The sequence below is a fragment of the Cohnella endophytica genome (assembly GCF_003628305.1).
GTDB lineage: Bacteria > Bacillota > Bacilli > Paenibacillales > Paenibacillaceae > Cohnella > Cohnella endophytica.
This window is the reverse complement of sequence record NZ_RBZM01000005.1, coordinates 1-57,671: the sequence shown is the minus strand read 5'-3', so window position 1 is coordinate 57,671 and position 57,671 is coordinate 1. Positions and strand designations below refer to the sequence as shown.

The 57,671-nt window shown below is 51.3% G+C and carries 48 protein-coding genes, 2 rRNA genes and 1 pseudogene (1 of these 51 running past the window's edge); 9 read left to right on the top strand and 42 right to left on the bottom strand.

The window, feature by feature from the left end:
• From D7Z26_RS10645 to D7Z26_RS10545, 21 genes are all read right to left on the bottom strand, one after another.
• On the bottom strand, window positions 1-645 hold the 5' portion of the coding sequence (locus D7Z26_RS10645; protein WP_120976685.1) for a polysaccharide pyruvyl transferase family protein. 306 nt of this gene lie to the left of the window's left edge; the window shows 645 of its 951 coding nt (coding positions 1-645); the start codon lies at window positions 643-645; its stop codon lies beyond the left edge, outside the window.
• A complete protein-coding gene (locus tag D7Z26_RS10640; protein ID WP_120976683.1) occupies window positions 629-2,002 on the bottom strand; it encodes an oligosaccharide flippase family protein in 1,374 nt (457 codons plus the stop codon). Before D7Z26_RS10640 ends, D7Z26_RS10645 begins: the two co-directional genes overlap by 17 nt.
• An 8-nt stretch (window positions 2,003-2,010) precedes the next feature.
• Window positions 2,011-2,910 carry a glycosyltransferase gene (locus D7Z26_RS10635; protein ID WP_120976681.1) on the bottom strand — a complete coding sequence of 300 codons (900 nt, stop codon included), beginning with the start codon at window positions 2,908-2,910 and terminating at the stop codon, window positions 2,011-2,013.
• 6 nt (window positions 2,911-2,916) lie between these two features.
• Complete coding sequence (locus D7Z26_RS10630; RefSeq protein WP_120976679.1) at window positions 2,917-3,945, bottom strand: glycosyltransferase; 1,029 nt, start codon at window positions 3,943-3,945, stop codon at window positions 2,917-2,919.
• A gap of 31 nt (window positions 3,946-3,976) precedes the next feature.
• A complete protein-coding gene (locus D7Z26_RS10625; RefSeq protein ID WP_120976677.1) occupies window positions 3,977-4,549 on the bottom strand; it encodes a DapH/DapD/GlmU-related protein in 573 nt (190 codons plus the stop codon).
• A complete protein-coding gene (locus tag D7Z26_RS10620) occupies window positions 4,546-5,676 on the bottom strand; it encodes a glycosyltransferase (protein WP_120976675.1) in 1,131 nt (376 codons plus the stop codon). The genes D7Z26_RS10625 and D7Z26_RS10620 overlap by 4 nt, the downstream gene beginning before the upstream one ends.
• Window positions 5,677-6,846 carry a glycosyltransferase family 4 protein gene (locus D7Z26_RS10615; protein WP_158602259.1) on the bottom strand — a complete coding sequence of 390 codons (1,170 nt, stop codon included), beginning with the start codon at window positions 6,844-6,846 and terminating at the stop codon, window positions 5,677-5,679.
• Window positions 6,824-8,167, bottom strand: coding sequence for a hypothetical protein (locus D7Z26_RS10610; RefSeq protein WP_120976671.1), 1,344 nt, complete (start codon window positions 8,165-8,167; stop codon window positions 6,824-6,826). The genes D7Z26_RS10615 and D7Z26_RS10610 overlap by 23 nt, the downstream gene beginning before the upstream one ends.
• Window positions 8,160-9,278, bottom strand: coding sequence for a glycosyltransferase (locus D7Z26_RS10605; RefSeq protein WP_120976669.1), 1,119 nt, complete (start codon window positions 9,276-9,278; stop codon window positions 8,160-8,162). The genes D7Z26_RS10610 and D7Z26_RS10605 overlap by 8 nt, the downstream gene beginning before the upstream one ends.
• A 22-nt stretch (window positions 9,279-9,300) precedes the next feature.
• Window positions 9,301-9,996: a sugar transferase gene (locus D7Z26_RS10600; RefSeq protein WP_120976667.1), complete on the bottom strand. Its 696-nt coding sequence runs from the start codon at window positions 9,994-9,996 to the stop codon at window positions 9,301-9,303.
• A 2-nt stretch (window positions 9,997-9,998) separates the two neighbouring features.
• On the bottom strand, window positions 9,999-10,901 hold the full coding sequence (gene galU, locus D7Z26_RS10595) for a UTP--glucose-1-phosphate uridylyltransferase GalU (RefSeq protein WP_120976665.1): 903 nt from the start codon (window positions 10,899-10,901) through the stop codon (window positions 9,999-10,001).
• A gap of 227 nt (window positions 10,902-11,128) precedes the next feature.
• Window positions 11,129-11,821: a CpsD/CapB family tyrosine-protein kinase gene (locus D7Z26_RS10590; RefSeq protein WP_120976662.1), complete on the bottom strand. Its 693-nt coding sequence runs from the start codon at window positions 11,819-11,821 to the stop codon at window positions 11,129-11,131.
• Window positions 11,802-12,560: a YveK family protein gene (locus D7Z26_RS10585; RefSeq protein ID WP_120976660.1), complete on the bottom strand. Its 759-nt coding sequence runs from the start codon at window positions 12,558-12,560 to the stop codon at window positions 11,802-11,804. The genes D7Z26_RS10590 and D7Z26_RS10585 overlap by 20 nt, the downstream gene beginning before the upstream one ends.
• Window positions 12,561-12,743: 183 nt before the next feature.
• Window positions 12,744-13,043, bottom strand: a complete 300-nt coding sequence (locus D7Z26_RS10580; RefSeq protein WP_120976658.1) for a hypothetical protein — start codon at window positions 13,041-13,043, stop codon at window positions 12,744-12,746.
• Between the two features lie 718 nt (window positions 13,044-13,761).
• Window positions 13,762-14,547, bottom strand: a complete 786-nt coding sequence (locus tag D7Z26_RS10575; RefSeq protein WP_120976656.1) for a tyrosine-protein phosphatase — start codon at window positions 14,545-14,547, stop codon at window positions 13,762-13,764.
• A gap of 236 nt (window positions 14,548-14,783) precedes the next feature.
• A complete protein-coding gene (locus tag D7Z26_RS10570; protein ID WP_120976654.1) occupies window positions 14,784-22,613 on the bottom strand; it encodes an S-layer homology domain-containing protein in 7,830 nt (2,609 codons plus the stop codon).
• 329 nt (window positions 22,614-22,942) lie between these two features.
• Window positions 22,943-24,292, bottom strand: a complete 1,350-nt coding sequence (locus D7Z26_RS10565) for a glucose-6-phosphate isomerase (protein WP_120976653.1) — start codon at window positions 24,290-24,292, stop codon at window positions 22,943-22,945.
• A 198-nt stretch (window positions 24,293-24,490) separates the two neighbouring features.
• Complete coding sequence (locus D7Z26_RS10560) at window positions 24,491-26,680, bottom strand: alpha-galactosidase (RefSeq protein ID WP_120976650.1); 2,190 nt, start codon at window positions 26,678-26,680, stop codon at window positions 24,491-24,493.
• A 14-nt stretch (window positions 26,681-26,694) separates the two neighbouring features.
• Window positions 26,695-27,504, bottom strand: a complete 810-nt coding sequence (locus D7Z26_RS10555; protein WP_233566787.1) for a carbohydrate ABC transporter permease — start codon at window positions 27,502-27,504, stop codon at window positions 26,695-26,697.
• Window positions 27,501-28,421: a carbohydrate ABC transporter permease gene (locus D7Z26_RS10550; protein ID WP_120977577.1), complete on the bottom strand. Its 921-nt coding sequence runs from the start codon at window positions 28,419-28,421 to the stop codon at window positions 27,501-27,503. Before D7Z26_RS10550 ends, D7Z26_RS10555 begins: the two co-directional genes overlap by 4 nt.
• Window positions 28,422-28,572: 151 nt before the next feature.
• A complete protein-coding gene (locus tag D7Z26_RS10545; RefSeq protein ID WP_158602258.1) occupies window positions 28,573-29,904 on the bottom strand; it encodes an ABC transporter substrate-binding protein in 1,332 nt (443 codons plus the stop codon).
• A 179-nt stretch (window positions 29,905-30,083) separates the two neighbouring features.
• On the opposite strand from D7Z26_RS10545, the gene D7Z26_RS10540 reads away from it, so the two are divergent.
• The 4 genes and pseudogenes from D7Z26_RS10540 to D7Z26_RS27740 all read left to right on the top strand — a co-directional run bounded on the left by D7Z26_RS10540 (window position 30,084) and on the right by D7Z26_RS27740 (window position 34,647).
• Complete coding sequence (locus tag D7Z26_RS10540) at window positions 30,084-31,823, top strand: sensor histidine kinase (RefSeq protein ID WP_158602257.1); 1,740 nt, start codon at window positions 30,084-30,086, stop codon at window positions 31,821-31,823.
• Complete coding sequence (locus D7Z26_RS10535) at window positions 31,820-33,319, top strand: response regulator transcription factor (RefSeq protein WP_120976644.1); 1,500 nt, start codon at window positions 31,820-31,822, stop codon at window positions 33,317-33,319. The genes D7Z26_RS10540 and D7Z26_RS10535 overlap by 4 nt, the downstream gene beginning before the upstream one ends.
• Window positions 33,320-33,390: 71 nt before the next feature.
• A pseudogene (locus D7Z26_RS10530) lies at window positions 33,391-34,272 on the top strand (NAD(P)-dependent oxidoreductase); the annotation flags it as partial.
• Entirely contained in the window at window positions 34,255-34,647 is a 393-nt protein-coding gene (locus D7Z26_RS27740; protein WP_267901008.1) for a PilZ domain-containing protein, read from the top strand. The pseudogene D7Z26_RS10530 and the gene D7Z26_RS27740, both read left to right, overlap by 18 nt.
• A gap of 78 nt (window positions 34,648-34,725) precedes the next feature.
• On the opposite strand, the gene ppnP is transcribed toward D7Z26_RS27740, so the two are convergent.
• The 4 genes from ppnP to D7Z26_RS10510 all read right to left on the bottom strand — a co-directional run bounded on the left by ppnP (window position 34,726) and on the right by D7Z26_RS10510 (window position 39,281).
• Window positions 34,726-35,040 carry a pyrimidine/purine nucleoside phosphorylase gene (gene ppnP, locus D7Z26_RS10525; protein ID WP_120976640.1) on the bottom strand — a complete coding sequence of 105 codons (315 nt, stop codon included), beginning with the start codon at window positions 35,038-35,040 and terminating at the stop codon, window positions 34,726-34,728.
• A gap of 33 nt (window positions 35,041-35,073) precedes the next feature.
• Entirely contained in the window at window positions 35,074-37,086 is a 2,013-nt protein-coding gene (gene tkt, locus D7Z26_RS10520) for a transketolase (RefSeq protein WP_120976638.1), read from the bottom strand.
• Window positions 37,087-37,207: 121 nt separating this feature from the next.
• Entirely contained in the window at window positions 37,208-38,107 is a 900-nt protein-coding gene (gene purU / locus D7Z26_RS10515) for a formyltetrahydrofolate deformylase (RefSeq protein ID WP_120976636.1), read from the bottom strand.
• A 43-nt stretch (window positions 38,108-38,150) separates the two neighbouring features.
• Window positions 38,151-39,281, bottom strand: coding sequence for a deoxyribonuclease IV (locus tag D7Z26_RS10510; RefSeq protein ID WP_120976634.1), 1,131 nt, complete (start codon window positions 39,279-39,281; stop codon window positions 38,151-38,153).
• A gap of 138 nt (window positions 39,282-39,419) precedes the next feature.
• Between D7Z26_RS10510 and D7Z26_RS10505 the strand changes: the two genes are divergently transcribed.
• From D7Z26_RS10505 to D7Z26_RS10490, 4 genes are all read left to right on the top strand, one after another.
• Window positions 39,420-39,854: a DUF2621 family protein gene (locus D7Z26_RS10505; protein WP_120976632.1), complete on the top strand. Its 435-nt coding sequence runs from the start codon at window positions 39,420-39,422 to the stop codon at window positions 39,852-39,854.
• 91 nt (window positions 39,855-39,945) lie between these two features.
• On the top strand, window positions 39,946-40,362 hold the full coding sequence (locus D7Z26_RS10500; RefSeq protein ID WP_120976630.1) for a hypothetical protein: 417 nt from the start codon (window positions 39,946-39,948) through the stop codon (window positions 40,360-40,362).
• A gap of 23 nt (window positions 40,363-40,385) precedes the next feature.
• The gene (locus tag D7Z26_RS10495) at window positions 40,386-41,294 is read left to right on the top strand and encodes a TIGR01777 family oxidoreductase (RefSeq protein WP_120976628.1); all 909 of its coding nucleotides are present in this window, start codon (window positions 40,386-40,388) and stop codon (window positions 41,292-41,294) included.
• Between the two features lie 110 nt (window positions 41,295-41,404).
• Entirely contained in the window at window positions 41,405-41,938 is a 534-nt protein-coding gene (locus tag D7Z26_RS10490; protein ID WP_120976626.1) for a type 1 glutamine amidotransferase domain-containing protein, read from the top strand.
• Window positions 41,939-42,016: 78 nt separating this feature from the next.
• On the opposite strand, the gene D7Z26_RS10485 is transcribed toward D7Z26_RS10490, so the two are convergent.
• From D7Z26_RS10485 to D7Z26_RS10435, 11 genes are all read right to left on the bottom strand, one after another.
• Window positions 42,017-43,570: a DUF6382 domain-containing protein gene (locus tag D7Z26_RS10485; protein ID WP_120976624.1), complete on the bottom strand. Its 1,554-nt coding sequence runs from the start codon at window positions 43,568-43,570 to the stop codon at window positions 42,017-42,019.
• A gap of 9 nt (window positions 43,571-43,579) precedes the next feature.
• A complete protein-coding gene (locus D7Z26_RS10480; RefSeq protein WP_158602256.1) occupies window positions 43,580-44,065 on the bottom strand; it encodes an A24 family peptidase in 486 nt (161 codons plus the stop codon).
• On the bottom strand, window positions 44,062-45,036 hold the full coding sequence (locus D7Z26_RS10475; protein WP_120976620.1) for a TadE/TadG family type IV pilus assembly protein: 975 nt from the start codon (window positions 45,034-45,036) through the stop codon (window positions 44,062-44,064). The genes D7Z26_RS10480 and D7Z26_RS10475 overlap by 4 nt, the downstream gene beginning before the upstream one ends.
• Complete coding sequence (locus D7Z26_RS10470; protein WP_147423846.1) at window positions 44,999-47,254, bottom strand: hypothetical protein; 2,256 nt, start codon at window positions 47,252-47,254, stop codon at window positions 44,999-45,001. The genes D7Z26_RS10475 and D7Z26_RS10470 overlap by 38 nt, the downstream gene beginning before the upstream one ends.
• Window positions 47,255-47,332: 78 nt before the next feature.
• A complete protein-coding gene (locus D7Z26_RS10465; protein WP_120976616.1) occupies window positions 47,333-48,022 on the bottom strand; it encodes a hypothetical protein in 690 nt (229 codons plus the stop codon).
• A 4-nt stretch (window positions 48,023-48,026) separates the two neighbouring features.
• The gene (locus D7Z26_RS10460) at window positions 48,027-48,230 is read right to left on the bottom strand and encodes a Flp1 family type IVb pilin (RefSeq protein WP_120976614.1); all 204 of its coding nucleotides are present in this window, start codon (window positions 48,228-48,230) and stop codon (window positions 48,027-48,029) included.
• Between the two features lie 30 nt (window positions 48,231-48,260).
• On the bottom strand, window positions 48,261-49,106 hold the full coding sequence (locus tag D7Z26_RS10455) for a type II secretion system F family protein (protein WP_120976612.1): 846 nt from the start codon (window positions 49,104-49,106) through the stop codon (window positions 48,261-48,263).
• Entirely contained in the window at window positions 49,103-49,843 is a 741-nt protein-coding gene (locus tag D7Z26_RS10450) for a type II secretion system F family protein (protein WP_158602255.1), read from the bottom strand. The genes D7Z26_RS10455 and D7Z26_RS10450 overlap by 4 nt, the downstream gene beginning before the upstream one ends.
• Entirely contained in the window at window positions 49,840-51,081 is a 1,242-nt protein-coding gene (locus tag D7Z26_RS10445) for a CpaF family protein (RefSeq protein WP_120976607.1), read from the bottom strand. Before D7Z26_RS10445 ends, D7Z26_RS10450 begins: the two co-directional genes overlap by 4 nt.
• Complete coding sequence (locus D7Z26_RS10440; RefSeq protein ID WP_120976605.1) at window positions 51,044-52,210, bottom strand: P-loop NTPase family protein; 1,167 nt, start codon at window positions 52,208-52,210, stop codon at window positions 51,044-51,046. Before D7Z26_RS10440 ends, D7Z26_RS10445 begins: the two co-directional genes overlap by 38 nt.
• A gap of 150 nt (window positions 52,211-52,360) precedes the next feature.
• A complete protein-coding gene (locus tag D7Z26_RS10435) occupies window positions 52,361-52,948 on the bottom strand; it encodes a guanylate kinase (protein WP_120977576.1) in 588 nt (195 codons plus the stop codon).
• Between the two features lie 292 nt (window positions 52,949-53,240).
• Here D7Z26_RS10435 and D7Z26_RS10430 point away from each other — a divergent pair, with 292 nt between their 5' ends.
• Window positions 53,241-53,780: a C40 family peptidase gene (locus D7Z26_RS10430; protein ID WP_120976604.1), complete on the top strand. Its 540-nt coding sequence runs from the start codon at window positions 53,241-53,243 to the stop codon at window positions 53,778-53,780.
• A gap of 41 nt (window positions 53,781-53,821) precedes the next feature.
• Here D7Z26_RS10430 and D7Z26_RS10425 read toward each other — a convergent pair whose 3' ends face one another.
• The 6 genes from D7Z26_RS10425 to D7Z26_RS10400 all read right to left on the bottom strand — a co-directional run.
• Complete coding sequence (locus D7Z26_RS10425; RefSeq protein WP_120976602.1) at window positions 53,822-54,748, bottom strand: SPFH domain-containing protein; 927 nt, start codon at window positions 54,746-54,748, stop codon at window positions 53,822-53,824.
• Complete coding sequence (locus tag D7Z26_RS10420) at window positions 54,745-55,182, bottom strand: NfeD family protein (RefSeq protein ID WP_120976600.1); 438 nt, start codon at window positions 55,180-55,182, stop codon at window positions 54,745-54,747. The genes D7Z26_RS10425 and D7Z26_RS10420 overlap by 4 nt, the downstream gene beginning before the upstream one ends.
• 111 nt (window positions 55,183-55,293) lie before the next feature.
• Window positions 55,294-56,160, bottom strand: coding sequence for a YitT family protein (locus D7Z26_RS10415; protein WP_120976598.1), 867 nt, complete (start codon window positions 56,158-56,160; stop codon window positions 55,294-55,296).
• A gap of 124 nt (window positions 56,161-56,284) precedes the next feature.
• A complete protein-coding gene (locus D7Z26_RS10410; RefSeq protein WP_120976597.1) occupies window positions 56,285-57,226 on the bottom strand; it encodes an LLM class flavin-dependent oxidoreductase in 942 nt (313 codons plus the stop codon).
• A 101-nt stretch (window positions 57,227-57,327) separates the two neighbouring features.
• Window positions 57,328-57,444, bottom strand: a 5S ribosomal RNA gene (gene rrf / locus D7Z26_RS10405).
• A gap of 101 nt (window positions 57,445-57,545) precedes the next feature.
• Window positions 57,546-57,671, bottom strand: a 23S ribosomal RNA gene (locus D7Z26_RS10400); the annotation flags it as partial.

The following is a 57,671-nucleotide window of genomic DNA, read 5'->3' as shown; positions in this document are numbered from 1 at the left end:
GGAGCCCCAGTCCAAATAATCGCCCCCCGCCCGCTCCAGCCGATCTTGGTTTCCCGTCTTCTCGATATCCGTGCGGAAGAAACAGAGCAGCTCCTTCTCCGGGCGGCTTCGCGGCAAGATCGGCCAGAGTTGATGCGCCATGTCCGGAGATAGGTAGACGGAGCAGCGATTGAACTTGCGGCTAGCCATCTCGTAGGAATGGGGATCGCGCACGTACAGATGAACGTCGTTATGGCGATTGAAGATTTCCGCCGTTCGGTCGAATTCCGCCTCCTCCTTATAGTGAATCGTCTGCGGCAATATCACGATCCGGTTGCGAGGGTAGCCGGCAACGACTTTCTCCCTGAACTTCTGGTGCGTCGGATACAGATCGCCGAAGTTGCCGCCTCCTTGCAAGACGATGATCTGATCGGCGGGGATGTTCAGCCCGTCAGGAAAATCAAGCACGCTATAACGTCCTCTCACGCGGATCCGATTCGCCTTGAAGAAGGCTTCCGCTCCCTTCATGATCAACAGGTCCCCTCCGTTGTTGTAGACCGGATAATCCAAATACTGAATGTCCGAGCCCGGCGGAATCGTCTCCAGAATGCGCAATAACTGGTCTTTCAATAAATCCATGGGATGAACGCTAACCTCGGTCGGCATGATCGCTGGCTCCTTTATTTCTTTTTTTCTCCTTCATGCGTTCAGCGAGGAAACGAAAATCGTTCCGATCGAACAACATGCCCTTCAGCGGCACGCGAAAAACGATTCTCATCGACGCTAACGTCAATGCCAACCGAATGACGGCGCCGATTAACAACGCGATCGCGATGCCGTTTAATCCGTAAGCCGGGGTGAGCAAGAAAAGTAAAGCTACGGTGATGACAAGGGCGATCGACTGCCTAAGCAATACGAGGCCGGGCCTTCCCATCGCGTTGAAAGACGACGCCAGTATCCAAGAGCCTCCGCCGAGAATGCATTCGAAACATAATACGTAAAACGCGGTACTGGCTTCGAGGAACGGCGCTCCGAAGAGAATTCCCATCAGGAAACGGCCGATGAACATCGTCGGGACGACGACGACCGTCATCAATAGCAAAGATAGCCGGAACGCTCTTCCTACCGTTGCGATGATCCGATCATTGTCCATGCCCGTAACCTTCGGAAAAATGACGTTCGTAATCGCCATCTGCACCACGTTATACACGCGAGAGAGAGCAAAGACGACCGTGTACAGTCCAAGATCCCTTGCCGTCAGCATGGAGAGGATGACGAGCTTGTCGAACTGCGAATATAACGTGCCAAGCAGCTCGACGCCGAATACTTTGCTGCCGTAACCGAATAGCGCCCTGGCCGCCTTCAGATCCTTAAAACCTTGGATTCTTTCGATCCGAATATCCTCCGCCATGCTGAACAGCGCCCAGGAAACGACGAGTACGCTCGTCGCCGCGAATACGAGGGCGGAATCGCGCAAGCTCAAGTTCCCGACCGCCCAGAGGGCGACCAACCCCACCAGGTTGCACAGCGGAACGAACAACCTCACTCCGTTATATACCGCGAACTTCCCTTTGCTCTGGGCCAGCGCCGAGACGAGGTTGATCACGAGCAGCACCGGCAGCATCGAAGCCGTGTACCAGCGGGTTATCGCGATCACTTCCGGGGGATAATTCCCTAGCCAGGTCGGAAGGCCGATCCAAGCGACGGTGCCGACGACCGCGCTGACGGGAATCTGAAACAGGAAACTCGCCCTGACGAGATGCTCCGCCTCGCCTTTCAAATGCTTCAAGTTATAGATCAGGGAGGTCGGCAATCCGAACCCGACCACTCCCGCGAGCAGCGTAGGCCAGAATACGATGGCCGATAGCTCTCCCTTGCCGTCGACGCCGTACATGCGGGCCGTCACGATCGAGGTAAGCGTGACGACGACCATGACCAGAAAATTGGTCGCGCTGGTCCGGAATATCGTCTGAACGAGACCGTTGCCTCTCCAAGCCCGGTGAATCGCCGCCAATTGTGCCATGTCTTCTTTCAGCTCCTACTGTTATAACGAAGAATTCCGACGAGCGAACCGTTGCGGTAATAGATCTTGAACACTTGCCGGATAAACCTTTTCGTGCGGAAGATTAAAAGCAAGGACGCGGCGGCCGCTTGCATCATCCGAATCGTATGCTTCGCTATGGATTTCAAGCCTTTGTCCTGCATTCTGACCGCATCGCTCACGCCTTGCCAGAAAATCCGCTTCATGAACCATTTCTTCGTCGTTCGTTCCTTCGGGATTTTGTGCTTGACGAGCGCGTACGAGGAATAGAAAACTTTGTACTTCGAGCGAATTCTCGCGATCAGCTCGCTCTCCTCGCTCGATAACAGATTGCCGCCGACTCTCCCGAGATCTTCGCGGAACGGTTCGAAACAATCGAAGACGCTTTTCCGGAACGCCACGTTCGCGCCGTAAGGAATCGCGGGCGCCGGCATTTCTTTCACGCCGTTCGTATAATCGAGAATCGTGAACACGGCGCGATATTCATCGGGTATCCAGTCCGGCTCGCCCGATTCCCAGATCGGATCGATCTTGCCTCCGACGCAACCGATCGCTTCGTCTCTCTCGAACACGTCCACGATATGCTGTACCCAGCGGCTGGAAGCCAGGGCATCGTCGTCCAAGAACAGGATAAATTCGCCATTGGCTTCGCGTATCGCTCTGTTGCGGGCGACGGATAAGCCGAGCTTGTCTTCGAATACGTAACGAATGCGATCTCCGTGAATCCGGCGTAAGGCTTGCACCGCTTCCGCGGTATTGTCCGTAGAACGGTTATCGACGACGATAATCTCGATTTGGTTCTTGTCGAAGCTTTGCGTCAGAACGCTCACGATCGCCTCTCCCGTATCCTTGGCGCGGTTATGGGTACAGATCGCTACCGTAACCTTCATCGCTCGTCACCCTCCTTGATATACGTTTTTCATCCGCTCGGCGATCGCGCTCCACTCCAACTCTTCGAGCGCTTCTTCGTATTTCGGTTTCTTCCGTCTCCCCTTCGCGTTCAGCGCCGTCTTCATCGCGTTCGTAAGTCCGTTGCTTTCGGCCGGATCGTATCGGACGACCATGCCGTCTTTGAAGTACTCGTCGATGAACTCGTTATCCGGCATGACGATCAGCTTCCGGAAGGACAAACCTAGAATCGCGGACCCCGAGGTCGTGATTTCCTTGTACGGCATCGCCATGACGTCCGCAGCGCGAATCAAATCCGCGACTTCCTCGTTCGGAATGAAGCGAAGGTCCAAGACGATATTTTCCGTGTCCGTCATCCGTCGCAAATAAGCTGCCATCTTGTCGTCCGCTTTGCCCGCTACGATCAAATACGCATCCTTCGTCTTGACCGCGTTAAAGGCTTCGACGAGATCCTCGACGCCCTTGTACGCTTTAATGGCCCCGAGGAACAAAATAACGTCGGCGTCCTCGCCGATGCCGTAAGCTTTGCGCACATCCTTTCCCTTCGACTTGTACACGCCGACGTAGTGTCCGTGCTTAACGACGAACAGCTTGCGTTCCGGAACGCCGAATTCCTTCATCGCTTTGCGCTTGATCGACTCGGACGCCACGACAAGCTTGGCGCAGTAACGGCAAATCTGCGCGCGGGCTAGTCGCTCCAGTCGAGGATGCTTGACCTGATGGGGATACAAATTGTGAATCGTCCATACGGTTTGAACGCCGATGAGCTTCAAATACAGCAGCGTCAGCAAGAGGATCGCCGTTCTCGCCATGAATACGAGAGCATTCCGGTGCTGATAGGCATGATGGATCCAATGTACGTGGACGATGTCCCCGCGCCTTGCCCGTCCGACCTTGAGCATCAGCTTGCCATGCTTCAGATCCTCGATCTTCATCCCCGCTCCGCCGAGCGAATCGGAGAGCAAATCGCTGTAGAAATTCAGCTCGCTGGATTTCGGCCACATCCATACTTTCATTGCAGGCTCCTTCCCCGACCCGATCGGTCGTTTATTTCGTTCTGCGAATCCAATCGTCCGAAACGTTAAGCTCCCGGATCGCTTTCGCGGGCGTGCCGCCGGCCAATACGTTAGCCGGGATATCCCGCGTAACGACGCTGCCCGCTGCGATGACGGAATTGTTGCCGATCGTTACGCCGGGCAATATGACGACGCCCCTACCGATCCAGACGTTAGCCCCGACGAAAATAGGCTTGCTCATCGAGCGGTCGTCGCGATCGACGGGATGAAAGTTCGTATCGATCAAGTTCACCATCGGTCCGATAATCGTGTCGTCGCCGATATGAATCGACTTCGTGCAGCCGATATCCAGGCCATAATTAAAAAACACATTGTTGCCGATGCGCAATTTGGCGCCTTTGGCTACTGAAATGGACGAAGGAAACTGCTTGGCGTAGAAGGAGACGTTGCGCCCGACGACCAGTTCGCCCTTGTTCCGGACTTTCAGCGTTCCCGAGATCCGGCCCAATCTCCCCGCCGAGTCGGCTTTGATCGCCAGAATCGCGGCTCCCTTAAGCACGGCGACGAGCTTGCCGAAAGTAAACCGTCCGTAGGATACGCTCATCCTCGTACTCCCGCCGCCTCCGGCGACAGCCCTCGTTCCGTCAGCAAGCCGTACGTCGACTCGACCTTCCGCGCGATCGCCTTCATGTTGAACTCTTTCATCACGCTAACGTATCCTCGCAAGGCCAACTCCTCATGGTTCTCCGCTCTCTCGTAGATGCGGCGGATCGCCAAATACAGAGCATTGACGTCACCGTCCTTCACGATGATGCCCCCCCTCGTCTCCCGGACGATCTCCGGTGCGCCGCCCGAATTCGATACGATGACCGGCGTCTGCGCAAGCAGCGACTCGATGATGACCCTGCCGAACGGCTCGTTCAAGGAAAAATTGATCGTCAGATCGCACGTTTGCATGACGTCGATCGGCTTGTTGCTATATCCGTAGAAAACGACGTTCTCCTCCAAGCCATATTTCGCGACTTTACTTACCAAGTCCTCATAATAGTTATCCGATCCGTCGACGGATGCGTCTCCCACGATCAGAAGCTTCCAGTTATAACGTTTGTCGTCGGCCATCTTCTTGACGGCTTCGATGACGAGATCATATCTTTTCCACTCCACGATCCGTCCGAACGTCCCGATGACCAGCGTATCGTCTTCCATGAAGCTTCTGGTTTTCGGAGCCGACGTCGACTCGGGATCGATGCCGTTATAAATAATCGTCTTGTTGCCGCCCCGCAGCGAATCGGCCACAAAGTTCGAGATACAGATGACCCGGTCGAAGAAACGCGGCAACACGTAATTAAACATCCGCAAATGCGTATAATCCCGGTGGTGCCATACCAGCTTGCACTTCGCCAAGTATTTCAACGGGGCCACGTACCAGGGCGCGCGCCACCCGTTGGCATGCACGATCTCGATCCGCTTCTGCTTCACGAACGCTTTGATCCGTAGCACGGTTTCCCAGTAACCGAAACCGAACTTCTCTTTGATGCTGTTCAGGCGGAGCGGAAAATGCTCGTACTCGGTCCGAATTTCCGGGAGATAGGAGGCGCCTGCGGGACACAACAAGTAAATCCGGTACCTGGACGTATCCAAGTAATTGATCAAGTGGATAAGGCTCTGTTCCGCTCCCCCCTTTTTATCCGCATGGGTAACGAATAAGACGTTCGTTTTTCCGTTAACCATTCACATCACCTGCTTCATCGGATAAGTAGGGCTGATCGACGCGATAAACCCGTTTAACGCTTCTTTATGGTTGTAGTGCTTACGCAAATACTGCTGCGAAGACTCCAACATCGCTTTCGCCGCCATCGGGTTATCCAAGAGGCGCTTAATCTTCCTGTGGAACTCCTCGGGCGAGTCCGCCACGGCGATATGCTCGTCCTCTACGAGGCCCGTTCCCTCGCAGCCGATCGAAGTCGAAATGACCGGCAAGCCGTGCTGGATCGCCTCGATCGTCTTCAGCTTCACTCCCGCGCCGTTCTGCATCGGGTTGACGAACAGATAACCCTCCTCGTAGATTTCATCCAAGCTCTCTGGCGTATCGTGCACGATGACGTTCGTCAGATCGTACTGCTCCAGCCAACTTAAGCTCATCCGCTTGCTGTTGCCCGCCACGACGAATTCGTATCCCGGCTCCCGGAGCATGAGAGGATGAACGTTGGCCAAATACCACTCGATCGCCTCCCTGTTGTTCGGCATGAACAACGAGCCGATGAACACGATCCGCTTGCTCCGAAAAGCATTCGAGCCGAACTTCCCCATCGTGACGGGGGGCGGCAAGAACAAACTCTTGGCAGACGGATCCTTGCTTCTGAAGCTCTCGAACTCCTTACTGGAAATAAACAGGTATTTGTCGATTTTATTCCTCATCATCTTCTGCAGCCGTTCGAATTTCCGGCTTTCCATGCGGTAATACAGCTTATGAAGCAAGTTGCGGGTACTTCTTGCGAGCGCCTTGAAGTACGCCGCCTCGTCATTGTGAACTCTCAGGATCGCGCTGTCCGGCCGGATCTTCGGATGCTCCAGTATCGGATAGACGTAATCGCCTTCGAGAAGCACGTAATCGTAATCGCCTTCGAGGTCAAGATTCCGCAGCCCGATCCTCGAGCTCGCCTGCATCGGAATGGCGTGAAGCATATCCTTAAGGCTGCTGCTTCTTGGGCAAAGCTTGATGTCCCCGACATATCCGCTAACGTATTTCATATCCGCGTCGGAGGGCTTCTCCTTGCCGCAGACGACGAGCTCGATCGTCCACCCTAGCTCCGACAACGCTTTGATTCTTCCCCATGTATCGACTCTCGCGCCATGATTGGCCGGATAGGGGAAATCGCTACACACGATAAGTATTTTCATTGGTCGCCACCCTCGGCTCATTGGAATCGTTCGTTTCGTTGCGGCCCAGATAGAAGCTAATAAAGGCGAACAACAGCCAGATTTCGTACTTGATCTCGAGCGCCACGAAGAGCAGCGAGAATAAAATAAATACGAGAGCCAAAAACAGGATCGAGCTCGATTTCACCTTGGCGATCAAATTGCGGGCCATGACGTAGAAAAACCCGAGCGAGAAAATACCGCCGAACATGACCCACTGGAAAAAACCCGATTTGACGCCCAGGTTCCGGTCCGAGTTCGAATACTGGAGCAGCTCGCCGGCGTTGATCTGGCTAATGCCGAACAAGTTGTAATAAAAACGGGACATGACCTCGATCGCGTCGTTGACGTATTTGTCGAAGTACAGCAAATACGCGCCCGTACCGACGCCCAGAGGATTGTGCAGCACGGTCGTCAGCGCAATCAGGATCGTCCCCATCCGGGTATAGGACGATGTGTAATTCTCGATGTCGTTGGTGAACGAACTGATCAAGCCCCCGGAGAAGTACACGATGAACAAGTACATCGCCGCGACGACCCCGACGACCAGCACGAAGTTCCGCTTTTTCCGGAAATCCAGAAACTTGACCATCGTGACGAGAAGCGTTAGCAGCATGACGATCAAGAAACCCTTCGAGCCCGTAACGAATAGGTAAAACAAAAAGAAACTCGCGGCATAGGCAAAGGACATCGTCTTGGCGAACCCGTTCAAATAGCGAGATAAATAGACGAGAATCGCGGCATATACGACAACGATCGACCCCGTCGTGCTGCTCTCCGACGTGAGCAAGCGCACTCGCCAATAGGGATTGTTCCCCGCATGCAAAGAAGCGAACGCATGGGGGATGCTCATCAATTCCATGATCATGATGACCGCCAGCAACGTAACGACCGCGAAGAAGCAGCCATATAACGTCTTGTAGCTTCCGATCTTGGAGAAAACGAGCTGCATGTGCCGGATATAGAAAAGGATCAGGACGAAATATACGAGCACCTTGATCGCTTTCCCGAGCAGATTCTCGGTACCTAAGGCATAGCTTCCTTGCAAAAATTCATAGAGCACGTAAGCGATGCTTACGAAGCTCAGATAGATAATGATGGCGAGCATATACTTCTGCAGCTTCGTGCCCAGCATGACTCTCTTGTACTTGGCCAGCATCGCAATCTCGCAGAAGATGAAAAGCGGGAAAAGCAAAATAACGGGAGATCTGCCGATTTCGCCGATGACGTTCACGAGAGGGAAATCCTGATAGACGGTCAGAACAAGCAATGCGACAAGGTAGAACGATAACAACCTAGACATAGTTTTTCGCTTCCGCGGAAAAGGTTCCGCCTGGATTGTCGACGGTCGCTTCGTATAGCCGTTCGATCTGCTTGTTCATCCTGTCCGAGTGGAACTTCGCTTCGAAGATCCTTCCGCCGGCTTGTCCCATCTGCGCGAGCTTGACCTTATCCAGCGACTTCACGATTCCGGCCAGTTCCTCTTTGTCGTCGAAATCGAACACGTACCCGTTCACGCCATGCTCGACGATCTCCGGCAAAGCGCCTCGATTGCTGGCAATGACCGGTTTCTTGTTGCGCAACGCCTCGATCGCCACGATGCCGAAGCCTTCCCAGCGAGAAGGAACGATGACCGCGTCGCACGCGCTCATGTAACGGTCGATATCCGAGTTGCGAATCCACCCGAGCTTTACCGCATTGTCCGGGTACGCGTAGTCGCGCTGCTGCAGTACGGAGTCTCCCGCCAAATAGAGGCGCACGTCCTCGAACCGGTGCTCGTTGAATACTTCGAGCAGCAGATCGAACCCTTTCTGCCGATCGAAGCGTCCGACGAACAACAGGTTGATTTTATCGGCCCGCACGACGAACGGAATCGCATCGGCTTGTACAGCGGCATCCGAAACCCCGTTATACACGACGACCGATTTCTTGGCGGACAAGCCGTAACGCATCGCCATCTCGTATTCATGCTGGGATATATGGATGATCACGTCCGTTCGGAGCGACATCGCCTTCTCTATCCAAGCGTACAGCCGTCTTTTCCACGGTACCGTATCCATCAGGAACGACCAGCCGTGAGAACAATACACGACGACCGGCCGTTTCCGTTTGAATAAAAACAACGTCCGCAGGAAAAGCCCCGCGAACGTTCCATGGACATGCACGATATCCGGATCGATTTCCTTGACCGTCTTCCGAATCGAGCTCATCGCTTTGAGAAAATAGCTCGGCTTCCGCTTGTAGGGATACATAAGCAGCCTCTCCGGGCTAATGCGCAGCGAATCCCGATCGGAGTTGAATTCGGAGACGAGGAGATAAATATCGTGGTTATCCGATTGATATTTCAACACTTCGTTCAGATGGGTCTCGATACCGCCCTTCGTGTATTCCGATAGATGTAGAATCCTGGACATGTTCTCGCCCCCGTTTGATGAATTAGGATGCGCCCTTGGAGGTTAGGACGGTGACGACGGTACGGAACAGGATTCCGATATCGAACCAGATCGATTTCTTCTTGATATAAGAGAGATCCAGCTCGACCATCTCCTTGAACCCGATATTGTTCCTTCCGCTTACTTGCCAGAGCCCCGTGCAGCCCGGGGTTACGGATAAGCGTTGTTTATCGTATTTCGTATACTGCGATACCTCCATCGGAGAAGACGGCCGCGGACCGACGAGCGACATGTCGCCTTTTAACACGTTAATGAATTGCGGCAGCTCGTCGATGCTCGTCTTGCGGATGAACTTCCCGATTCTCGTGATTCGCGGGTCGTCTTTGATCTTGAACATCGCTCCGCTAATGAAATTGCGGTCCATGACATCCTTTAGCTTCGCTTCGGCATCGACGCACATCGAGCGGAATTTATAAATTCGGAACGGCTTCTCGTCCTTGCCGATCCTCGTTTGGCTGAAAAATACGGAACCCTTAGGCTCCTCCCACTTAATCGCGATAGCAATGACGACGAACAGCGGACTGAGCAACATCAAGCCGAATAGCGAACCTACGATGTCGATGGCGCGTTTCAAAACGCCATGCAAAGAAAATTCCCTGCGATCGATTTGCTCGATTCCCGCTTTGGAGTAATATTCCGACACGTCCAACACAGCCTCATCTCGATATCGCGGAGACATTATCACTCACTCCTTCCGGCTATTAATTGTTTGCCTAACTCGCGTTCCATGATCTCCCCCAATTCGGACATTAGCTGATGCCTCAATTCGTTGTTGCGAAGCGCAAAATCGATCGTCGTCATAATAAAGCCGAGCTTCTCGCCCACGTCATAGCGAATGCCTTGGAAATCGTAGGCATAGACGCCTTTGGCCTCGTTTAATTTCTGAATCGCGTCGGTAAGCTGGATTTCTCCGCCCGCGCCTTTTTCATGCCGGCCCAAATATTCGAAAATATCCGGAGTCAGAACGTAGCGACCCATGATGGCGAGATTGGATGGAGCAAAGCCTTTCGGCGGCTTCTCCACGAATCGGTTGACCTCGTACAGATTATCGATTCTGGCACCCGGATCAACGATACCGTAACGATCCGTCTGGTCTACGCCTACCGTCTGAACGCCGATGACGGAGCGGCCTGTCCGCTCGTATTGGTCGATCAACTGTTTCGTGCACGGAACTTCCGCTTCCACGATGTCGTCGCCGAGCAGTACCGCGAACGGTTCGTCCCCGATAAAATTGCGCGCGCACCAGACGGCATGGCCTAATCCCTTCGCTTCTTTTTGCCGGATATAGTGGAGATTGACGTTGGAAGATTTCCTGACCTTTTCCAGAATGTCTATTTTCCCTTTGGCCTCCAAAATATGCTCAAGTTCGAACGCGATATCGAAATGGTCTTCTATCGCCCGTTTCCCTTTACCTGTAACGACGATAATGTCTTCGACCCCCGATTCGATCGCTTCCTCTACGATGTACTGAATCGTAGGCTTATCGAGAATGGGGAGCATTTCCTTGGGCATCGCTTTCGTGGCGGGCAAGAAACGAGTGCCGAGTCCTGCTGCGGGGATGATCGCTTTTCTCACTTTTGGCATTTTGGTTTCACCCTATCCTATTGTTTTTTTGTCTCTATTACTTTTCTAAAAAGGTTCAAAAGTTCGGTTTTCCTTACTAGGGCATTTAACCCGTCCTCACGTCATACCCTTGACGATTAACGTCTAAGGTCGGCTGACCCACAGCATGACCGAGTGCCTCCGGTGATAGAGGTGCAGGAGACATTACCTACCTTTGGAATTGAATAGCGTAGAGGAGCTTGCCGATATTACGCTTCGCTTTTCTCGCCGTAATAGTAATAATAGGAATCGGAATGCTTCCGATTGACGTTGTTAAGCACGACGCCGATTAATTTCGCCTTCACGTGATCCAAGGACGCCTTCGCCTTCGCGGCGATATCTTTCTTCACTTTGCCCGAATCCACGACGAGTACGACCCCGTCGCTCTGCGCGGCGACGATCTGGGCGTCCGTTACGAATAAGATCGGAGGCGTATCGATGACGATCACGTCGTAAGTCTTCTTGGTCGCTTCCAGCAACGCGGCCATTCGTCTCGACGATAGGAGCTCTGAGGGATTGGGAGGCGTAGGACCGGCGGGTATGAACCACAGGTTGTCGGTGTTCGTCATCTGAACGACGTCGCTTAATTCCTTCTGTTGAAATAAAGCGGTCGTTAGTCCGATACGGTTGGATTTGCCGAAAATATGATGCTGCGTCGGCTTGCGCATATCGGCATCGATGAGCAATACTCTTTTGTTCGACTGAGCGAACGCAACGGCGATATTGGCGCTCGTCGTGCTCTTTCCTTCGTTCGGCTTTGAAGAAGTCACCATGATGATCTGCATCGACTGATCAATCGCCGAATATTCGATGTTCGTTCTAAGCATCCGATAGCCTTCGGAGATCGGAGATTTCGGATTCGTCTCCGTAATCAAGTTCCATTTAGGCGTCGACCGAGACATGATTTTCCCTCCCTGCCTTGTTCCTGAGCGGTGATTGATTGTTACCATTGTCGATGGCATCGCGTTCCTTGAACCGCGGAATCGAAGTCAAAACCGGCACTCCCAAGAGGGCGTGAATATCTTCTTCCGTCTTGATCGTGTCGTCCAAGTAATCGAGCAAGAACGCGACCCCGATACCCAGCATAAGCGCCAGCATGAACGCGACGGCAATGTTGAGCTTCGGATTCGGAGCGACTGGACCATGCGACTCTTGAGGATCGGCGAAGTTCAGGATCGAGACGTTATCGACCTTCATCAGCGTCGGAACCATTTTCTGAAAGACCACCGCGACGGCGTTCGCGGCTTTGGCTGCTTTCTCGTAGGAATCGTCCCGGACGGACACGGACATAACTTGCGTCTCGTTCACCGAACTAACGCTGACCTTGGAAATCAGCTCGCCGTACGACATCTTTAACTCGGGGTAATCTTCGGCGACTTTTTTCATGATGCGAGGTGTTCTAATAATTTCTTTATAGGTTTTGATAAGCCCGATCGTGGAGTTGATAGAGCCGACGTCGATGCTCGGAAGTAGCGAGCTGCTGTCCTTGTACTGATTCACGATCAGCTTCGCGGATGCCGCGTATTGCGGCGTGATGTAGTAGTAGGAATACATGCCGATTGCTAGACAGCTTGCGATAATCATCAGAACGATTAATAACAATCTTCTTTTGATGATGATCCAATAGTGTTTGAGCTCCAATGCGTCTCCCCCATTACTCGTTATGAAGTATTTTTATTAATTATTATTCAAAACGCGACCATTAGGACAAAAACATTGAACAAGAAATATCAGCCAACGCAACGTTTGGGATTTCAAATTCGTATTCTTTATGAATACATGAGATTGAATAATATTCGTTTCGCGAACACGAGGACAAGCGTATTAAGTCGTCTCGGCTTGTACAGCGTTCATAAAGGCATCGACCGTTCCGCCGTTCATGACGAAATCCATCATCTCTGCGGAGTCGGCCGCGTGTCCCCTCATCTTCAACAGTAACGACACGAGTACGGCCATATCCACGGGTTCGTTCCGGGGGAGATATCCGGTGAACATCAAGTAATCGACGATCGATCTCGACTCTCCTAGTCCCTCTTGGTTCAGGAAAGACGGGTCTTCCGACAGCATCCTCAAAAATGTCTTTAAGCGGATTTGTTTCTGTTCGCGACACGTTTCGTTGTTCATCCATGCACTCCTCCATTACCAAGTTTTGCTCCGACTAAAAATAGCTTGCAACAACTCGACGCGGAATACAACCTTCATTAGGAGGTTTTAATGTTAGGGTTTCGGTGGTTTTGAATTAAGTATGACATAGAAAATCGAAAACCATGAGGGAATAAAGACATGGTCGCGATTAGACATTCCTGCTCATTTTCTATGCGATTTCCAATCGGTTTTCGTTCGAATTCAAGGTACAATTCGTCGTTGTCTTAAAATGGAAGCGCTTCAAACCCAACCATTTCCGATCGTACTTTTGACCTCCCCGCAAGTGCGAGTCACGATTCCTCTCGCGCCTTGTAAACTCAAGGCTTTCTACTATTTTTTACAATAAAAAATCAAGAAGCGCTCCCTGGCTTGCCCTGTCCTGCGATACGAAAAATAGGGACTATAGGCCAGTTAATTCAAAACCTCATGACAAATATGCCCAGATTCCATGTAAACGCCCGATTTCATCGTAAATCCGCTTATCTTTGGAAGCGCTTAAATGTGTTTGCAGGCGATAATCCTCGTACTGATCTTTAGCTATCGAAGAATTCATACGCTAAATATTACCAAAACATCGAAAATAGCCGTTTCACCCGAACCCATACTCAACTAAAACGATGGGCTATCGAGTGAATACAGCTCATTTAAGTCCTCTTCGTATATCTTTAGAATCAGAGACCTGCTCCTAATTCCCGTCTTACGGGCGATAAAAAAAGGAGAACAATCGGGATATTGAAGATTTGGAAGGAACTTGGACCTTAGGTTGCATCCCGAAATCGCGATTGTCAGCGACGCACTGCGCATTGGCGAAATAATAGTCCGCCCATGGCTCCCCCATTCGCCGGCCGATCGCCTCGTAAGCTTCCCGCAGACGAAATCCCCTGCGCTCCGGATGATGCGCGTCCGACGAGATTACATGAACGAGCCCGCTCTTGCACAGCGACCAAGCCGTCTTCTCGATCTGCTTTCCGAATCCGCCAAGCAAGGAATGGGTCGTAACTTGAGCACAAGCGCCTCTATCGACGAGACGCGCAAGCCGATCGGAAGACTTCACGATTTCCGCGTTGCGTTCCGGATGCGCGATTATGGGCGTGAGATTCATAACTCTAAGCTCGTGGATGAGCTCTTCCATCTTGGTAGGGATATGATTGGAGGGCATCTCGATCAGAACGTACATCGATCCCGCCAAAGATAACAATTCTCCCCGCTGCCAAGCGTCGAGCAGATCTTCGTGAACCCGTATCTCTTGACCGGGCGCAATCGATAACGGTATGCCTGATGCGACCAAGCGCTCGTTAGCGAGACGAGTTAGTTCCTGCACTTCGCTCGCGAAGTTCGTATAACGCCCGTTCGCATGATGCGGAGTGGCGATCAATGTCGTAATGCCTTCCGACACCGCCGCGCGTGCCAGATTCAACGTCGCTTCCCAGCTGTCGGCTCCGTCGTCGATGCCGGGCAGAATGTGCGTATGAATATCGATCATGGCGTTTCCACTCCCTTCTATCGAACAATGGGGTCAAACCTCCCTTTTCAGGCGGCTTGACCCCATTCTATCATACGATGGTATATGCAGGTCGAATTACAAATCTATCATTTTGTATGACATAGATCTACTATCGAAGCGCTCACTTCTCTTGTGTTTGGTTTATTCGGGCAAGTTGAAAGGCTGTCTCTCAAATAGATAATCTACTTGAGGGACAGCCCCGTAATTCATTCGTGTTATTTATTCAATAAATTGTAAATCACTTGAGCCGCTTCCGCTCTGTTCGTAATGCCTTGGGGTTCAAACTTGCCCTCGGAGCGTCCTTTAATCAATTGCAATCCCGCTGCCGCTTGTACATATTCTAGAGCCCACGGCGAAACTTTGGATTCGTCTTTGAACGAAATGCCGGCATTTAACGCCGATTTGCCGTTAACGACCTCGTATGCCCGCATCAGCATGGTGACCATTTCCTCGCGGGTAATCTGGCCGTTCGGGTTGAATAGGGTGTCGTTCTTGCCTTTGACAATGCCTGCTTTGACCGCAATGGATATCGCTTCGGCATACCAATCGTTCGTCTTCACATCGGTAAATTTCAATTCTGCCTTTTCCGTAAGCTTAAGCGCTCTAACCAGCATCGCCGTAAACTCCGCGCGCGTTACGTTGCGTCCCGGCTCGAACTTCGTAGCGCTCGTGCCGTTCAGGATGTCCTTCGACGCCAATTCTTTAATTACGTTTGCCGCCCAATGGCTGGCAGGCACGTCGGCGAAAGACTTCGTAACTTCAAGAACCGCATATTTGCTGAAGTGGCTAATCTGAGCGACCATCTCGCCGTTAACATACTGCCCACCGATGAACTCTAAAGTTCCGTTGTCGGAAATATAATAGATTCCGACCCATTTCGGGTTCAAGGTTGGGTCTACTTTTAAGCGAATCGTGATCGGTTTGTCGAACTTGGTAATATTCGATGTCACGCCGTCCTTCGTGACGATTGACAAACTAAAGTCGTAGACTTCGCCCGAAAGCTTAATTTGCTTGGAAGAATCCCCTTTAGCAAGAAGCTCCTTCGCATCGGGTTCGGACAATGGAGTTACTTTTAATTCGATCCGACTGTCCTTTAGCGCCTCCGATGAAACTTTGCCGGTCAATTGTCGCAGCAATTCCGTCGGAATATCCAAAGTCAGTTTTTCCGTTTGAATCACCAATTGATTCTGTCCGAGCAACTCGGTCGTGTTGTAAGGCATCACAATGGTTTCTTTGTCTCCCGTAACGGAAACCGTTACTTTACCGTTCGCTGCCGATTTTGTGATATCTTCGCTTTTCACGACATACTTTTGGTTATTGCCGTTATTACCGTTATTATCGTTGTTCCCGTTGTCAACGCCACCGCTCTGCTTGAAAGTGACAATTATTGTGTGGTTGTGAGTTACGTTGGTAAAGGTGTAACTACCGTTCACCGTTATTTCCGTACCATCTATCTTCACCTTATCGATGGCGTAACCGCTGTCTGGCGTGAACGTAAAGGTCTTGTTTGTTCCTTCATTGACCACTATGCTGCCGTTCGGGCTGATCGAGCCGTTTGTACCCGCACTTGCTGTGATGGTGTGGGTATTCGGCGTAATCGCTTTGAAAGTGACATTTATCGAGTGATTGCCAACTACGTTTGTAAATGTGTAGCTACCGCTCACCGTTACATCCGTACCATCTACATTCACCTTGTCGATGGTATAGCCATTGTCCGACGTGAACGTAAAGCTCTTATTGGTTCCCTCAGTGACCACAACGCTGCCTGTCGGGCTGATCGAGCCGTTTGTACCCGCACTTGCTGTGATGGTGTGGGTATTCGGCGGAATCGCTTTGAAAGTGACATTTATCGAGTGATTGCCAACTACGTTTGTAAATGTGTAGCTACCGCTCACCGTTACATCCGTACCATCTACATTCACCTTGTCGATGGTATAGCCATTGTCCGACGTGAACGTAAAGGTCTTATCGGTACCCTCATTGACCAAAACGATGCCGTCCGGGCTGATCGAACCGTTTGTACCCGCACTTGCCGAGATGGTGTGGGTATTCGGCGGAATCGCTTTGAAAGTGATATTTATCGTGTGGTTGCCAACTATGTTTGTAAATGTGTAGCTACCGCTCACCGTTACATCCGTTCCATCTACATTCACCTTGTCGATGGTATAGCCATTGTCCGACGTGAACGTAAAGGTCTTGTTGGTTCCCTCAGTGACCACAACGCTGCCGTTCGGGCTGATCGAACCGTTTGTACCCGCGCTCGCCGTAATGGTGTGGGTATTCGGTGGAATCAACTTGAATGTGACAATTATTGCATGGTCTTTAGTAACATTTTCGAATGTGTAGCTGCCGCTCACCGTTACATCCGTACCATCTACATTCACCGTATCGATTTCATAGCCGTTGTCCGGTGTGAACGTAATGGTCTTATCGGTACCCTCATTAACCAAAATGATGCCGTCCGGGCTAATCGAACCGTGTGTACCCGCACTTGCCGTGATGGTGTGGGTATTCGGCGGAATTGCTTTGAAAGTGACCTCTATCGTGTGGTTCTTGATGACTTTCGTAAAGGTGTAGCTGCCGCTCGCCGTTACATCCGTACCATCTACTTTCACCGTGTCGATGGCATAGCCTTCATCGGGATCAAATGTAAAGACCTGATCCGCACTATCATTTACCGGCACCATTCCGCTTGGGCTAATCGAACCGTTTTCACCCGCGCTTGCCAAAATGGTGTGTCTTTTGAAAGTCACATTTATCGAGTGGTTTTCATTTACATTAATAAATGTGTATTCAGTTCCGTCCACCGCTACGTTCATATCATCTACAGTCAATTTGTCGATGACATAGCCGTTGGCTGGCGTAAAGACAAAGGTTTGGTCTTCATCCTCATTTACAAAAACGCTGCCGCTCGGATCGATTGTACCATTCGTGCCAGCTGATGAGGTTATCGTAAACCTTGTCGCGGTTAAACCTTTTGTGAACAGTTTTACTTCATCGCTTGTGTAGCTAGTCGTGCCGTCATTGGCCGAAAATTTTACTGTGTAGGTTCCAGCGGCCGGATAATTTAACTTATCGAAGATTGCCGTGTAATTCCGAAGCACAAGTCCCGTACCCGCGGGCATAATGCCCTCACCTATTGCGTCATATTCGTAGGTAGGTCCATAAGCTTCTTTTGTTGGCACATACATAGAAACGGGCACCGGATCGCCGACTGCAATACCGTCTCTATAAATTTGATAAGTCACGCCGTCTTTTACCTTGTTTAAGTTTGTCGTTAAATTTGCTGCGACAACTGCATTTACAGTAGTTGAAGCTGCCGTCACAGCTATCACGTTGGAAGCAACGGCTGTGTAGTTGTTGCTGGAAATAGGCGCGATGCCGATTTTGTCTATATTCGGCGCATTTGTGTTACTCGTTAAACTGGTATCGCCAACTAGCTTAATTATATTGTTTCCTGCATTCAGCGGTACCGTCACCATGATCGGAACCACTTCCGGGAAATCATAGTTATAACTGATGCCTTGCGTAATAAATTTATAAGCGTTACCGCCGTTTACAGATATCGAAAGACCCCTTTGAACTGTACCGTTTCTCGCTGTCGTTGTAGCATAATACACCACGATATTGTAGTCGCCGCTGCTGGCCACATTTGTTGTTATCTGCAGTGGCTTAGTATTGGTTAAGGAGCCCGCTAATTTGCCCCCTGAAGAAGTGGAGCCTGAGGCGGCCTTATCTGTACCTCCATTTGTATAGATGGCATTCGTATTGCCGCCCGGCTCGGCTTCTGCATAAGTCGTCGTCTGATCCGAAACGGTTACGATGTACTTAGCCGAAATGCCGCTGGCTGTGTTGGTTGCCGTCACGATGGCAACTCCAGCATTTGCCGCAACGACCGAGACAGTAGAATCAAATTGCTGGGATTTTGTTCCTTGAGCGTTGGTATTGTCTGTCAGCATCGTCAAAATTGCGGCATTACCCGTCTGCGGCGTTCCTAACGTAACTACATTTGTACCAATCAAATCGGTTACTGTCCAGGTAATCGACTTGTCGGTTGCCGTAGCAGGAACAGTGGTTGCTGCCAAAGTCGTTTTGTTTGTAGACGCAGGTAAAATTGTTGTGCTTGGATTCAAGTCCAAGCCCACCGCACCCAAGGGATAAGCCATATTGCCCGACGGCTTTGTACCGGTACTCGATATCCCTTTACCTATTTGCGCAAGCGAAATCGTTTGAACCGGGATTTTAGTAACTTTGCTCATTGCCACTTGTAATACGGCAAGGGCGTTAGTCACATCATCCTGTGTCGCTACTAAGCTAATATTAACCTCGTTAGCAGTCGCAAGCGCTGTCTGTAGATCAGCCCAATCCTGCGTTGAATCGAAGTTATCTGCCGTATATTGCGATGCGGTGTTTATAGCCGCTGCTAGCGCGGTCTTGTCAATCGTGCTTAAATTCAATGCCTTGCTCGGATCGATAGCTCTAATCGCCTCATTTAAAGCGATTGCCGCAAAGTACGCCGTATCCTTGCTAATATTCGTTGTAGAATAACCCGAATATTTGGCCTTTACGCCCAATGCGTTGATTTGAGCTCTCTGGAAGCTTTCTTGCATTCCTTCCCAATTCGGACTGTTGGTTTTTTTCACAAATCCTCCGCCAGAGGTTTTGTCGCCCGTATAAGCCGATATAGATTTGGCAGCCGTTAATACCGCGGCAAGATTTGCATCTCCGCTGTTGTCAGCACCGGATGCGGCGACTACGTTAACGGTTACTGCAATCGACGGTACGCTTGGGTTTACCATGCTTTTACCCGTTATCGTAACCGTACCCGATCCGCGTGCGATGACCAAACCGTTCTTATCTACCATCGCAACATTCTGATTGCTTGACGTCCACATGATTCTTTTGTCGTAAGCGTTGCTAGGCTGAACGTAAGCAGTAAGTTGAAGTCTGTTTGTACCCGTGACTTTCCCCATATCGCTAGCCGTAGTGTTGGGTCCGTAAATGGTCGCCGTCGTCGGGTTAATCATAGTCAGACCCGTCGGAACGGTGCTTACGTCCGCAACCTTAACCTTTAAGGTTTGCGTAACACCCGCATCCTGTGAACTTTTCGCTGTGACGGTTACGTTAGCAACCTTGTTCGTGCCCGTGCCGACCGCTTTAATGGTTGCCGTATTGCTGTTGCCCGATACCGTTACAATGCTGCTATCGGACGATGTCCATGTGAGGGTATCATCAGGGTTACCGGCAATAGTCGCCGTGACTGCGCCCGTGTCAGTTCCGCCTGTTCCATTATAGATCAGCGTCGTAGAATATTTATCAAACGTGATTTCGGAAACATGATTGGTCAAATCCGTCGTATCGTTCATGACCATGTATCTCGTGTCTTTTGCTGCGTCAAAAATAAGTTTTCCGCCGTTAATTGCGTAATTCACTGCAGCGCCCAGTGTTTTGTCCGGGTTTACGATTTGAATAACGGGCATTCCGGTCGTCCACGGGTTTACTAGAGCTATTTTTCCCGCGCGTTTGCTGAATAAATCTACATAAGGAATCGTCTGCGTGTTTGCGTCGAAGGTACTGGATACTTCAACGTTACCCTTTGCGCCGAGCCTTTCGAAAGTCACGGATTTTGATTTGTCCCAATTCGGAAATGCCATGATCGTACTTGGCACTTTCGTAGTGGTGTTGCTTTGCATTAGCATGGAATTTAAGCCTTCCATTGCTCCTACGGTTTCAACCGCGCCGCCGCTTCCATAATAGCTAAGGTTGCTTGTTCTAAGCTTCGCACTTAGCGCGGTCTTAAATTTGGAGAGCAAATCCGCTGCCGGCCAGCCTGCCCTTGCAACGATCGGATACACCTTAGGGAAACCGTTGTTCTGGCTGCTCCAACCGGCGAATCCGGCTGCAGCCCATGAATTCATGTATTCAATGGTATTATTAACCTTCTGCAATAGCTCTTTGTCGCCGTCCAATAATTGTACATTTTCAAACGGGAATACGACGCCCTCAAGCTCAACGGGCTGGTCTCCCGGCTCAATCATATCCACGTGTGCCTGATTGGGCGACTGATAGTCGGTGGCGAGCAATGTCGGAACGAAGTTGCTATTCTTGGCTGCATTAAATATACCTTTCGGAAGCATAGCTTCCGGATAGAAGGTGTGGTCCGCGAGATCTTGCCATCTGTCGAGATTGGCTTGGCTTTCGCTCATCTCCGAACCATGATCGATTAGAAATCCCGACATGAACTTAATCGCTCCAACGTCCAAATCCGGAGTAATATCGGCAGCATCACCCTCGTGAATGGAGGAACCGATAACGGAATAGTGATACTGCCCATTTCCATCGTCCGTTTTCAAAACGTAAGAGTCATAAAAAGTAAGTAAATCCTTTAGATGAGGATAAAGCACATTCTTGAGGTACTCGTCGTCCAATGTGTACTGATAGTAAGCAATCATCAATATGGACGCAAACATCCCGTTCGACTTTTGATCTGTGGAACTGACACTGAAGCCGTAGGATTTGGTACCGGCTTTCGTGCTTAGATTCGGTTGATTGCTTGCCATCAAATGGAACGGCGATAGGGTTCTTACATGCGTAGCGCCGTCAAAGCCTTGTCCCGCGGCAATATTATGGTTCCAAGGAAGTTCATAGGAAATAACCCTGTTGTATGGAACCGCGGTCTCCATTCTGTTGGTTGTCCCCGAAGCATAATAGTGCGCTTGTTGATTGTAGTTAAGGAAGTACCTGCCGCCCCAGCCCATGTTATCCGCGGGGATCCATTCTCCGTACATCGATCCCGGAAGGTTTTGCGGATTTACTTTTCCGTTCGCGCTTGTCGGTCTGCTTGAGCTACCTAGAATATAAAGCGAGCTGTAATAATACTGATTCAACGCGAAATCGTTAAACTGTACGTAGCTCTTGAGATAGTAGTCTTTCCACCAGTTCAAGTGATCCGTTTTCAGTTGATCGATATCGCTTTTCGAGGTGTATGCCGAAATACCGGCTACGGCGTCTTGTTGAACGCCGGTTACGCTCTTTATTGCGTTATACGTGCCGCTGCTGCTTGCGAAGTAAGTCACGACATATACCGTTTCGTTGGCTTCTACGGTAAAATCGCCAGACTCGCCAAGCGAATTATAATACTTTCCTTTATTGCTGTCGTAATAGTCTTTTGCCTCTATTTTTTCTGCCGTATTGGTCAGTGCAGCGCCCACTACCGTTGTGGCGGTGCCCATTCTGCTTCTGAAATTGGACGTATTGCCGTTAACGCCCGCATTGGAATCCCTTGTTGTCCAAAGGACAGGATTCGTTCCGGATGTATCAATGCCTCCGGTATAAGGATATGTGCTGTTGGCGTCCGTTAGATCGGTCGCGCTTGCGCTTGCATATGCGCTTGCAGGAACCCACTGCTTCGCGTTAAGCGTTACGGCACCGTTCCCGGTATTTGTGATTTCGCTTACGAACACATTGTCGGTGTCCGCAGTCCACGAGTTCATTTGGATCGTCGCGTCATATCCTTCATTGTTTTTAACTTGCATGGTTGTCGTAACTTGCGCGTTAATGATGTCCTGCTTCATGTTGAAAGTCGACGATGCAGCGCTGCCTGCCGCAGTCGTAGACCCGATATAAAGGCCGCCGCCAGATAAGATGCCCTGGTTGTCTTTGATCGAGCTGCCTTGGGCATGAAGCGTTCCCCAAAAATCGTTCTTGCCGAAATAAAACTGCTGAGAGGTGGTGGAAACGCCAGCGGCAATCGCGCCAATGTCTCCGTTGCCCATGAGTTGTCCCGTTGTGTAACCGCCCTTATTCAGGTCGCTGATTTTAAGCGGACTTGTGACCATACCGTAGATGCCTGACAGGATGCCCTGAAGGTTAGACCAGTCATCCTGATTTAAATGGTCGATAACCGCCTGAGGTGCCGTAAAGCTTGGATTCGCTTTTGCAATGTTGGTACCCGGCACTAACCCCGTTAAGTTCGCCGCAACTAAAGCGCTTACAAGCATTGGGGATAATATTTTTCGGATACCTTTAATTCTCGCTGTCTTCATAAAGCTCCTCCTCCAAATGTATTCCTCTCAAAACCATCGCTGTATACAACAATTCCCATTGTTTGTAGCTCCCCTTTTCCTTGTGAACTGATTCGTGGCAGCGCTTTCAAGTGAATTTTAGCATAGGGACAAATTGTTTTGTATGACATAGATCTACTATCGAAGCGCTCATTTCTCTTCTTCTTGGTTATAAATCACTAGCTCCGAAGAAACTCTGGCGGATCAACGGGGATCGTTTTCGTAGGAACGGCAACTGTTCTGCAACGATCCATACAACGCAAAAAAACTGCCGAAAAGGATCGGCAGTTTCCAGATAACGAATTCAGTGATTACAAACGAGCTTCCAGCGCCTTCTTCTGCTCTTCGAAGCCCGGTTTGCCGAGCAGCGCGAACATGTTTTTCTTGTAAGCTTCGACGCCCGGTTGGTCGAATGGATTCACTCCGAGGAGATAGCCGCTAACGCCGCAAGCGATCTCGAAGAAATACACCATGTATCCGAACGTATAGGGACTCATATCCGGCAAGTTGACGATCAGGTTCGGTACGTTGCCGTCCGTATGCGCGAGCAACGTCCCGAGGAACGCTTTCTTATTGACGAAGTCGAGCGTCTCGCCGGCCAGGAAGTTCAAGCCGTCCAAGTCGTCTTCGTTTTTCTCGATCGTGATTTGATGCTCCACTTTACCCACCTGCAGCACCGTTTCGAAAATAATCCGATTGCCCTCTTGGATGAATTGACCCATGGAGTGCAGATCCGTGGAGAAATCGACGGAAGCCGGGTAAATCCCTTTGTAATCTTTGCCTTCGCTTTCGCCGTACAGCTGTTTCCACCACTCCGACACGAAGTGAAGTCCCGGCTCGTAGTTAACGAGAATTTCAATCGCTTTACCTTTACGGTACAGCGCGTTACGAACTGCGGCGTATTGATACGCTTGGTTCTCGCTCAAGTTCGGATTATTGTACTTCGTAGCGGCATCCTGCGCGCCCTTCATCATCGATTCGATGTCGATTCCGGCCGTTGCGATCGGCAGCAAGCCTACGGCGGTCAGCACGGAATAACGTCCGCCAACGTCGTCCGGAATAACGAACGATTCATAGCCTTCCTCCGTCGCGAGTACTTTCAACGCGCCGCGCGCTTTGTCGGTTGTCGCGTAGATCCGTTTGCGGGCTTCTTCTTTGCCGTACTTGTTCTCCAGCGCTTCGCGGAAAATACGGAATGCGATCGCCGGCTCCGTCGTCGTGCCGGATTTGGAAATGACGTTGATGGACCAATCTTTGCCTTCAAGCGCTTGAAGCAGATGAGTCACGTACGTCGAGCTTATGTTGTTGCCCGCGTAAAAAATTTGCGGAGTTTTGCGTTGTTCCTTCGACAACGTGTTGTAGAAGGAGTGTTGCAGCATTTCGATCGCCGCGCGCGCGCCGAGATACGATCCGCCGATACCGATGACGATAAGCGCCTCGGAGTCGGATTGGATTCGAGCGGCAGCCTTCTGAATGCGGGAGAATTCTTCCTTGTCGTAATCGAACGGCAGGTTAATCCAGCCCAGATAGTCGGATCCTGCGCCCGTTCCGTTATGTAATTGCTCGTGCGCCAGCTTAACCGCCGGAGCCAGGTTGTCGATCTCGTGCTGTCCGACGAACTGTAGCGCCTTGGAATAGTCGAACTGAATATTGCTGCTCATGGCCATCTCCCTTTCGCGACCTCTGCGGTCTTTACACATTAGCTATAGAATACTGAATTAAGCGGCTCGACACAAGCAACGTTCAATGAAGGTTTGATGAAGATTGCGCAAGAAGGCCGAAATACCGCCTTTGTAGGCTTCTACTTAAATGAAAGAGCCAACCGACGTATTCTCGGCTAGCTCCTTCTTTGAATGCCTTTATTTTTGGCGTAGATGCCAGGTTACGCTCCGGAAATCCCCGTGTCCCGGAGGAATACCCAAGCCCCAACTCATAAGCTGATCTCCGCCAACGGTTTGCACGGATCCTTCAACGGCATAATCGCTATCCGGATCCAAGCCTTTTAACCTTAGCCTTCCTAATTGCTCATGCGGCTCGGCCAACACCCGGTAATAGGATACATAAGCTTCGCTGCGATCTTCCGATACGATCATCCAAGCCGCGTCGTTGCCCTCGAAAGGGCTCTTCAATCTATACAATTCGCCGAATTGAATTAATCCGCGGAGCTCCTTGTATCGCTGAACCTGTCGCTTAACCTCCGCTTTCTCCTCATCCGGCATAGCGGTCAGATCCAGCTCGTATCCGAAATTGCCGGACATGGCGACATCGCCGCGCATCGTAAGCGAGGATATCCGGTGTACCTGATGGTTAGGAACGGCCGAGACGTGCGCGCCCATCGAACTGATCGGATAGATAAGGCTAGTCCCGTATTGGATTTTCAAACGACACACGGCATCGGAATTGTCGCTTGTCCAGATCTGCGGCATATAATAGAGCATCCCCGGATCGAATCTGCCCCCTCCGCCGGAGCAACCCTCGAACAGAACGTCAGGATGCTGCGATATGACGGTTTCCATGACGCGATACAAACCAAGCATATACCGATGAGCGGTCTCCGACTGACGTTCCGGAGGCAGCGTCGCCGAACCGATTTCCGTCATATGGCGGTTCATGTCCCATTTCACGTAAGAGATCGGCGCGGAGGATAGGATTCCGTTCATGCTCTCAATCAGGTACTGACATACTTCCTCCCTGGACAAGTCCAGGATAAGCTGATTACGCCCTTCCGTGCGGCGGCGCCCCACTACGTGCAGACACCAATCCGGGTGAGCCCGATACAATTCGCTATCGACCGATACCATTTCCGGTTCGAACCAAAGACCGAACCGCAACCCTAAACCGTTCACGTCCCGTGCCAAAGCATCCAATCCGCCCGGAAGTTTCCGACGGTTGACGAACCAATCGCCGAGCGAAGACTTGTCGTCGTCCCGCTTGCCGAACCAACCGTCGTCGAGCACGAACAGCTCGATCCCCAGATAGCTGGCTTCTTGCGCGATCCCCATGATTTTCTCGGCATTGAAATCGAAATACGTACCTTCCCAATTGTTCACCAGCACCGGTCTTGCGCGATCGCGGTACGTTCCTCTGCATAGTCGGGTGCGATACAATCGGTGATAAGCGCGCGACATGCCGCCCAAGCCCTTGTCCGAATAAACCAGCACCGCTTCCGGAGTTTGGAATGACTCGCCTGCCTCGAGCCGCCATTTGAATCCGAACGGATTGATTCCCATCGATACGCGCGTCGAGCGGAACTGATCCACCTCCGCATGGGCCGCGAAGTTCCCGCTGTACACCAAGCTAAATCCGTATACGTCTCCTTGGTCTTCGTCCGCGTTAGGCGCAAGCAGCGCAATGAAAGGATTTTGATGGTGCGAGCTTGCTCCCCTGCTGCTTCCCGCGACCTGAGTTCCGGACCGCAATCTGCCTCTCTCCACGTTCCGTTCCCTGGCCCATGATCCGGGCAACTGCAGCAAATCGAAATCGGAATGGCCGAAATCCACGCTCATGCTTAATGCACGCGTTATATTTAACGGCTTGGGTCCGACATTGATCAATCTTGCCGATCTTGCGATCGCGTCGTGATCCCGGAAGACGGTATAGGATAGAACGACGCGCAAGCCCGAGGCGGTATCCCGTAGTTCGAGTTCCAACGTCCGCGCCTCGTCGTCATTCTCGGTATAGGTAGAAGGAAGTCCCTCCAGTCGGGACTTGCCCGAATAGATGCGGTGCTTCTCGTAGATCAGTTCCGTTGCCGTAGTACCGTTCGCCATTTCCGCTTGGTAAGCCGGATGACGGTAATCGCCCGTACCGTAGCCGGGATATTCTTGAGGCAGCGTATCGAAGGAAAAGTGCGGATCATCCTTAAACGGCGTCGGAGAAAAGCCCGTCGGGATTAGGGAATGCTCCCTTTCCTCCCACCGATAGCTTCGGAGCTTCCGTCCCCAGTAAATATGAGTCGGATACAACCCTCTCGTTAGCTTAATCACGTAACTCGTATTCGGCGTACTTAAATGGAATAGCTTCTGATTTTCGTCGAACCGTATCTTCATTATGAAATCCTCCGTTAACCCTTTACCGCGCCGTCCGCCATTCCTTTAATGAAATACTTTTGCAGGAATAAATAAGTAAGCGTAAGCGGCATCATCCCGATCAAGCAGCCTGCCGCAACCCAGTTGATATTGCTATGGAATTGGGATATGAACATCGATAACGCGACGGGAATCGTCTGCACGTTCGGCTTCTGCAAGAAGAATACGGAAAATTGATAATCGTTCCATACTTGCACGCCAATGACGATTACGATTGTCGCTACGATCGGTTTAAGCAGCGGTAGAATGATCCGGAAGAAGATCGCATAGCGGCTGCAGCCGTCGATAAGTCCCGCTTCGTCCAGCTCCTTGGGCACGTTCCCCATAAAGCCGGTCAACAAAAAAATCGTAAGCGGCAACGAGAAGGTAACTTGAATGAGTATCGTTGCCCAATAATGATTCATTCCTCCGATGTCGACTACGAACTTATAGAGGGGAACCAAGATCGTTAATGCGGGAACGATAAGGCACGAAATGCTTAATCCGTAGACGAAGCTGTTCCACTTGGTGCGGTGCCTGGCAAGCGGATAAGCCGCGAAAGCCCCTAGCAGCACGACAAGTACGATTGTGAACACCGTAACGATCAAATTGCTCATGATGGCTTTGTCGATATGCGCCTTGTTCCATGCGTTGGCAAAGTTATCCCAATAGAACGTATCTGCCGGCTGCCATTTGCTGCTTGTATCCTTCGAAGGCTTAAAGGATAGATTGATCAGCAAATAAAACGGAATCAAATGGACAACGAGAATGAACAGCATAAATCCGCTCTGGAGCGTCCTCTTCACATGCGCACTTCCTTCCTGCGAAGGATGAACAACATGGATAAGCTTATGATGCAGATCATGACGAACATCACGTTTCCGAGCGCGGCTGCATATCCGGCATCCTGCCTAGCGAAGTATAGGTTGTACATCATCGTAGACAAGGATTGGGAAGCGTAACCCGGCCCGCCGTTCGTCATCGCGACGATGATATCGAACAGCTTCAGTCCGCCGATAATGTTCAGAACGACGTTAACCGTAATCGCCGGCGCCAACAACGGCCATGTTACGTTGCGGAATCTTCCCCACCAGCGCGCTCCGTCCATCTGCGCCGCCTCGTAATAATCTTTGGGAATGGATTGAAGACCGCCCAAGTAGATGATCATTGCAATCCCCATATACTGATAAGTATTAATCGCGGTAATAATCTTCACCGCGCGAGGGCCGTTCGCGAGCCAATCTAACGGTTCTTTGCCGAACAGCTTCATAATATCGTTAAGCGCACCGCCGTCATATTGAAAGAAGAAATAAAAAATATAACCCATAATGAGCGGACTAATAATGACGGGTAAGTAGACTACCGTCCTCATCAGCCCTTTGCCCCTGATTTTCTGATCCAAGAACAACGCGTACGCGAGTCCGAGCAAATTTTGGAGAACCGTGCTTCCGAGTCCGTAGATCAACGTATTCTTCATCGTGGTCTTGATCTTCTTATCGTGCAACATCAAAGTATACTTCTTTACTCCCGCCCATGTGGAATGCTGCGAATAGCCATCCCAGTTCGTAAACGAGATTTGAACCCCTTTGGCTAGCGGGTAGAGAATAAATATTCCGAAGAGGATAAGCGCGGGTACATACATCAAGTTCAACGAAGTCGCGGATTGAAAAAACCTGCGAAATAAATTGCTTTTCGTTCTCGCTCCTTGCGGAGTGGCTGGCATCGGTCGTGAAGACTGCATCATTCTCTACCTCCTGTCTAAGCTATCGTCACGTTGCTCGAAGCCAATTTGTCCGTTAAGGCAGGATAGCCCGCGGCAAGCTGGCTGCCGTCGGGCTATCTTGGCCTTCACTAGCTTTGCTGAAATTCGATTGTTATTGGGCAGCGCGCAGACGATCGAATTCTTGCTTCATGTTCTCGGAGAACTCGCTGACCGTTATTCCTCCGGCAAGCAGATCTTGACCGTTCTTGCACATAACGTCCCACATGCCGTTCGGCAAATAAACGCGGTCATAGTAAGGGAATACAGGAGTGCTCGCGTATTGTTGGAAGTCGGCCGTCAGATCGCCGGCATTGATTTCTACGCCCTTCAGTCCTGGCGGAAGCGCATTAGCGGTAGCCACCTTCGCGACGTTCTCCGGTTTAGCGAAGTAAGCCACGAACTTCTTGGCCGCTTCTTGGTTCGGAGAATCTTTCCACACGCCCCAAGTCGTTTTCTCGCCGCCGGCGAAAGTCGGCTTATCGCCTGCTTCTACGGACGGAATCGGCATCAAGCCGCCTTTAACGTTCGGATTCGTTTTCTTCGCTTCTTCGATCAGGAATGGACCATAGAAGCCGAAAGCGACTTTTCCTTCTGCGAATGCTTTCGCGGAATCGTCGTATTTAGAAGTCAGTACGTCTTTGTTCAAGTAACCTTTTTTCTGCAGATCCAAGAACATTTGCGGCAACTTATCGAATTGCTTCCAATCGAACGTGCCGTCGAGATATTGACTAGCGAAGTTCGTCTGCGGGCTGATGAACGACGGAGTCGCCATGAAATCGAAGAACTGACCGACCGGCCAGGAATCCGCGCCGCCGATATGGATCGGAATGACTTGGCCGTTGCTCTTCGTCTTGATGATTTCCGCAGCGGCAAGAAGTTCGTCCCATGTCGTCGGAACTTTAACGCCGTATTTATCCAAAACTTCTTTGTTATAGACCGGTCCGGATTTATCCTGATCGATCGGAAGAGCGTATACTTTGCCCGAATCGTCGGTAACGACCGGTTTGATAGAATCGTCGATCTGAGGAACCCAAGCCTCGTCTCTCAAGTCTGCCAAGTATTCGCCGTAACGAACTTTAGCCCATCCGTGAGTGGAAAATACGTCCGGCAACGCGTTGGAGGCCATTTTCACTTTCATGATGTTCTCGTAGTCCGCTCCGGGAGCGCTGAAATCGACTTTGATATTCGGATTTTCTTCATGGAACTGCTTGGCGATATCTTCGAGCACCGTTGCAGGTTCTCCGACGATATTCGTCATCACCGTGAGAGTAACTTCTTTCTGGTCGGCCGCGCTTGGCGAAGCCGATTCGGAAGCACTAGCCGATGAAGAAGCCGTCGCGCTTGGCGAAGCGTTGTTCTCTTTGTTGTTGGAACCGCATGCCGACAGCGTCCAGGCGGTCAGCAGCAGAATGGATAGCATCAGCAACCCTTTTGACCTTTTCATGTACATCCCCCTAATGAATGATGTGAGGCTCTTGCCTACAGACCTAATCATAGATTTTTTGGTTACGCTTTATAATGATGCAATTCTACGATGAAAGCGCTCTTTTCTACACTTCCTTCCGATGGCATTGACCCTGGTAGGCCAGGAGGCTATCTTATTAATAAGAAAGGAAGATGGGGATGAAGCTCTTTCAGACTTTGCGATTTAAGCTAACGGTGCTTTACCTGGTATTCATCGTGTCTCCGTTCGTCATATCCGCGTTCGCGCTTCCGTACTATATCCAAGGGTTGCTGTCCAGGGAGACGCATCAATTAACAAGTGGCACGTTAAACGCGCTCTCTCGGAATATCGAAACGTATTTGGACGATTTGGACCGCTTGTCCACTTCCCCGTACCTCAGCGATGACGTGATGTCCGCTTTGAAATTGAAAGCGAACGATCGTTATGAAACGGCTAACGCTTATACGAGACTTAAGACGGACCGTGCGCTAACCGGAACTTTGCCGAATTATCTGATCAACACGCGACCCGATATTTTAAACACGATCATCATTCCCAAGACCGGTCCGGCTTACTTGACGAGCAAAGGGAATCGTACCAAATTGGTGGAGGATTTCCGCTTTCAAGACGAATCTTGGTATAAAGAAGCGCTCCAAAACGACGGCAAAGTCGCCTTTATCAGTTCTCATTCGCAGGACTATTTGGTCAATCCTCAAGCCTCGCAAGTCTTTTCGGTTGCTCGCTTAATTAAGGATCCCGATACGCGTAAGCCTGTAGCCGTCATCCTTGCGGACGCGGACAGAAAGATATTGGAGAAGATCGCTAAGGATACGGCCTTTAACGTGTCGTCGACGATCGTCATATTGGATCAAAATCAACGAGTGCTCTATTCCAATCATTCTTTACCGTCGGAGCTTCAAGCCCATTTATCCGATTTTAAAAACAAGGATAGTTATGAAAGCGCCTTCTATACGGGGATATCGCAGAAAGTCAGTCCCGCCGATTGGAGAATCGTCGTGTTCCTCTCCAACGAAGAATTGAAATCCAAAACGCGCTGGATCTATATTATCGCCTTCCTGTTGTCTGCCGCCGCGCTGTTCGTAACTTTGGGCGTTTTCCTCTATTTCAACCGATGGATCGTCAAGCCGTTCAATAAAATGAACCTGATCATGAACAAAGTCAAGAAAGGCGATATGTCCGACCGATTCGTTACGCGAGGTCAGGATGAAATCGCGCAGCTGGGCTTCTCACTCAATAACATGGTTTCGCGATTGGACGAACTCATCAACGAGGAGTATCGGACGAAGCTGGCGCAGAAAAACGCCGAATACCGAGCACTTCAATCGCAGATCCAGCCGCATTTTTTATACAATACGTTAAATGGTTTTATCGGACTCAATCGCGAAGGACAAACCAAGCAATTGGAAAATGCAATCCTGTCCTTAAGCGCGATGATGCGATATAGTCTCGAAGATAACCAGCAATCGACGATCGAAAAGGAATTCCAATTCATCGAAAAGTATTGCCTGCTGCAAAAGGTCCGTTTCGAGGAAAAGCTGACTTTTCGAATTCATTATGACGATAGCGTGTCTAAGATCCCGATTCCTAAGCTGCTCATTCAACCTTTGGTCGAGAATGCGATCATACACGGCGCGGAACCGGATGATAAAGCGAATACCATTACGCTAACCGCGAGCATGACCGATCAAGAGAACATCCGCTACGTGGATATTACCGTAACGGACGACGGTATCGGTTTTGACGCGGAAGCCCTCCGAGGGACTGCTCACGTCGGTCTCTCTAACGTGATGACGCGACTTCAGATGAATTATCCGGATGCTTCCTTTACCGTGAAAAGCCGGGTCGGTGACGGCACTACGATTAACATAAGAATACTGCTAGGAGGAGTGAGCTTATGAACGTATTACTCGCAGATGATGAAAGACTCGTTCGCTCCAGCTTAAGAAGCATGCTTGAAGAATTAAACGTACCGATTCGAATAGTCGGTGAAGCGCAGAACGGAGAGCAAATGCTAGAGATGGTGCGCGCCCACTCGCCCGATCTTATCTTCGTTGATATCCGAATGCCTAAGCTGGACGGCCTAGAAGCGATTCGCCGGGGCAAGCTAATCACTCCTGACGCAAGTTGGGTCATTCTGACCGGTTTCTCCGAGTTCAAATACGCCCAAGACGCGCTCCGTCTGGGAGCAAGCAATTATCTGCTTAAACCGGCGGAACCGGAAGAATTGGAGAAATGCGTTCTCAAAGCAATGAAAGAGCAACATAAAACCTCCGATTATTTGAATTACGAATTCGAGCACTGGATGTCGGCCCAGCTTCGTTCATCGGGCTCGGAAAACGGGATTGTAGACGACGGGGCTTATAAAGGCTATAAATTCGCCAGCTTGACGCTAATCCCCCATGTTTCCGAATCCAAATCCGAATGGACGGAAAGCTTGCAAAAACTCGCCTATGAAATTCAAGAATCGATTTCTAAACAGACTGGATTCAAGGATTCCCGGAGCGGCATAGCGAGCTTGAGAGGGGATGCCTTGACCTGCTTCTGGGCATTCCCTTTGTCGGATAGCCGCGACGAGGAACGACTGACCGCGATCCTCGAACGCCAGACCGTTTCGATCTTAAGCCGCTTCGGGGAACTTCCCGTTCATCTACTGCAAACGGGACTTTGCAACGACTCTGCAACGCTTCTTCGGGAAATGGACGAGTTACGCGCACTTTCTCCTCTTCGCGTATTTTTTCCGTTCCGTTCTTCCTGCATTAGGATCGAAGACTTACGACGGCAGTCCGTCTCCCCGCATGCTCGAGACGTCGCGGATCAACTTATCCAATTGTCCGAACTGTACCATCGGAAAGACTACGTCGGTTATTTGCAGAAGATCGCGTCTTTGAAGAAAATAAAGTCTTCCGCTCTATTCGAGGATCGGAATTGCTTCAAACACGCCTGTCGTTTTATCGCGGCATCCATCGGCTCGGAAGAACAAGAGGCTCTATCTGCCGACCATTGGTATCACGCATTGCAGCGTCACGGGGATGCGATGCTCTCCGCGCCGGACGGGGCGGGTCCTCCGGAAAGAACGGATATCGTCCAACGCGTCATGGACTATGTCGACAAACATTATATGGACGAGATTGCGATCGGATCTCTGGCCGGCGAGCTTAACGTAACTCCGAACTATTTAAGCACGCTGTTCCATAAAAGGAATGGCGTTACTTTTGTCAAATACTTAACGAATACCCGAATGCTCAAAGCCAAAGAATTACTCGTCATGAAGCCCGATCTGAAGGTGCAGGAAGTAGCCCAAGCCGTTGGATATTTCAGCTCCCGACATTTCACCAAACTATTTTTAGAACATTTTAAATGTTATCCTTCCGATATTCGCGAAAGAAACGGATAATAGAAAGTATCGGTACGAATCGCGGTTATTCTTAACGAGACTGCTAATGCGACAAACAAGGAGACGATAGGATGAAATCAATCGGATTTATTGGACTTGGTACGATGGGCGAGCCGATGGCCGCGAACCTGCTTCGCAAAGGATACCCGGTTACCGTGTTTAACCGTACGCCAGGGAAGGAAGGGCAATTGGTCGAGTTGGGCGCAGACGTCGTCCTCTCGCCGCTGGAAGTCGCCAAACGCTCCGACGTCGTCATCACAATGATCAGCAACGATCAAGCGATCGAAGAAGTGTACTTCGGAACAGACGGCATACTGAAGGAGCTTAAACCCGGTACGACGATCATCGACAGCAGCACGATTTCACCAACGCTGGCGATGCGGCTAGCCTCGGAAGTCGCGGATCGCTTCTGTGATTTCATCGATGCTCCGGTAACCGGCAGCAAACCCGCGGCGATCGACGGCACGTTGCTCTTCATGGCCGGAGGGGACAAGCAGACGATCTTGGACCATCAGGACATCCTTCTCTCCATGGGCAAAGAAGTCATCTACATGGGCGAGAACGGAAGCGGCGCGAACGCCAAGCTCGCCCATAACACGATCGTCGGGATTAACGCCGCGGGATTGATCGAGGGCATGGCCATCGCAGCCAAGAGCGGAATCGACGTTTCCTCGTTCCTTCGCGTCGTTCAATCCGGAGGAGCAGCCAGCAAACAAGCCGATCTCAAAGGCCGAAAAATCATCGACCGCGATTTCAGCGTTCAATTCTCGCTCTCGCTCATGCTTAAGGATCTTCGTCTCTCCTCCGTTCTCACGGATTCGCTCGGAGTCTCGACGCCGATGCTCGAAGCCGCCAAGAGCTTGTTCCAGCTCGGACAATCCGCCGGCTACGGCGAGTCCGATCTCTCGGCGTTGGCTCACATCTACGAGAATTGGATCGGCAAGAAAATCGGCGAGCCGGTCGCCTCTTCGACGGCGGACAATAAAAACGCCGAACGCAGGAAAAAAGCGCGGCTGCCGCTAGATATTCCGCTGATGATGTCCATCTATCAATGGGAAGGCGACGGAGGCTTCAGCGGCCAATCGGTTAACGGCTACTTGCGTGATCTATCGGAAGACGGCATTCAGATCGAATCGGAAACTCCTCTCGAGAAGGATATGTTCATCGTCATCCACTTCCTTCAAGAGTCCGAGCTTCCGCCGATGACCGGCCGGATCATACGCATCGAACGCAAGAACGGCATGTTCAAGTATGGCTGCATGCTAACCGCGTTACCGTTATACCAACGTCTGCAACTGCAGGAATATATCGCGAGCAAATCGCAGTAACGAATCGTTCATCGCTTAAAGAAGCTAAAAAGGCAGGTCCCCGATCGGGGACCTGCCTTTTGGGCATTTCAAGTAGGTTTAGTCGAGATACGAGCAAATATAGTCCGTAACCGTCTTGACCTTAAGCTTGAAGCTGGAGTTAGCGGGAACTTCGAATTTCGTCGGCTCGGAAATCTCGAGCCATTCGTCGTTGCCCGGCAGCAGAACGGAAAGCTCTCCCGCTTGGATGTCCATGATTTCCTTAACGCCTGTACCGAATTCGTATTCGCCCGGCAGCATGATGCCGAGGGTAACCTTGGTGCCGTCTTCGAACAACACCGCGCGGCTTGTTACTTTGCCTTCGAAATAAACATTGGCTAACTTCACTACGGATACGTTATTGAATTGCGACATCGGTTTCTCCAGCTCCCCTATTAGGTGTAACGATTATACAAGCTTCTTGAATTGAGCTACGACGTTGTCGACCGTGAAGCCGTACTCCTGGATTACGCGGTCTCCAGGCGCGGAAGCGCCGAAAGTGCTGATGCCGATAACGGCGCCGTTGTCGCCGACGTAACGCTCCCAGCCGAACGGATGAGCCATCTCGATCGCGAGACGCGCTTTGATCGACTTCGGCAATACGCTTTCCTTGTAAGCAGCGTCTTGCTTCTCGAATAGATCGAAGCTCGGCAAGCTTACGACGCGAACGTGAACGCCCTGCTCGGCCAATGCTTTCTGGGAAGCGACTGCGAGTTGTACCTCGGAGCCCGTTGCGATAAGAATCCCTTGCGGTTGGCCGTTAGCTGCTTCGGACACGACGTAACCGCCTTTGGAGATCGTATTGCGAGCATCGGAAGTACCTTCGAGAATCGGCAAGTTCTGGCGCGTAAGCACCAAAGCTACCGGGTTGTGTTTGTTCTGCAATGCATAAGCCCAAGCCGCAGAGGTTTCGTTGCCGTCGGCAGGACGAATGACCGTCAGGTTAGGGATAATGCGGATAGACGCGAGTTGTTCGATCGGTTCATGAGTCGGGCCGTCTTCGCCGACCGCGATGCTATCGTGAGTCAGGACGTACACGACCGGAAGGCCCATGATCGCGGCCAGACGAACGGCAGGGCGAAGGTAATCGGTAAATACGAAGAACGTGCCTCCGAATACTTTCAAGCCTCCGTGCAGCATAATTCCGTTCATAGCCGCGGCCATTCCGAATTCGCGAACCCCGAAGTAAATGTTGCGACCCTCGTAGTTGCCCGGCTTAAATACGGATAAGCCTTTCAGATGCGTCATCGTGGAGCTTTCCAAGTCGGCGGATCCGCCAACGAGGAACGGTACGTTCTTGGCCAAGCCGTTTAATGCGTTACCGGAAGCAACGCGAGTCGAGAGAGGCTTATCGGATGTGGAATAAGCGGGAAGATCCGCATCCCATCCGCTTGGCAAATCGCCGGATAGCGCGCCTTCGAATTGAGCCGCAAGCTCCGGGTGAGCGGCTTTGTATTTCGCGAATTGCTCTTCCCATGCCGAGTACGCTTGCTCTCCGGCTTTCTTCACTTCGGCGAAATGAGCGCGCACTTCTTCCGGCACGAAAAATTCCTCGTGATCCCACTCGTAGAAGCTTTTAGTCAGCTTCGTTTCGTCCGCTCCGAGCGGGGAACCGTGCGGACCGGCGTGGCCGCCTTTGCCGCCTTTGTTCGGAGAGCCGTAGCCGATAACCGTCTTGACTTCGATCAGCGTCGGTTTGTTGCTTTCCGCTTGAGCCGCTTCGATCGCTTTCGCCAATGCTTCGAGGTCGTTGCCGTCCTCGACGCGCAGATATTGCCAGCCGTAACCTTCGAAACGTTTGCTTACGCTCTCGGAGAAGGAGAGGCTAAGCTCGCCGTCGAGCGAAATATCGTTGGAATCGTACAGAACGACGAGTTTCCCGAGACCCATATGGCCGGCCATCGAAGCCGCTTCATGAGAAATCCCTTCCATCAGATCGCCGTCTCCGCAGATGGAGTAAGTATAGTGGTTAATTACGTTGAAGCCGTCGCGATTGTAAGTAGAAGCCAATTGAACTTCGGCCAGAGCCATACCTACGGCCATCGCGATACCTTGGCCGAGCGGTCCCGTCGTAGCGTCTACGCCGGCCGTATGTCCGAACTCCGGATGACCCGGCGTCAAGGAGCCCCATTGACGGAAGTTTTTCAATTCTTCAAGCGGCAAATCGTATCCGCTCAGGTGCAATAAGGAGTACAACAGCATGGAACCGTGTCCCGCCGACAGCACGAAGCGGTCGCGGTCGATCCATTGCGGTTGGGAAGGATTGTGCTTCATCGTTTTCGCGAACAGTTGGTAGCCCATCGGGGCTGCGCCCATCGGCATGCCGGGATGCCCGGACTTGGCTTTCTCGATAGCATCGATGGAAAGCGTGCGGACGGTTGTCACCGATAATTGGTCGATTGCTTTAGTGCTGACAGTCATTAAAAAGTACCCTCCTTGAGTCTATTCACGTACGATTCGGAATCTTAGACCGACGATCGTACAGTTCTAACACATTTTCGGTAATCTGTACATTGTAACACGGTGATAATGGGATTTCCATTTACACGAAAGCCACGGTTTTATTCTGATACACGAGCAATCGGTCTTCCACATGCCATTTCACTGCGCGCGCGAGTACGATTCTCTCGATATGGCGGCCCATCCGCTTCAGCTCGTTGACGTTGTCGCTGTGGCTGACGCGCTGAACGTCTTGCTCGATAATCGGTCCGCCGTCCAATTCCTCCGTCACGTAGTGAGCCGTTGCTCCGATCAGCTTAACTCCGCGATTGTACGCTTGCTGGTAGGGCTTTCCTCCGACGAATGCCGGCAAGAAGGAATGATGGATATTAATAATGCGATTATGATATTGTTCGATGAATTTCGGAGATACGATCTGCATGTACCGCGCCAGCACGATCAGATCGATTTTGCCCGCCGTCAGTTCTTTTTGCTTCTGTTCGGCTTCGGCTTTCGTATCCGCTGTAACCGGAATATGATGATAAGGAATGCCGAAGGACTCGACCAACGACCTCATATCGTCGTGATTGCTGATAACCATGCTGATCTCCGCATCCAGATCGCCGGCTTGCCACTGCCACAGTAATTCGAGCAGGCAATGATCTTCCTTCGAGACGAAGATCGCGATTCTTTTGCGCCGCGCCGCGCGGAAAATGCTCCATCTCATCGAGAAGCGGTCCGCGATTCGATTGAAATCCTCTTGCAAGGATGGCAAACGCACCTCCAGCTCCTGCAGATCGAATTCGATCCGCATGAAGAACATGCCGCCTTCCGGATCCATCGTATATTGGTCCGATTGCACGATATTCGCGCCCTGCTCGTACAGGAATTGCGACACCGCCGCCACGATCCCCGCCTTGTCGGGGCAGGAAATCAGCATGCGCGCGCGAATGCTCTTATCGTCCGAGCGCTTGTTTTCTTGCGGCTGATAACTGTGACTCATGATTGTTCCTCTTCCTCTCTATGCTCGTCTTACCCTTTTGTTCTTATAAGTCGGACAACCAGTCCGGACCTGCCAGGAAACCAAGCAACCTTTGATTGATGGCTTCCTCGCTGTATTCGCCGGATAGCACCCGATTTTCGATCAGCATGTCGTAGAGGCGTTCCATCGGTTCCCTTGGATCCGCCTTTCTAGCTTTCGCATCCGATTTGAGCAACTCCCAAGTGTTCAATACGTAAAGACGGGAGTCGATCCCGATTTTATCGAAATAATGGTGCAGTCGTTCCACGTCCACTAAGAACTCGCCGCCGAACCGCTCTTCCGTGTCCCCGCGCAGCATCGCGATTTCCGCTTCGTACATCGGACGTTCGTTCTTTTCCTCTTTCCCGATCCATGGCGTCTCCAGGATAAAAGGCTTGTCCTTCAGCAATTCATGTCCGACTACCCCTGCAATGCCTTGGTAACCGATCCACCCGGAACCGATCGGAGCATGACGGTCTTTGGCCGCGCCTAGCGGATTTTTGCTATCGTTGACGTGAACGACCGCGATCCGGTCAAGACCGACGATCTCGTCGAACTTGCGGAGGACGCCGTCGATATCGCCGACGATATCGTAACCGGCATCGTGGATATGGCAAGTGTCCATGCAAACCGTTAGACGGTGATTCAATTGCACCCGCTCGATAATCTTCGCCAATTCCTCGAAGCTGCGGCCGATTTCGGTTCCTTTGCCGGCCATCGTCTCCAGCGCGATATTGACGTCGGTTTCCTTCGTTCCCTCGAGCACCTCGTTCAAGCCTTCGGCGATTCGGGCGATACCGTATTCCGCGTCCTTGTCCGTATAAGCGCCCGGATGGAGGACGATGTTCTTCACGCCGATCTTGTGTGTACGGCGAATTTCTTCCTGCAGGAATTCCACGGCGAGCCGATAAGTATCTTCCTTATAAGAACCCAAATTAACGATATACGGCGCATGCACGACGATCTCGTCGATCCCGTTCGCGACCATGACCTCTTTGCCTTGAGGAATGTACAAATCCTCGATCGGTTTCCTCCGCGTATTTTGCGGCGCTCCCGTGTAAATCATGAACGTACCGGATCCGTAAGTGATTGCTTCGTTTGCCGCCGTTAGCAATCCTTTGTCGGAAAAAGAAACGTGCGATCCAATTTTCAACATGTCATTTTGCTCCTTTCGCGTTCCGATCCGTACCCCGAAATTCCATTAGGGGCTTGTTCTCGCAATTATTCCACTATTGTATCGCGAACGTCGAAATAAATCTAGAAATGCGATATAATTTCACTTGAGGTGATAGCTATGAAATCAGCGCCGGATTGGTTTATGTATTTCATCGGGTTTTGGACGATCGTGCTTATTTTAGCGATGTCCGTCGGCGGATTTTTCATGTTCCGCAAATTCTTGAAGGTGCTTCCGCAGAGAGACGGGAAGTCGAAGCTCGATTGGCAGAATTACTGGGTTGAACGCAGCCGCGATCTCTGGACGGACGAGTCCAAAGACATGCTACATAAGCTCGTGTCCCCCGTTCCCGGCCCGTTTCGGGATATCGCAAGCCATTCCATCGCGGCCAAAATCGGTCAACTTGCTGTAGAGAGCGGCGCCAATGAGGTCACGAACGACCACTGCATCGAAGGGTATATTAGGGCGACTCCGCCTCGCGACCACCGTAGCCTAAAGGATTTCCTGGAGAAAAATAATATCGATTATACCGCGTACAACCACTTGCTGAAGTAGGCTTCGAACTCCCGCTTTCCGCGAAGCCCGCAAGAAAAACGAAACCTTTGCCGGTTTTTCTCGTCTAACCTCGTAGGAGGTGTAAGTCCATATGAAGAAAAACAACAAAACGGCGATGGTGATGAGCGCAGCCGTGCTTACCCTGGTTCTCATGGGAACGGCCTGCAGCAACAATAACAACGCGACGACCTCGTCTCCATCCGCAAGCCCTAGCGTGACTGCCAGTCCGCAGTCTAGCCAAGATCCGGCTACGGAGAACGCAAGCCCGTCCGCGTCCCCGGAGATTCAATCCGGCACCGGCAAATACACGGGCCTTCAGGACAACCATACGATCGAGATTACGACCGACCAGGGGCCGACCGCTTATCAAGTCAGCCCGGAGATCGCGGACAAAGTTGACCCTTGGGGTATGGATACGCCGGTTAAATTCGAATACACAACCGAACATACGGATGCAAACGGCGAGAAGTTCGATCAGTTGACGATCGTCTCGATCGATAAGCAATAAGCGATGATGTGAGGAGGGGCGCAATGCGCCTATTATTGTGCGGAGGAACGGGTTTCATCGGAAAAGCTTTAACGTTGGCGTTATTGTCCCGAGGCGACGAAGTGTGGATCGTGACGAGGAAGAAGCCTTTAAAGCCCCCGTTCGATCCCGCCCTCCCCCATCCTCAATACGTAACCTGGGCGGAGTGGCTGAGCAACCCGATCTTGCTGGGCGAGTTCGACGGTATTATCAATCTTACCGGAGAATCGATCAACCAAAGATGGACAGCGAAAGCGAAAGAGCGAATCCAATCGTCGAGGACGAAGGCTGCGGATTCGATCGCCGAAGCCGTTCGGGCCATGGACAAACCGCCCGGAGTCGTTATTAACGCTTCCGGAATTTCCCTTTACGGACATTCCGGCGAACGGATTTTCGACGAGAATTCGCCGGCTCGGCCGGCAGATTTCCTTGGCGAAACGGTCGTCAAATGGGAAGCCGCGGCGGACCGAATTCCGGTCGGCCGACTGGTAAAGCTGCGGATCGGTCTCGTCTGCGCCCGCGAAGACGGCGCGTTCCCTCTCATCGCCCTACCTTATAAAATGTTCATGGGTGGACGAATCGGCAATGGGAAGCAAGGCCTTCCATGGATACATCTGCAAGACATGGTCGCGCTCATTCTCTTCTGCCTAGACACTCCGTCGATCAGCGGCCCGGTCAATTCCGTCGCGCCCGAACCGGTATCCAACGACGAGTTCGGACGAATGCTCGGTCGGGTCATGAAACGCCCGCACTGGTTTCCCGTTCCCTCGTTTCTACTTAGAACGGCGCTCGGAGAGATGAGTACGCTCGTAGTAACCGGACAGAAAGCCATGCCGCTAAAGTTGATCGAACATGGATTCCGATTTGCGTTCCCGAAGCTTGAAGAAGCTCTTATAGACGTATCGTCAAAGTGACCCGCTTGCGGGTCGCTTTTTTCGTTCCCCCGATAACTTGCGACGCGACACTGGGATTAGCTCTCCTTTGATTGGGGTACTTTAGGATTAAAGGAAGGGATGTGTTAACAATGAAGCAGATGACCAAAAAAGTAGCTTTCTTGCTGGCCGACGAGTTCGAGGATTCCGAAATGAGCCAGCCGTTCGATGCTTTGATCGAGAACGGAACGGAAGGCGTAATTATAAGCAAAGAAAAAGAAGCCGAGCTTAAAGGCAAGAACGGTACCGTGTCTTACGTTTCGCATCTTGCGGCAAGGGATGCCCAAGCTGGGGATTATGAAGCAGTCGTAATTCCGGGCGGGAAATCTCCTTCTCATTTACGCGACGACGAGAGCGTCCTTCGCTTTGTTAAGGAAGCGGAAAAACTGGGAATTCCGATTGCGGCCATCTGCCACGGCCCGCAGGTTCTCGCTTCCGCAGGACTGTTACAGGGCAAGACATTAACTTCATTCCCCGGCATATCGGAGGAGATGATCCAAGCCGGCGGAACGTTCGTCGACCGTGAAGTCGTCGAGGACGGCAACCTGATAACCTCTCGCAAGCCGGAAGACGAGCCGGCCTTCATTGACGCTATTATTCGGAAAATCGGCGTCAGCGCTTATTAAACCCTCGTTTGCCAGCCAACTCTAAGATGACGTCACGGTCGGACCGCGGCGTTATCTTAGAGTTGGTTTCCCCAAGCTTCACCCGTCCGAGCGTTGAAACCGATACTCCGAAACAGCCAACGTCAAGCAATCTCCCGTCTGCAGCGCATAAAGCTCGTAAGGAGCCATCGGTTTATCGTTCAGTCTGCTTCCGTTGCGCGAACCGAGATCCTTTACTTTCCATTGATCGGATACGCGGATGAGCTCCACGTGCGCTCGAGATATTCCGGTCGACTCGTCGACATGCTGCGCGACATCCGCGGATCTTCCGATGACGAGCGATTGACCGCTTAAGGGGATCCGACTGTTCGGATGCATCTTATTCATGAGCACATATTGAACATCCGCTCTCGATTCGCGATCGCGATTTAGTAAAGCCGTCTCATGGCTCGAACCGGATACCCAAGTCGTCTCTCCCGGCAACGCTCCTTTCGCCGCCTCCTCCGCTTGTTGGAACAGCGGGGGTTGGACCGCTTCCATTCTCGGGATGCTCGGAAATCTTGGCCCTTGCACCGGAAGCGGTCCTTCATTCCAACTAGGATCGTCCCGCATGTTCGTCAGCTTCGCTTCCGGGCGTCCACTATGTCTGCTTGGGACTCCGTTCCATAACCAAGCGACGGTAGCACCGATGCCAAGAGTCAAACAGAGACATAACATTAAGAGGAGTCCGCCGGGACGTTCCAAGTATAAGAACCTCCAGCTAACCGCAGAGGCAAATACCGAAATACATACAATCACGATGCGCCACCTTGAAATATCCAGCGGTTTATTGAGCTCTTCGTCAACCGTAGCTGCTGATAGTTGATCTTCGACCCCCCTCCACGAATAATCCGGCGCTTCCCCCCACATTTCGGAGACGGGACGTAAATCGCCGGAATCCGGATGGAATAAATTCCAGGGCCGGTTTTTTCTGATCTCCTGGGATTCGGCATCGGTTTCCGGAATACGCCTAATATCTTGAAGTGACGCCGAAAGCGGCACTTTCGATAATTCCGAGTCATTCGAGGATACCGCTTCCCTGCCCGAAGAAGTGCCGGATAAGTATTGTCTCGCGTACCTGCTCAAGCTGATCGGTATAAAGCCAGGACTGGCAACAAGCCTCAGTACGGCTTGCATCGTCAGACCTTCGGGCTCCTTGACCTTCATCATCCATCGAATGATGAGCCGCTCCAAGTCATCCGCCCGGCGGAGAGTCGGCATATCGACCGGCAAATAGGTGAACTTCAAGTCGTTCCATCCTTCTCCGACGAAAATGAATTCATCCTGCAGCCTGATCCGATCGGCGTCCAGCAAATATAGTCTGCATTCCTCCAGCGCTTCACCTAGTCTGCATAATGCTCCCATCATCTCGGACATCGACCAATCCGCAGTTCTCGTCGCTTCGGAAAGCATTCGCGTCCCGGACAATGCATAGCGCAAGGATACCCGGCCGTCGACCTCCTCGATATCGAGCGGAAGTAGACACGGTATCTCGCATCGCTTCATCATCTGAAGCTGGGTTTCATTCAGATCCTCCCTTGTTAGCGAAGGCTCCCGCTCTACGATCATAAAATGTCCGCGCCTCTGTTCGAACCTAACCGCCAAAGTTTCCATGCTTTATCCCTATCCTTTCCAAAGTAAGGTGACGAATCCGGGTGCCACAGCAAGCATGAAAGGGAATTGAACGCCCCTTCCTCCTGCGAGCGGGTGGCTCCCCCAAGGCCACTTCAGCTTTCCTCCCCATATTCGTATTCCCGGTAATCGAAGCAACATCAGAACGCATGCGATTCCTCCGGCGTACAGAATCGATAACATAACCAACCATGCCGTTAACGAAGCCCCTGCCCACATGCCGAATGCCCCAAACCATTTGACGTCTCCTCCCCCCATTCCGCCCAATCGATTCATCGCGTAGAGAGGGACGAAACCGGCTAGAGCACCTGTAATCGCCCAACCCAAGCCCAATATTCCGTGCGCGAAGGTTTGATATAATAACCCGCTTCCCGCGAATACTACGGTCAATTCATTCGGGATGCGCATGTTGCGCACATCTGTCCAACAAGCCGTAACCAACAATAGTCCGACGACCGTTATCTCCCATCCGTTCACTGTTCGGCCTCCCCGGTAACCGCGCTTTTCTTGCCCGCGACTTCGAAATCTCGTTTCCACAGGCCTCCCGAATGATTCGCGACTTGCAGATTCCATTGTCCGGGAGTCGTCCTCCCCGACACGTGCCATGTCCATGATACGAGCCCAGAGCCATCCGCCATCGCCGACCCTAGATGCTTAGCTTGACTTAGTCCGCTCTTATACACGATGGACAAGTCTACGGTCGTGCCCGGCTTCGTGCGAATGACCAGAGTCGCTTTGCGACCGGGTCTGACCGGATTCGGCTCCAAGGAAACGAACGAAACTTCGAAAGCCTCCCCCTCGCCTTCTTTATCCAACCTAGACGCCGACGGACTTCCGCCAATCCAAACGCGCTCGCGAGCTGAACTCCGGAGAACTAGGCTACGTCCAATAAACGGGACCTTCATCGGAAGCTTATATTCCGCTTCGATGGTTAAGTAAGCTTGAGCGCGATCATCTCCATCCGGCAATACAACGGAAGTAAGGCGAATCCGCGAATCTTCCAACACGTTCTCATCGACGAACGGCTTCATTAACTGTCCGAATGCCAGCCGAACCGCTTGCTGCTCTAACGACAACGAACCGTTGGACGCTTGCTCCGCCCATTCCTTCATCGGCGAAGGTAGCCACTTTCCGTATTTGCCGACGGTTTCTCCAACGCTTAACCACTTTTCGTTCCATTTCTCGGCTTGTTGGCCGACTTTCGTTTCCTTAGCCTGTTCAATCCCAAGAGAAACGGGATACCAAGCGGACGCCGCTTGCCTTGCCGTCTGAGATAGCGCTCCGTGAAAGGCCATGGAGATGATCGCGGTCTGAATCATGAAGACCAGAAAAAGCACGAATATCAAGAAAACCGGCATCACCAGCGCCGTCTCGAGCGTCACGCTCCCATGCGCAGCCGCGAGTCTTCTTCTATTGATAGGAGCTATCCGCAGCATAAGTCGCTTCATAACGGTTCCCCTTTATCGATCCTCCGAGATGGCCAAACTTCCCTAGGATCTTAAGCAAGCCTGGGAAAAACCATAACCGAACCGAGGCGGTCACTTCCCCGCTGGCGTATGTATACGCTCCACGAAAATCCAAATCGGTAGCATGCTCGATTACCGCTATCGTTCTCGCCAACTGATTAGCCGAGCCTCCATTCGATAGCAAAAATATCCTCAAATAATCCTCGTATCGGGTATCGACCTTCAAATACTTGGACAATTGGACTTTGCCGTTCTCGACGAGACTAGTCAGATCGAGTACCGCTTTCGTAATTCCGTACACCAGCGCCGCGGCCAGCACGAGAAGCGGATGTCCCAACGATCGGCATTCGATTAATCCCTCCATCGTTCGAATCGCCAAACGAAAAGCAAAGATTTCGCTATATGCTGCCGCGATATTACCAGCGGGATTATTCAACCCGTACAAGATGTACTCCGTTTCCTGCATATGGATATCTAGCGAAGTTTCGCCGCCTCGTAGCATCTCCTTTACGAGCGATGGGTGGTAATAAGATAAGCGGGACATCGCGTATTCGGAAAAATAAAGCTGGTCCCTCGCTCCCGTCATGGAGCCCAACAGAGCATCCATCAAACCGCTTGAAGCGTCGAGCGCCTTATCCCTGCCATCGGATGGATCGCTTGGTCTGCCGGTAACCGCCTTCTCATCCTCCCCTTTGTTCCATTCCCTATTGACTTGGTAAAGGCCGTGTATCTGATCGAAAAAAGCCTTTTCTTCGTCGGAACCGGTAATCCCCGTTAAAGTTCCGAGAAAATTGGTTGCACCCGTCCAAGCCGATTGCGCCTTCTTCTCCTCTTGCTTTCGTTCCTTGTCTTGTGAACGATGAGCGGTCAAGCGTTCCTCTCGCTGATGAACGACAGATCCATCGGCGCCAAACGTCCGCACGTATTCGGAAAATCGTTGCTGAAGTTTATCGGTTTCCTCCCACAACTCTTGCTCTCTTCCCGTTGAACCGGGTACCGTGGATGCCATTCCCGCAAATGATGCCGTCTCGTCGGCCAGCTTATCTCCCTGCGTCATCTGCATATTAATCTCCGAAGCGAACTCATCCATGAACAGCGGCTCTAAGATAAGTTCCTCCGCCGAATTACGCAGTTGTTCCATCGATTCAATTTGCTCCGTTCCTACCGACTGCTCTCCATCCGACATATCTTCGGCGGGGGATGCCTTAGGAAGACTTTTCGCTTGGGCGATGATCGCTTTCATCTCGTCATTGGCTACCTCGGCTTTGGACAAAGCCGTCCTAGCCTCTTCTCCTGCAGCCAAGGACCTCAGGCGTATATTGTCCGAATCGTTGCTTAAAGCCTTCGCCAATGCAAACGCTCCCGACTCATAAGCGGCGATTATCGCTTCGTAACGCGGGCCCTTCTCTATTACGGTCTCCTCCTTGTTATCTTCGCTTTTCTTTTGGACGCTCTCCTGCTTCCGCTTCTTCTCTTCTTCCGTTAATCGTTGAACCTCCCTACTCGCATCATCTTCTTGCCGCTTGCTTACATAGTCCTCATATTGTTCCGCTACTTCTACTATCGTACCTACGTCTCCCGCCGGTTTGCCGGCATGCGAAGTCGCCGGAGGGTATGGCACTTTTTTCTCAATTAGCTTCATTACCGTTTTCCCGAGGTTCGTCTGCGCGGCTAACGCGTCATCCAAAGCAGATTCGCGTCTATCGTAGGCTTTGCGCATAGCTTCTAACAGGTTTACGGTTTGAACCGCCTCTTTCATCCCGTTCGATACGCCTCGAAAACGTTCTGTCAACTCGATCGCGAGGTCGATCGGTGCTTTATATTTCATTTCCTCGAGGATCTGTCTGCGGAACACCCCGTGATCGGCTAACGGACGGCTTTCCGTGACTTCCGTCTCCCCCCATTCGACATCCAAATACGAAAAATCCCCCTCGGCATGCTTGGCGACGTTCCCTTCCAACGTCTGGCGAAACAATTCGTTCGCAGGTTCTCCTCCCCTTATGAATAAACCGTATCTCTCGTACAGGAGCGGATCATAGGAAGAAAGAGTCGATCGGATCCCGGACTTCGCCGCTAGCTCGGCTTGCTTACGAAAAGCCGCGATTCGCGCGAAATCAATAAGCAGTGCGGACAGAAGAACGAACGCCGCGGTCGCGGCAACGAAATAAATCGTAACGGTACCCGATGTCGATTTCTTCACCGCTAATCTCCCGAAGACTCGCCTTAAGCCCCATTTCCGCAGCTGTTCCATTCTTTCCCCTCTCTTTCCCACGCTTCATCAACCGCGTTTCTTAAGGACGTCGCCCGCCTTATCGCGATATTCGGTTTCCCCTCCCGGCGCTTCTTTCATCTTGGAAGCGTAATATCGAATCAAATTAAACGAGCGCAGGAATTCCGCGGGTTCGACAATCAAAGCGGAAGATTTAGCTCCCGCACGCTCATCGCCTCTTAACCATGCAAGCGGAGCCGGCAACCATCCGATCTCCACTCGCGCTTCGATCTCGCGTTTGATTCCGATATTGAGATAACTTAACTTACCCGCTCCAAGCAAGCGTTTCGACGCCGATTCGAACGCTCCCCTGCGAAGCTTGTCCGCCGGCGATGCCCCCGTAGTTCCTTCCATTCCCGGAATTACATCAACTTGCGTCGCCCCGCTCTCACCCCCGAGTCCGAATAGGCCCAGAACCAGTCCGTCATCCGCAAGGCGCCAGTATAACCCGTCGTATCGCCCTTCCGGATACGCGCCCGTCAAAGTTTCCTTCGCCGAATTCGACCAATTGAAGGCTGTTCTCTCAGCCGTAACCGAAACGCCATAATAGAGAAGCGCGCGTTGCGAAATAAATAACGAGAAAAGCAGCACGATCAAAGTCATCAAAAATACCCACGGGAAAATCATGGATGCTTCAAGCGTAACCGTTCCGGTATCATCGCCCCATAATCGAAGTCGCTTGGACCTGAATATCGTCATCGATTTAATCCTTGAAGAGCGAATCTGATTTACCTTCAATGGAGTCCATTAAATTGCCGATAAATTCTAGAATCCAATCCTTAAAGAATATGGCTACTATGATCAATACCGCCGCGATCAGAACAAGCTCCAGCGTGCCTAAGCCTTCCTCGTCGCGCCATAGCGCTCCTAACGCCTTAACTCCGTTCTTCAACACATAACCGATCATCTTCCTCATCCTTTCGCTTGAGTCTTATGTCTACATCATCAATACCGTCGGCGCTCCGACAAGCACCATAATTATCATAAAAATAATCGTCAGGGGGAACGCCATTCGCGTAGAGGCTTGCTCCCCCAGCGTTCGGGCAATCGTCTTTCTTTTCTCCCACATCTGTCTTGTCAATTCCCGTAAAGCCGGAACGAATTCCCCTCCGCCTCTTCGGGCATTAATCAGAATCGTCGTTGCGAATCGCTGTACTTCGGGAACTGCGCATCTGCGCCCCATCTCTTCCAACGCAACCGCCAAGTTTTCTCCCCGCTTCAATCCTTCGAGCGCGGCCTTCAATTCTCTGTACAATGGATTATCGCTGTTTGCTTTTTGCTCGGCGGCCCTCGCTAGAGCCTTCATGACGTTCTCTCCCGCGTTCACCATCAATAAAAGCTTGCTCAGTAATTCGGGCAATTCCATAAGGATCGCGTGTCTTCTCGCAATTACTTTATTGGACAACTCTTTCGCGCGAAGCATGGGAAGGCAAGCGCCGAGTAATATTCCGAAAAACAATAATGTCGGATTCCGCGCTAACAGCGCCAATACCCCCGTGCCCATGAGCGCCAGGTAGCCCAAGCCGAAGCTTTCGGCCGCCCAATTCGTGAACATTTCCGACGTGCACTTACCCCCGTTTAATAACGACAAGGCGAGTCTTTGCCTGTGCAATAGTGGAAATACCTTCGCGCCAACCCACTTCAACTTCATGAGCGCAACAAAAGGATCGATATGAAATCGGAATGATCTCCATTCCACTCGGGTTATCCGCGCCCGTATCGTTAACCAGACGTATATCGCGAAAATGATCAAGCAACACGGTACCAACAAAACGCCGCTCATAATCGGATATCCATGATCCGAAAGATCCAGCGGCAACAGCCCAACAATAAGAACAAACAGACGGTCAAAACTACGATTCCCATCCCCTTATGTAGGGGCTGCATATAATCTCCCGCCATGACTTGCAGAATTCCTACGAAAGCAAAGGGCATCCCGATCATGATCCGCGATTCGAATTTTTTCTGGGCGATTAGCACTTCTACCTCGAGTTCCACCTCCAGCTTTTCGCTTATTAAATACGAAGTTCTGCGCACGACCTCGACCAGATCTCCTCCCGTTTTTTTGCAAATGCGAATGACGTCCGAGAAATTCGTCACTTCCTCCAGCTCCGACCGCCTGGCGAAGTCCTGCAATCCGATCTCAATCGGTTCGCCATTAAGAAGCCGGTTAGCTATTGCTCTTAACTCCGCCAACAAATCGGATTGCTCTTCTCCGATGAGCAGGACCAAATCCTGCTCCAGCGACATAAAAGCATTCTCTACGGATCTTCCAGCCGAGAGAAGAGACGACAATGCCTGAAGAGCCTCTTTGAATTGCCGCCTCAGCTTATCCCTCCGTTTACGGCCTAATGCCCGCGCATAATAACGCGGATAGAAAAGTCCCAGCGAAGCCGTCGCTATTCCAACGAACGCATAACCGTACAGAAGCCACGCCGCCGCAAAACAACTCCCGCATCCGATCGTTATCGCCCAGCTTTTCTCTAACCCGCTTAAGCGATAAAACCGATAATCGGTCACCTCATCCCCTCCTTGGCCAAGCCTGCGTGAGACAGCTTCCGTATGTCTTGTAGAGAATCCGATCTCTGCAAGCTCCCGATAATTCGGCCATCGCGCTCTCCCGCTTCCACGAAACGGAATAACGTGCGAAGCTCGATTTCTTCCCCGAGCATCCCCGTCACTTCGCAAATCTCGGTAACCCGCCGACTGGAATCGCGGAAGCGGCTTATATGAATGATGACATCTATCGCGGAGGAGATTTGTTTACGGACGACGCTTACGGGCAACTCGGCACCGCTTAATACCATCGTCTCTAATCTGGAAAGCATGTCCTTGGCTCCATTCGAGTGTCCCGTCGATAAGCTCCCTTCATGGCCGGTATTCATCGCCTGCAGCATATCGAGCGCTTCCGCGCCTCGCACCTCGCCGACTATGATTCGATTCGGACGCATCCTCAACGAAGCGCGAATCAATTCTCGAATGCCGATCTCGCCTTTGCCCTCGCTGTTCGCGTTCCGCGTTTCCAACGAGACGAGATTCGACACCCCTCTGATTTGCAGTTCGGCCGCATCCTCGATCGTAATGACGCGTTCGTCCGGCGGGATCCATTGGGACAACGCGTTAAGAAAGGTGGTCTTACCCGAACCTGTTCCTCCGCTAATAAAAAGATTGTATTTCGCGACTACCAATTGCCGGAGGAAAACAGCGGCTTCTTGAGAAATCGCCTCCTTATCGATCAGGTTCTCCATCGTAAGCGGTTGATGGGGAAACCTTCGAATCGTCATCGTCGGTCCTTTCAGGGCGATCGGCGGAAGAACCACATGAACCCTCGAGCCGTCCGGCAATCGGGCATCCACGATAGGCGACGCCTCGTTAACGATGCGGTTGACCCTGCCGACGATACTCTGGATCAGATCCTCCAACCGATCGGCGCTCTCGAAACCGATCGGCGCTTGCTTGAGCTCCCCGTTCCGCTCGATATAGATGTCGTCATGGGAATTGATCATGATTTCCGTTATTTCTTTGTCCTCGAGCAGTGGTTGCAAGGCATCCAATCCGCGGAAGGAATGGAATAGTCGAGATACTGCTCCTTTTCGTTCCGTGGCCGTCATCAACCGAGACCTCTGTCTTCGGAAAAGCTCGTTCTCGATCAATTGTCGCAACTGCTCGTCGCTGACCGAACTATCCCATGACAAACGAGATTTAACCGCTTCCCTCAGCTCAGCCAGTTCCTCTAACGTAAGACCGTTGGCCGCCATTCCCTTCCTCCCTTGTTCGTCTAGAAGCGGACTCTGACTTCGGTGCCTCAACCGCGCTTCCGAATCCGATTTCTTGGAGCAACCGCTCGATCGCCCCCGAGAAAACGGGCGCCGACATATATTTGCCGGGCTGATCGACCGTTTTCCACTGCGGAATATAGGGCAATCTTGCCGTGGGCTTGCCGCCAGGCAATGGCCAACGGTTCACGAGTCCATCCCCGTACGCCTTGTTCCATACGAATATGCACTTATCCAGCCAGTTCTCGTTATGTCTGTGCCAGTAACGAAGCAGCTTCTCGTTCTTAAGAAGCGACTGCGCATCATCTAGCGTCAACCAGACGATACTATCGCTAAGCAGCATCAGTTCCCGATGCCAATCACCCGCTCCCGAGTCCGGATCCACGACAATCAAGTCATACCTGCCGGATCTTCGCAAATGACCCAGTAATTCGGCCAACGCCTCCGTGGACATAGCTAACCGTTCTCCGGGATGTTCGGGTGCATCGAGAAAATCGGTTCGCAATTGCGGTTGATGCCGGCACAATTGTTCCAGTGCCGGTTCCAACTGATCGGAGTGCGCCTGCATCGCATACAGCAATCGCGATAGGCTATCCGGCTCGCCCCTCCCGAACAATAGAGAAGTTGCGTTCAAAGCTTCAAGGTTGAAGTAGAAAGTCCGAAGTCCCCGCTCTCCCGCTTGACGAATCGCGTTTAACGCGACCGTAGTTTTTCCCGTGCCCCCGGATGCGGAGAACACCGTCAATACATGCCCGCCGCTGCGGATCGACGGAGCCGTGCCCATAGACATCGCCTTCCGTATGCTCGACAGAATCGCGGGCAGAGGTTGAAATTGAGCGACTTCCTGCCACTCCTCTTGGGTATCGTCCCCTTTCTCCTCGACTAGCGCGATAACTTTGCCGGTTTTGTCTCCGGGCATAATAGATTCCCGCAACAATTCCGGAACGCCGATCAGCAAATCCGCGTCTCGGTTATCTTGAATTTCCCTTCGTAGCGCGCTCCCATGCGTATACACTGCGATGTCCCAATTCGGCTCTTCCCCGCGTAGAAATTCCGCAAGCTTAGCGGCATATTCGCGCTGTGGAACTGCCAGGATTACTCTTTTCGCCATCTTTATCCCTCCTGTCGGAAAACAAAAAAACCGCAAACCCTGACGGCTAAACGTCAGAATTTGCGGTGCTTCCGCTTATTGATTATGAATGTATCGATAAGATATCATGACATTCCCGATACGTCAACCCAATTTTTTCAATTTCATCCCTTAATCCTTATCCACCAAATCGCGTTGCAAATAAGCTTCAAGCTCGTTCGTGATTTCATAGGTCGTCTGAGCCAGATCGTAATTCTCGAATGCATGCTCGCACCAAGAGCGATAACCCATCTCTTGGTCGTAGTGATTAAGGTGCATGGCAATAACGTCTTCCGCCAGGCCCCGTTTCCGCTCACGTTCCTCTACGGTGCGCCGATCGGCGTACAGAAATATACGAATGACCTTGTCCCCGTATATTCGCTTAAGAATCCCTGCTCCTTCATGATTAAGGATCAGGTAAATCGAATCATTGTGATTCAGTTTCCGTTCGATATCCAACCCTCTGATCCCATAGAACTGTCCGTCGATCTCGACGCTCTCGAGAAACTCCCCGTGATGCTCCATAGATCTGTATTCGTCATGCGTGATGAAATGATAATCTTGCCCGTTCACTTCTCCTTGCCTCGGCTGACGCGTTACGAAGGAAATGACCTTCTCCATGCCGAACGTCTGGCCCACCGCTTCCGCGACCGATTTCCTGCCTGAGCCGTCCGGCCCCGTAAAGACGATAATCTTGTTCCGTTCGTTCAATTCATACACCAATCCAACCCTCTCCTTCCCCTGAAAAAGATGAGTTCCTTATAATATGCAGAATTATCCGATAATTATCAATTATAGAAGATAGGCTTGCTTTACGTCAACAAACAGTCTGATTTAAGCCGATTATCGTTCATTTCCTCCCGAAATCAGCGATTTTCAATAATCCGGGCAGCTCATTCTCAAGGCCGGCCACATTTTCCCATAATTAAGATAAGCTTAAAATCCAACTCCTGTACAAGCCCCGTGCTATACTTCCCTCAGTCACCTAGAACACTTACAGGAGGTAACATCCATGAAGAACAGCATTAAAAAAGTAATCCTGAGCGCAGCATGCTTCATGCTCATCGCGACTGGAACCGGTATTGCCAGCCAACAATCCGCGCATGCGGCTACATCGACTGCTACCGTTCAAAATAAAGCAGTAACCGCAAGTTCCACGTCCGCTAAGAAAAAAGCCGCCATTATCTCGTTCGCCAAAAGCTTACAAGGTAAAGTAACGTATAAATTCGGCGTAAATAACCCAAGCAAGCTCATTTTCGACTGCTCTTCCTTCACGAAATACGTGTTCGCCAAACAAGGCATCTCCCTCAAATGGGGAACGGCTTACCAAAGCAAACAAGGCACGTATGTCGCCAAGAAAAATCTTCAACCCGGCGATTTAGTCTTCCTAAGCGTTAGCACGCCAGGTAAAATCAATCACGTCGGAATCTACATCGGCGGCGGTAAATTCATTCATAACACCATCGGCAAATCGTTTAACGGCATTCTCATCAGCGACTTGAACTCGAGCACTTACTCTAAGCGTTACATCACAGCGCGCAGAGTCGGCTAAGCCAATGAACCCCCGCACATTCATGCGGGGGCATTTTTACTTTATTCGGCTTTTTTAGTTTTAAACGCTTCCGCGATCGCTCCGATGCTGCCCAACGTATCCGCAGCGCTTACAGGCAAGAAAATCTTATTCGCCGGTCCTTTGGCAATCTCGCTCAGCGCTTCGAACGACTTATATGCCAGAACTTTCTCGTCCAATCCCGCCTCCCTTAGAAGCCCGATCCTCGCTTTTTCCGCCTCGGCTACCGCTTGAATCGCTTTCGCCTGCCCCAGCGCTTCTAATTCTTGCGCTTGCCTGAACCCCTCGGCTTGACGAATGCGCGCTTCCTTCTCGCCTTCCGCTTTCAGTATCTTACTTTGTTTATCGCCTTCCGAACGTAAGATCAAGTCTTGCTTCGCGGCTTCGGCCTCCAAGACGATCGCCCTTTTGCTTCGTTCCGCCTTCATTTGTTTGTCCATCGCCTCTTGAATATCCGTCGGAGGCTTAATATCCAGCACTTCTACCCGCTCGATCCGAACGCCCCATTTCTCCGTCGCTTCGTCCAATGCCAATCGGATGTTCGAAGAAATTCTTTCGCGCCCCGACAAGGTCTCATCCAGTTCCATATTCCCGATAATCTGCCTCATGGTGGCCGTCGTGATATTCCTTACCCCGTATACGTAATCTGAAATTCCGTAGGTCGCTAAATCCGGAGCCACGATCTGATAAAAAATAATGGTGTCGATATGTACTTGCACGTTGTCCTTCGTAATTACGGTTTGCGGCGGTACGTTCGCTTGTTGAATTCGGAGGTCGTGATAGACCCGCACGTTATCGATGAACGGAACGAGAATGTTCACGCCCGGCGTCAACAATCGATTGAATTTACCCAATCGCTCCACCACGCCCACTCTTTGCTGCGGAATTATTTTGACGGACAATACGACGATAAAAATAATTAAGATGACGACAACAATTACGAAGATCATTCCGGCTTACCTCCCCATTTTTGAACCTCGAGCACCGTAGTCCCTCGGCTTATGACTCTTACGATTTCTTCCTTATCCAAGCTTTCGATTGACGACGCGCTCCAGGTCTCATTGCCGACTTTTACGATACCCGGCTTACCCGGGACGATCGGCTCCACGACTATCCCATCCTTGCCTACCAACTCATGGATCGCATCCCTGTATCCCGTAGATTGCCGAATCCTTTTCGTCAGCGGCTTGGTAAAAACGGTAAGTACCAAGGCGGCGATTCCACCCGCTAATGCTTGCGCGATTATGCTGTCCGGAACGAAAAACGCGACGACGGCTGCAACTAAAGCTCCGATCCCCAGCCACAGTAAATAAAACGTCAACGTAAGCATTTCCGCGATGATGAGCACTCCCGCGGCTATAAGCCAGATCGCCCAGCTTTCCATCGCACTCGTCCCCTTTCCCCCTTATATGATTGTACGACAATAATTTTACCTTATGACACAAAAAAAAGCTCTCCCGGAAATTCATTCCGAGATGAGCTTTTAGCTTTAGCGTTAGTGAATGCTTTTTTTCTCGATGTTGCCCCCCAGCACGTCCGCCACATTCTGAACGGAAATAAACGCTCTAGGATCGATCTCATGAACGACCGATTTTAACTTCGCGATTTCTAACCTTGTTACTACGCAAAAAATCAACTGCGTATCCTCTTTGGTATATCCGCCTTTGGCGTAGATTAAAGTCGTATTTCTACCCAACCTGTCCATGATCGCCTCGGATATTTCTTCATATTCGCCCGAGATAATCGTAGCCGATTTGGATTCGTCTAAGCCTTCGACCACGATATCCATCACTTTCGCCGCTATGTAGAAAGTAAAAATGGAGTACATGGCGGAATCCGCCCCGAAGACGAAACCCGCTACGATAAAAATAAAAACGTTTATGAACATGACGATCTGACCGACGGGCAAACGGAACTTTTTCGAGAATAGAATGGCCACGATCTCGGAGCCGTCCAGCGCCCCGCCGAATCGAATAACGATACCTATTCCTAGCCCCAGGATGACACCGCCATACAGTACCGCTAGTATTTTCTCGCTCGTAAAGGGCTCTACGCTGTGCAACAATGCCGTAGCCACCGACATGACTCCGACCCCGTACAGCGTGGAGACCGCGAATGTTTTCCCGATCATCTTGTAACCGATAAACAAGAAAGGCAGGTTGATGATAAAAATAAAAATGCCGAGCGCCACATGCGACACTTCCGACAATACAATCGATATCCCCGTAATTCCTCCATCGATTATTTCGTTCGGAACTAAGAATATCTCCAGTGCCACTGCCATTAATACGGCCCCGACCGTTAAAAAAACAAACTTCTTTATGTAATCGGCCATTGTCATTTTTTTGTGGGCTCTTGCCATCTGGATTGCTCCCTCCTTGGAGAAATACGGCTTTACGCCCCTGTATTGTGCGCCAATCGTAACGCGTTTAGACGCAAAAAAAATGACCCCCGATAACAATCGGAAGCCACTTACAAATTGATTATTAGAAAAGACAAGCCTCGGCGAGGAGTTCATAAGAGCGAAGCCTTTTCCCGTAATCCGGAATCATCGTTACGATAATAAATTCCTGAACGCCATAGGAGAGGGATAATTGCTCCAACTTGCTTTTTAGGCTTTGGGGGGTCCCTACCAGAAGCTTGCGGTTCGAAACTCCGTTCTCCGCGGTAGCGTCATCTTGTCGGAACAGCGTCGTGCCCGAAGCGGCCAGTCTTCGAGCTTCTTCCTCTGTCTCCGCGCAAACGACGCCGACGGCTACGATAGCGCGCGAGACTGTTGAATGCGCCGATGGAATAAAAGCGGCGCGATAAGCTTCTAACACTTCTTCCCCGTGTACTTCGCTCATGAACTGGCCGAATACGTAACCCGTGCCGAACTCCGCCGCGTACGCCGCGCTTTTCTTGTTCGTGCCCAATAACCACAAATCCGGCGGTACCGGCGGGGTTGGACGGGCAGCTATCGGTCTCTCATCGTATTTGTACTTGCCCTGCAACAGCTTAGAGACGCCGTCAAGCAGTTCCGGCATTTTCCCGACGTTCTCCAAGAAGTTGCCGCTTAGGGCGAGACTTACTTCGCCTGCCCCGCCCGGTGCTCTGCCGAGTCCAAGATCCACGCGCCCGGGGTATAAGCTCGCAAGCATATGGAAGGATTCGGCGACTTTCAACGGCTTATAATGAGGCAATAATAGCGCGCCGGAGCCAATTCGAATGCGCTGCGTTCTTGCCCCGATATGCGATAGAAGCACCTCCGTCGAGGTACACGCCAATCCGGGCATATCATGATGTTCAGCTACCCAATATCGACTGTATCCTAGCCTTTCAGCTGTTTGAGCCAGTTCCACCGCTTGCCCTAAAGCAATTGTCGCATCGGCTTGATTGAATACGGGTACGAGATCCAACACGCTGAGTTGGATGCTTCTTTCAGTCATGGCGTTCGACTCCTTTCAAACTCCGTTCTTCTATCGATTGAACCATTAATCCTTGTAAGATGCAAAAAAGCACCCTCGCGGGTGCTTCTTCTGTTTGTCCAGCCTGGCAACGTCCTACTCTCCCAGGACCCTGCGGTCCAAGTACCATCGGCGCTGGAGGTCTTAACGGTCGTGTTCGGGATGGGTACGCGTGGAACCCCTCCGCAATTGCTACCAGACCAGATCAAATACATCAAGGCTTGCGCCTTGAAAACTGGATGCGAAACAAAGCTTAGAAGAAAGGTGAATGTATCATTTGTCTTACTGTAGTCAATTCGTTTAGGATAAGCCCTCGACCGATTAGTACTCGTCAGCTCCACACGTTACCGCGCTTCCACCCCGAGCCTATCAACCTCGTGTTCTTCAAGGGGTCTTACGAATTGGGAAATCTCATCTTGAGGCAGGC

Coding starts and splice junctions, on each gene's coding strand:
- tkt (WP_120976638.1), bottom strand. CDS start 37,086: ATGACTGTCAGCACTAAAGCAATCGACCAATTATCGGTGACAACCGTC.
- D7Z26_RS10490 (WP_120976626.1), top strand. CDS start 41,405: ATGAAGCAGATGACCAAAAAAGTAGCTTTCTTGCTGGCCGACGAGTTC.
- D7Z26_RS10510 (WP_120976634.1), bottom strand. CDS start 39,281: ATGTTGAAAATTGGATCGCACGTTTCTTTTTCCGACAAAGGATTGCTA.
- D7Z26_RS10535 (WP_120976644.1), top strand. CDS start 31,820: ATGAACGTATTACTCGCAGATGATGAAAGACTCGTTCGCTCCAGCTTA.
- D7Z26_RS10410 (WP_120976597.1), bottom strand. CDS start 57,226: ATGACTGAAAGAAGCATCCAACTCAGCGTGTTGGATCTCGTACCCGTA.
- galU (WP_120976665.1), bottom strand. CDS start 10,901: ATGCCAAAAGTGAGAAAAGCGATCATCCCCGCAGCAGGACTCGGCACT.
- D7Z26_RS10550 (WP_120977577.1), bottom strand. CDS start 28,421: ATGCCAGCCACTCCGCAAGGAGCGAGAACGAAAAGCAATTTATTTCGC.
- D7Z26_RS10495 (WP_120976628.1), top strand. CDS start 40,386: ATGCGCCTATTATTGTGCGGAGGAACGGGTTTCATCGGAAAAGCTTTA.
- D7Z26_RS10545 (WP_158602258.1), bottom strand. CDS start 29,904: ATGAAAAGGTCAAAAGGGTTGCTGATGCTATCCATTCTGCTGCTGACC.
- D7Z26_RS10590 (WP_120976662.1), bottom strand. CDS start 11,821: ATGTCTCGGTCGACGCCTAAATGGAACTTGATTACGGAGACGAATCCG.
- D7Z26_RS10440 (WP_120976605.1), bottom strand. CDS start 52,210: ATGGCGAAAAGAGTAATCCTGGCAGTTCCACAGCGCGAATATGCCGCT.
- D7Z26_RS10625 (WP_120976677.1), bottom strand. CDS start 4,549: ATGAGCGTATCCTACGGACGGTTTACTTTCGGCAAGCTCGTCGCCGTG.
- D7Z26_RS10425 (WP_120976602.1), bottom strand. CDS start 54,748: ATGATCTTCGTAATTGTTGTCGTCATCTTAATTATTTTTATCGTCGTA.
- D7Z26_RS10640 (WP_120976683.1), bottom strand. CDS start 2,002: ATGGCACAATTGGCGGCGATTCACCGGGCTTGGAGAGGCAACGGTCTC.
- D7Z26_RS10465 (WP_120976616.1), bottom strand. CDS start 48,022: ATGACGATATTCAGGTCCAAGCGACTTCGATTATGGGGCGATGATACC.
- D7Z26_RS10575 (WP_120976656.1), bottom strand. CDS start 14,547: ATGATCGATATTCATACGCACATTCTGCCCGGCATCGACGACGGAGCC.
- D7Z26_RS10430 (WP_120976604.1), top strand. CDS start 53,241: ATGAAGAACAGCATTAAAAAAGTAATCCTGAGCGCAGCATGCTTCATG.
- D7Z26_RS10610 (WP_120976671.1), bottom strand. CDS start 8,167: ATGTCTAGGTTGTTATCGTTCTACCTTGTCGCATTGCTTGTTCTGACC.
- D7Z26_RS10600 (WP_120976667.1), bottom strand. CDS start 9,996: ATGTCTCCGCGATATCGAGATGAGGCTGTGTTGGACGTGTCGGAATAT.
- D7Z26_RS10505 (WP_120976632.1), top strand. CDS start 39,420: ATGAAATCAGCGCCGGATTGGTTTATGTATTTCATCGGGTTTTGGACG.
- purU (WP_120976636.1), bottom strand. CDS start 38,107: ATGAGTCACAGTTATCAGCCGCAAGAAAACAAGCGCTCGGACGATAAG.
- D7Z26_RS10565 (WP_120976653.1), bottom strand. CDS start 24,292: ATGAGCAGCAATATTCAGTTCGACTATTCCAAGGCGCTACAGTTCGTC.
- D7Z26_RS10460 (WP_120976614.1), bottom strand. CDS start 48,230: ATGATCGGTTATGTGTTGAAGAACGGAGTTAAGGCGTTAGGAGCGCTA.
- D7Z26_RS10580 (WP_120976658.1), bottom strand. CDS start 13,043: ATGAACAACGAAACGTGTCGCGAACAGAAACAAATCCGCTTAAAGACA.
- D7Z26_RS10630 (WP_120976679.1), bottom strand. CDS start 3,945: ATGAAAGTATGGATGTGGCCGAAATCCAGCGAGCTGAATTTCTACAGC.
- ppnP (WP_120976640.1), bottom strand. CDS start 35,040: ATGTCGCAATTCAATAACGTATCCGTAGTGAAGTTAGCCAATGTTTAT.
- D7Z26_RS10455 (WP_120976612.1), bottom strand. CDS start 49,106: ATGAGCGGCGTTTTGTTGGTACCGTGTTGCTTGATCATTTTCGCGATA.
- D7Z26_RS10615 (WP_158602259.1), bottom strand. CDS start 6,846: ATGAAAATACTTATCGTGTGTAGCGATTTCCCCTATCCGGCCAATCAT.
- D7Z26_RS10415 (WP_120976598.1), bottom strand. CDS start 56,160: ATGGCAAGAGCCCACAAAAAAATGACAATGGCCGATTACATAAAGAAG.
- D7Z26_RS10560 (WP_120976650.1), bottom strand. CDS start 26,680: ATGAAGATACGGTTCGACGAAAATCAGAAGCTATTCCATTTAAGTACG.
- D7Z26_RS10420 (WP_120976600.1), bottom strand. CDS start 55,182: ATGGAAAGCTGGGCGATCTGGCTTATAGCCGCGGGAGTGCTCATCATC.
- D7Z26_RS10620 (WP_120976675.1), bottom strand. CDS start 5,676: ATGGTTAACGGAAAAACGAACGTCTTATTCGTTACCCATGCGGATAAA.
- D7Z26_RS10540 (WP_158602257.1), top strand. CDS start 30,084: ATGAAGCTCTTTCAGACTTTGCGATTTAAGCTAACGGTGCTTTACCTG.
- D7Z26_RS10475 (WP_120976620.1), bottom strand. CDS start 45,036: ATGAAGCGACTTATGCTGCGGATAGCTCCTATCAATAGAAGAAGACTC.
- D7Z26_RS10605 (WP_120976669.1), bottom strand. CDS start 9,278: ATGTCCAGGATTCTACATCTATCGGAATACACGAAGGGCGGTATCGAG.
- D7Z26_RS10635 (WP_120976681.1), bottom strand. CDS start 2,910: ATGAAGGTTACGGTAGCGATCTGTACCCATAACCGCGCCAAGGATACG.
- D7Z26_RS10500 (WP_120976630.1), top strand. CDS start 39,946: ATGAAGAAAAACAACAAAACGGCGATGGTGATGAGCGCAGCCGTGCTT.
- D7Z26_RS10570 (WP_120976654.1), bottom strand. CDS start 22,613: ATGAAGACAGCGAGAATTAAAGGTATCCGAAAAATATTATCCCCAATG.
- D7Z26_RS10485 (WP_120976624.1), bottom strand. CDS start 43,570: ATGGAAACTTTGGCGGTTAGGTTCGAACAGAGGCGCGGACATTTTATG.
- D7Z26_RS10445 (WP_120976607.1), bottom strand. CDS start 51,081: ATGGCGGCCAACGGTCTTACGTTAGAGGAACTGGCTGAGCTGAGGGAA.